At 71.1% G+C, this 42,004-nt stretch carries 27 protein-coding genes; all 27 read right to left on the bottom strand.

Annotated elements, in window-relative coordinates; translation table 11 throughout:
- Positions 1 to 86: 86 nt before the first annotated feature.
- Positions 87 to 371 carry a WXG100 family type VII secretion target gene (locus ACFWE2_RS06470; protein WP_377223386.1) on the bottom strand — a complete coding sequence of 95 codons (285 nt, stop codon included), beginning with the start codon at positions 369 to 371 and terminating at the stop codon, positions 87 to 89.
- A 114-nt stretch (positions 372 to 485) separates the two neighbouring features.
- Entirely contained in the window at positions 486 to 4,961 is a 4,476-nt protein-coding gene (locus ACFWE2_RS06465; protein ID WP_377223385.1) for an FtsK/SpoIIIE domain-containing protein, read from the bottom strand.
- Between the two features lies 1 nt (position 4,962).
- Complete coding sequence (locus ACFWE2_RS06460; RefSeq protein WP_377223384.1) at positions 4,963 to 5,661, bottom strand: hypothetical protein; 699 nt, start codon at positions 5,659 to 5,661, stop codon at positions 4,963 to 4,965.
- A gap of 69 nt (positions 5,662 to 5,730) precedes the next feature.
- Complete coding sequence (locus ACFWE2_RS06455; protein ID WP_377223383.1) at positions 5,731 to 7,371, bottom strand: serine/threonine-protein kinase; 1,641 nt, start codon at positions 7,369 to 7,371, stop codon at positions 5,731 to 5,733.
- Positions 7,372 to 7,441: 70 nt separating this feature from the next.
- A complete protein-coding gene (locus ACFWE2_RS06450; RefSeq protein WP_377223382.1) occupies positions 7,442 to 9,130 on the bottom strand; it encodes an FHA domain-containing protein in 1,689 nt (562 codons plus the stop codon).
- Position 9,131: 1 nt separating this feature from the next.
- Positions 9,132 to 9,971, bottom strand: a complete 840-nt coding sequence (locus ACFWE2_RS06445; RefSeq protein WP_377223381.1) for a PP2C family protein-serine/threonine phosphatase — start codon at positions 9,969 to 9,971, stop codon at positions 9,132 to 9,134.
- Positions 9,968 to 11,686 (bottom strand): RDD family protein, encoded by a 1,719-nt coding sequence (locus tag ACFWE2_RS06440; RefSeq protein WP_377223380.1) that lies wholly within the window; start codon positions 11,684 to 11,686, stop codon positions 9,968 to 9,970. The genes ACFWE2_RS06445 and ACFWE2_RS06440 overlap by 4 nt, the downstream gene beginning before the upstream one ends.
- Positions 11,683 to 14,145: a transglutaminaseTgpA domain-containing protein gene (locus tag ACFWE2_RS06435; protein ID WP_377223379.1), complete on the bottom strand. Its 2,463-nt coding sequence runs from the start codon at positions 14,143 to 14,145 to the stop codon at positions 11,683 to 11,685. The genes ACFWE2_RS06440 and ACFWE2_RS06435 overlap by 4 nt, the downstream gene beginning before the upstream one ends.
- The gene (locus ACFWE2_RS06430) at positions 14,142 to 15,464 is read right to left on the bottom strand and encodes a DUF58 domain-containing protein (RefSeq protein WP_377223378.1); all 1,323 of its coding nucleotides are present in this window, start codon (positions 15,462 to 15,464) and stop codon (positions 14,142 to 14,144) included. The genes ACFWE2_RS06435 and ACFWE2_RS06430 overlap by 4 nt, the downstream gene beginning before the upstream one ends.
- Entirely contained in the window at positions 15,461 to 16,435 is a 975-nt protein-coding gene (locus ACFWE2_RS06425) for an AAA family ATPase (RefSeq protein ID WP_377223377.1), read from the bottom strand. The genes ACFWE2_RS06430 and ACFWE2_RS06425 overlap by 4 nt, the downstream gene beginning before the upstream one ends.
- 115 nt (positions 16,436 to 16,550) lie before the next feature.
- The gene (locus ACFWE2_RS06420; RefSeq protein WP_377223376.1) at positions 16,551 to 22,580 is read right to left on the bottom strand and encodes an Ig-like domain-containing protein; all 6,030 of its coding nucleotides are present in this window, start codon (positions 22,578 to 22,580) and stop codon (positions 16,551 to 16,553) included.
- A gap of 259 nt (positions 22,581 to 22,839) precedes the next feature.
- Positions 22,840 to 23,928, bottom strand: a complete 1,089-nt coding sequence (locus ACFWE2_RS06415; protein WP_377223375.1) for a polyprenyl synthetase family protein — start codon at positions 23,926 to 23,928, stop codon at positions 22,840 to 22,842.
- Positions 23,925 to 25,706: an NADH-quinone oxidoreductase subunit NuoN gene (gene nuoN / locus ACFWE2_RS06410; protein ID WP_377223374.1), complete on the bottom strand. Its 1,782-nt coding sequence runs from the start codon at positions 25,704 to 25,706 to the stop codon at positions 23,925 to 23,927. Before nuoN ends, ACFWE2_RS06415 begins: the two co-directional genes overlap by 4 nt.
- Positions 25,703 to 27,286 (bottom strand): NADH-quinone oxidoreductase subunit M, encoded by a 1,584-nt coding sequence (locus tag ACFWE2_RS06405; RefSeq protein ID WP_377223373.1) that lies wholly within the window; start codon positions 27,284 to 27,286, stop codon positions 25,703 to 25,705. Before ACFWE2_RS06405 ends, nuoN begins: the two co-directional genes overlap by 4 nt.
- 11 nt (positions 27,287 to 27,297) lie before the next feature.
- Positions 27,298 to 29,223, bottom strand: a complete 1,926-nt coding sequence (gene nuoL, locus ACFWE2_RS06400) for an NADH-quinone oxidoreductase subunit L (RefSeq protein ID WP_377223388.1) — start codon at positions 29,221 to 29,223, stop codon at positions 27,298 to 27,300.
- A 20-nt stretch (positions 29,224 to 29,243) separates the two neighbouring features.
- A complete protein-coding gene (nuoK, locus tag ACFWE2_RS06395; protein WP_116673522.1) occupies positions 29,244 to 29,543 on the bottom strand; it encodes an NADH-quinone oxidoreductase subunit NuoK in 300 nt (99 codons plus the stop codon).
- A complete protein-coding gene (locus ACFWE2_RS06390) occupies positions 29,543 to 30,388 on the bottom strand; it encodes an NADH-quinone oxidoreductase subunit J (protein WP_377223372.1) in 846 nt (281 codons plus the stop codon). Before ACFWE2_RS06390 ends, nuoK begins: the two co-directional genes overlap by 1 nt.
- The gene (nuoI, locus tag ACFWE2_RS06385; protein WP_377223371.1) at positions 30,385 to 31,185 is read right to left on the bottom strand and encodes an NADH-quinone oxidoreductase subunit NuoI; all 801 of its coding nucleotides are present in this window, start codon (positions 31,183 to 31,185) and stop codon (positions 30,385 to 30,387) included. The genes ACFWE2_RS06390 and nuoI overlap by 4 nt, the downstream gene beginning before the upstream one ends.
- Positions 31,178 to 32,497, bottom strand: a complete 1,320-nt coding sequence (gene nuoH / locus ACFWE2_RS06380) for an NADH-quinone oxidoreductase subunit NuoH (protein ID WP_377223370.1) — start codon at positions 32,495 to 32,497, stop codon at positions 31,178 to 31,180. The genes nuoI and nuoH overlap by 8 nt, the downstream gene beginning before the upstream one ends.
- Positions 32,494 to 35,109 carry an NADH-quinone oxidoreductase subunit G gene (locus ACFWE2_RS06375; protein WP_377223369.1) on the bottom strand — a complete coding sequence of 872 codons (2,616 nt, stop codon included), beginning with the start codon at positions 35,107 to 35,109 and terminating at the stop codon, positions 32,494 to 32,496. The genes nuoH and ACFWE2_RS06375 overlap by 4 nt, the downstream gene beginning before the upstream one ends.
- Positions 35,106 to 36,455, bottom strand: a complete 1,350-nt coding sequence (nuoF, locus tag ACFWE2_RS06370; RefSeq protein WP_377223387.1) for an NADH-quinone oxidoreductase subunit NuoF — start codon at positions 36,453 to 36,455, stop codon at positions 35,106 to 35,108. The genes ACFWE2_RS06375 and nuoF overlap by 4 nt, the downstream gene beginning before the upstream one ends.
- A gap of 5 nt (positions 36,456 to 36,460) precedes the next feature.
- Positions 36,461 to 37,273 (bottom strand): NADH-quinone oxidoreductase subunit NuoE, encoded by an 813-nt coding sequence (gene nuoE / locus ACFWE2_RS06365; protein WP_377223368.1) that lies wholly within the window; start codon positions 37,271 to 37,273, stop codon positions 36,461 to 36,463.
- Complete coding sequence (locus ACFWE2_RS06360; RefSeq protein WP_377223367.1) at positions 37,270 to 38,625, bottom strand: NADH-quinone oxidoreductase subunit D; 1,356 nt, start codon at positions 38,623 to 38,625, stop codon at positions 37,270 to 37,272. Before ACFWE2_RS06360 ends, nuoE begins: the two co-directional genes overlap by 4 nt.
- The gene (locus ACFWE2_RS06355; protein WP_377223366.1) at positions 38,622 to 39,386 is read right to left on the bottom strand and encodes an NADH-quinone oxidoreductase subunit C; all 765 of its coding nucleotides are present in this window, start codon (positions 39,384 to 39,386) and stop codon (positions 38,622 to 38,624) included. Before ACFWE2_RS06355 ends, ACFWE2_RS06360 begins: the two co-directional genes overlap by 4 nt.
- Positions 39,383 to 39,934 (bottom strand): NuoB/complex I 20 kDa subunit family protein, encoded by a 552-nt coding sequence (locus ACFWE2_RS06350; RefSeq protein ID WP_377135682.1) that lies wholly within the window; start codon positions 39,932 to 39,934, stop codon positions 39,383 to 39,385. Before ACFWE2_RS06350 ends, ACFWE2_RS06355 begins: the two co-directional genes overlap by 4 nt.
- Positions 39,935 to 40,011: 77 nt before the next feature.
- Positions 40,012 to 40,371, bottom strand: coding sequence for an NADH-quinone oxidoreductase subunit A (locus tag ACFWE2_RS06345; protein ID WP_020016036.1), 360 nt, complete (start codon positions 40,369 to 40,371; stop codon positions 40,012 to 40,014).
- A 103-nt stretch (positions 40,372 to 40,474) separates the two neighbouring features.
- Positions 40,475 to 41,782 (bottom strand): geranylgeranyl reductase family protein, encoded by a 1,308-nt coding sequence (locus ACFWE2_RS06340; RefSeq protein WP_377223365.1) that lies wholly within the window; start codon positions 41,780 to 41,782, stop codon positions 40,475 to 40,477.
- Between the last annotated feature and the right edge of the window lie 222 nt (positions 41,783 to 42,004).

The following is a 42,004-nucleotide window of genomic DNA, read 5'->3' as shown; positions in this document are numbered from 1 at the left end:
ATGCGGGACCGGTGACGGTCCCGCATCCCTTGACGTTGGCCCCCGCGTGTACGGGAGCCCTCCTGCCTGGAAGAGCTCGGGCTCGATCAGAGCGAGGCCGAGGTGCTCTCCTGCGTGCTGGCGTTGCTGTCGGCCGTGGTGGCGTAGGTGTCGAGCGCCGAGGCGATCTCGTTCAGCTTGGCGGCGTGGGTACCGTCCCACTCCTCCTGGAACTGCGCGGCGTCGGGGCCGCTCCACTGGGTCTGGCCCATCTGCGCCGTGATCGTCGTGACGACCTGACGGACACCCTCGGCCTGCGTGCGGAGCGTGTTGGCAAGGCTCCGTACGGCCTCGACATCAAGACCTGAAAGTGCTCCACCCTCGTTGACCATGTCCTGCTCCTTTGTCTCTGGCTGTCCCCTCGGACAGCCTCCGTTTCTGCGACGTCACGAACTATTTCACGGTCCGCGACGCCGTGGAATGGGGACTACTCCCCATGCCCCTCGTCACCCCGGCAGGGCGACGTGGATCTTGGTGGCCCGCCCTGCCGTGACGAGGAAGCCACGGCCCGGCGGGAAGTCGTTGCGGCGGATCCGGCCGAGCGGCGTGTTCATGAGCGTCTCGCCGTCGGTGTCTCCTGGCGTGAGGAGCAGACCGTTGCGGCCGGACTTGAAGGGCCCTGCCAGCGTGAACGCCTTGCTCCAGGTGGACGACTCCGACTCACCGATGACGAGCTGCTCCTTGCGGGTCGCGAGCTTGACGAAGGCCTCCATCGGCTTCTCAGCGGGCGTACCCGTGAGCTCGGTGTAGTTCTCGATCATCACGGTGAGAGTACCCGGGGCGAGCCGATCGCTCTCGAGGGCCGTCGTGAGGTCCTTGAGGGACTCCACGACGTCCTCCGGAGTGGGCGCGGCCACGTCCCACAGGTCCAGCGCGGACAGGCTCGAACGCCGTGACGACAGGTACACCAGACGCGTGCCGCCGTTCCGGCGCAGCGCGGTCGCCAGCGTCACGAACGCCGTCGTGCGGCCGGCCCCGGGCGGGCCGGCCAGCATGAACGGGCCGCGCATGGGCAGGCCGACCGGAGCGATGTCGAGGTCCCGCAGGCCGATTGTGGCCATGTCCCCCGTGCGCTGCGGAAGCTGCTCGAGCGTGAACGTGTCGGGCAGCCGCTCGACGCCGGGCGCCTGCGGCACACCGCCGACCGTGCGCATGGTCTGCTCCAGCCGGGCGAGCTCGCGCGACTGCACGGCCACGTTGGAGTCACCGCCGAGCACGGCGATCTGCGCCTCCTGGCCGTACATGATCGCCCGGCCAGGCGCTGACGCCGGCGTGAGGACGTCCTTCGGCACGTTGAGCATGATGTAGTCGTCCTCCTTCGCCATCCGGTGGATGATGCGCTTCTGCACGGTGGAGGCGAGCGACGGCGGCACGGACACGGCCCGGTCACCGCTCATGACGAGGTGGATGCCGACGGGGCGCCCGTCGGTCGCGAGCTGGGTGAACGTCCCGAAGATCGAGAAGCCACGTGCCGTGAGGTGCTCGTAGCTGTCGCGGAACGAGCCGATACCGTCGACGAGCACGATGATGCGGGGCTCGTCAGGCTTGTTCGCCAGGCGCCGGTACTCCTCGATCGTCGACGCGCGCACTGCGGCATAGCGGTCGGCACGCTGGTCCAGCGTGTCCCGCAGCCGGCGCAGCAGGCGGCTCACCCGCTCCTCGTCGTCGCCCGCGATGATCGCACCGACATGCGGCAGGTTCTCCAGCATCTGCAGACCACCCGAACCGCAGTCGATCCCGTAGACCTGCACCGGGCCACCCCGGTGCGTCAGGCCCGCGGACACCGCGATGGTGCGCATCGTCGTGCTCTTGCCGGTGCCACCGGTGCCGTAGATCGCGAGGTTGCCGTCGGTGTCGGGCTCGTAGTGCACGGTCGGCTGGGTCTGCTGCGGCGGGTTGTCCAGCACGCCGAGGACGAGCTGGGAGTCCGTGCGCCGGTTGGGCAGCAGCGCCAGGTCGTACGTGGCCGCCAGCTCGGGCAGCCACGGCTTGCGCGGCGTCGGCACGCCCGCCTCGCTCGCCGCGCGGCGGATCGTCGAGACCACCCGGGCGATGTCGTTGGGGCCCGGGTCCGGTTCGTCGACCACCTCGGGGGCGGGCAGCTCCCAGCGCCTGCCGGTGCCGAAGTCCATCTCCTGCAGATCGAGGGAGGACCGCTCCGGCTGGTCGGTGGTCCACCCACCGGCATAGCCGGTCTGGAACGTGGTGAGGCGGCCGGGACCGGTCTTCGCGGCGCCGCGGCCCGGGATCGACGGCGAGAAGTGCGCGGCCATGTTGTCCCCGAGCACGTCCTTGGAGTCGTGCTCGTCGGCCATCCGCAGGGCGATGCGCAGGTTGGTGTTGGCGCGCAGGCTGTCCTTGATGACACCGGCGGGGCGCTGGGTCGCCAGGATCAGGTGCAGGCCGAGCGACCGGCCACGCTGGGCGACGTCGATGACGCCGTCCACGAACTCCGGGACCTCGCCGACCAGCGCGGCGAACTCGTCGACCACGATGATCAGGCTCGGTGGCGCCTCTGGATCGCCCGTGCGCTCGAGGGACGCCAGGTCCTTTGCCTTCTTCCGGTTCAGCAGGTGCTCGCGGTAGTGCAGCTCGGCCCGCAGCGAGGACAGCGCGCGCCGTACGAGGTGCGGCGACAGGTCCGTCACGAGGCCGACGGTGTGCGGAAGGTGGACGCAGTCGGCGAACGCGGCGCCACCCTTGTAGTCGACGAACAGGAAGGTGACCCGGTCAGGGCTGTGTGCGGCGGCCATGCCGAGCACCCAGGACTGCAGGAACTCGGACTTTCCGGCACCGGTGGTACCGCCGACGAGAGCGTGCGGACCCTGCGTGCGCAGGTCCAGGTGGAACGGCTCCACGCCGTCGTGCCCGACGAGGGCGCGCAGGTTCGTGGGGCTCTTGCGGCGCACCGGAGGGGAACCGTCGCGCGGGGTGAGCGAGAGGTTCTCCTTCCACCGCTCGATCACGCCGTTCGAGTCCCGGCCGAGCTCGATGCCCGCGAGCGACAGGTAGGAGACGGCGCGGGGCAGGTCGGACTCGTCGTCGGTCGGCGCGCCGACGTCGACCACCGGGGACAGGATCCTGGCCACCTCGCGCGCGGTGTGCAGGTCGGCGACGTCGCAGCGCACCGGGTAGGCGAGCTGGCCGTAGTGCACCTCGCCGGTCATGGCGCCGTTCTCCTGGGCCGTGGAGTCCAGCAGCACGAAGGTGCGGCAGGCGGCGGGAAGCTGCTCGACGGTGGGCGCGATCCACACCACGTGCACGCCCGCCGCGGCGCCGCGCTCGACGAGGCGGACCAGCCGGGAGCGCTCCACCGGCGCGTCGTCCTCCACGAGCACGACGACGGACGGCAGCACCGGCTTGGGCGGCTCGTCCGTGCGGTCCTTGTCCGCGTCCCGCTCCCCCACCAGGGGTGCGGGGCCGTCGAGGCTGACCCCACGTGCCTCGACGAGCTCCTCGAGCCGCGTCAGCAGGGAGATGCCGGCCGCCGGGTCGTCGGCCAGGTGGTCGGACGCCCCGAGGGGGCTGTGGGGCGAGCCGGTGTGCGGCACCCACTCCAGCCACTCCCAGTCCTGGCGCGACCGGGCGGACGTGAGCGCGGTGACGACGACCTCGGCGGGCGAGTGGAGCGCGACGAGCTGGAGCAGGACCGACCGCCCGACGGGCTCCACCACACCGCTGGGTCCGGCGATGCCGACGTTGCCGCCGAACCGGAACCCGGCACTCATGGGGACGTCGTGGATGGTCGCGCACCGGTCCTGGAGCTGCAGCACCTTCTCCCAGTGCTCGGGGATCGCGTCGTTCTCCCGGGGTTCGTCGAACGCGGTGCGCGCGGGCGCCGACCCGAGCCCGAACCGCACGGTGAGGAACCCCTTGTGCTCGGGGCGGTGCGTCCACATGAGCCCGCCGAGCCGGCGGACGGCGTCGAGCGACTCCGCGAGCGACGGCGACTCCGCGAGCCGGACCGCCCGTTCGACGGCGTGCGTGCGGTCGATGCGGTCCGCAGTGGCGGCCACCTGCTCGTCGAACTGCGCGGACGCCTTCTCGAACTCCTTGCGCGCGTTGACCTTCCGGTCGAAGTACATCCCGACCATCATGACCGGGCTCAAGAACATGAACATCAGGGAGAGCGGGTTGCGGGTGACCGAGAACATGACCGCGCCCATCGCCATCGGCGCGAGCATCATGAGCCACGGAAGACGCTGCGGCTGCGGCGGCCTCGGCGGCTTGGGCGCCTTGATCTTGATCTCGCCGAAGCGGGTGACCACGCGCGGCGACCGGTTGAACTCGACCACGGGGCTCGTCGGGGCCATGCTCGTGGAGCGGTGCAGCGCCACGACGGACAGCGTCGTCTCACCGAGGGTCACGGTGTCCGACGACGTCAGCACGGCGCGCGTCATCCGCTTGCCGCCCATGACCAGGCCGTTCGCGGAGGCGAGGTCGTGCACCTCGATGGCCTCCCCGACGACGATACGGGCGTGCCGCTTGGAGACCTGCCCGTCCTGGAGCCGGATGTCCATGCCCCGGTCGCGGCCGATGTACGACGTACCGACCGGCAGCGGGAACTCGCGTCCCGCGTCCGGCCCCTCCAGGACGCGTAGCTGCGCCACCGCCGTGCCGCGGTCCTGTCCAGGGTTCACGAACTGCTCGGAGACCCGGACGATCGACACCACGGAACCCGACCGCAGGCCGGCCTGGACCAGGTCGTTCGTCGGGGTCAGTACCCGGCCGCTCGTGAAGCTGGTCGAGCCGTCGCCGACGATCTGCAGGGTCAGGTTCTCGGGTGCTGCGGCACCACCCCGGGTGGGGTCGGCGGAGAAGAGGGCCTCGGCCACGTCCCGCACGGTGGCGGTGGCGTCGGCGGTGACCGCGACGTTCACCGAGGACTCGTCGGGTCTGTTCAACGTCAGCTTGATGCGCACTTCAGGCGTCGTCCTTCAGGTCAAGGAGGGGTAGGTCTGCGGGGGTGACAAGTCGGGAGGCGACCGCGTACTCCACGAGCCGCGCGCGGCGGTTGGTGGCGAGCAGCCCGGGGCCACCACGGAGCCCCTTCACGCCGATCCGGTCGAGCTTCTCGCAGACGTTGTCGAGCTTGCGGTTGAAGCGTGTGGTGGCCCAGCCCAGGCGGCGAGCCGCGTCCGCACTGGACGGGATCTCGCTCAGCCCTGTGCCCTCGCGGCGCAGCATGGGCTCGGCGAGCACCACGATGAGCTGCTTCTGGCTGGTGGTGAAGCTGATGGCGCCGATGGTCGTGGCGCCGCTGTCGGGGTCCTCCGAGCGGACCTCGTGGTACGGGGCGTCCGTGAGCTGGGCCGTGATCTCGTAGGTGGTCGGCCCGGCCGTGAAGACGATGGAGGTGGTGGGGAACACCAGCGGCAGACGGTGCCCGGGCGGCAGCCACGACTGCACGCCGCCGCCCGAGTCGCACACCGTCGCCGAGATCAGTGACCCCACGTTGGAGAGCCACCAGATCTTGTCCTCGTGCGTCACCCGTAGGAACCGCCGGTGGAGGTAAGGGTTGTCGTCGATCGCGAGCTCACCCTCGCGGCCGATGTCGAAGCCGTTCTCCGCCTGCGCGGGATCGAACCACTCGCCGCAGAACTCCAGCATGAGGTCGCCCACGTCTCCCCCTCTCCTCCTGTGGTTGGTTGGTTGGCCGGCCGGCCGGTCAGCAGACCGGCCGGAATTCGTTCAGTCTGCGGAGACGCATTCCGGCTTGGTCTCTGGTGACCGCTTTCCAGCACGGTCGACGAAGACCTCGACGCACGTGGGCTCGCCCTTGGCAAGGGGGACGGTCACGGAGGTGCCCGTCTCGACGGGCTGCGGCTGGGTCGTCTCCGTGAGCGACACCACCCGGTATCCGTACTTGTCGCCCTCGACGAGGTCCTTCGGCGCCTTCCAGGTGAAGACGGCCTCTTCGCCCACGATCTTGCCCTTCAGGTCCCGTACCGGGGGCACGTAGCCGTACAGGGCGTCCGGCGGCGGGTCTTCGCCGGTCGCGACGGTCGCCGTCCCCTCAGGGTCAGGCTCCTCGGTGTCGCCGTTCAGGACCAGCCAGCCGACGACGACCGCAGCCACCAGGACCACCGCGCCGACCGCCAGCCAGATGATGCCCGATCGTGACGGCGGAGCCTCCGGCTCGACCTCGGGCTCCTGGGTCGCCTGCGTCTCGGGCAGCCGTGTGCGGTGGACCGTCTCCTCGACGGGCGGGGCCTCCCACCCGGGAGCCGCCACGGGAACGTCGAAGCCGGAAGGGACCGTCGTCCGCCGGGCGGCTGTGCCGCCCTGCGGCGGCCCCCACCCGGAGGTCTCGCGCACGGGCGGCGCGAAGGTGCCCGACGCCGTGCGCATGCCACCGACCGACGGCGTCACCGGTTCCGGCCGCTGCCCGGGGTCGATGGCCGTGACGTTCTTCAGCCGGGTACCGTCGTCGTCCTCTTCCTCCTCCGCGACCGCACCGGTCTCGTCCAGGAGGTCGATCGGCGTCATGTCGCGCGCCAGGCCCACCTGGACCTGCTGCAGCGCCCGCGCGAACGCCAGCACCGACGGGTACCGCGAGGAGGGCTGCTTCGCCATGGCGATGCGCAGCACCTGCTCCAGCGACGGCGGCACGTCGTTGCGCCCGATCGGCGGCAGCGGCGCCTGCTCGACGCGCGCCACCAGGTCCGCCGACGTGTTGGAGCCGCCGGGCACCTCGAACGGGGTGCGCCCGGCCAGCAGCGTGTAGCAGGTCGCGGCAAGGGCCCACACGTCCGTCGTCTTCCCGGCGACCGGCGGGTCGGCGAACGACTCCGGCGGCGACCACGGGATCGACATGCCCTCGGCGGCCGAGGCCTGCTCGAAGGTGGAGGAGATGCCGAAGTCCGTCAGCGCCGGGTGCCCGAACTGCGTCACCAGGATGTTGGCCGGCTTCAGGTCACGGTGCAGGATCCCGAGCCGGTGCGCGGTCTCGACCGCACCGGCGATCTGGATGGTGGTGCGCAGCGCCTCGGCGAGCGAGAAGCGTTCCGAGCGGTACCGCGCGCCCAGGTTGGGGCGCGAGCAGTACTCCATGGCCAGGTAGGGGCGGCCGTCGTCGGCGACGCCGGCCTCGTACATCGTCACGATGGAGGGGTGGTTGCCCAGGATCGCCATCAGGTCGGCCTCGGAGTCGAACGCCGCCCGCTGGGCGTCGCTCGCGTGCTCCTTGAGGAGCACCTTGACGGCGACCAGACGCTTCGGGCGCTGCTGCTCGTACAGGAACACGTCCGAGAAGCCACCGGAACCGATCAGCTTCTTGTACTCGAACCCCGCGATGTGGGGCGGCGCCGACGGGGCGCGCTTGCTACTCACTTGTCTCCCTCTGGATGTGGCACGGTCACCAGCTCGGCTGCGTGCGGGACCTGTGCTGCGTGCGGAACGGTCACCAGATGCCCTCGAACGTCAGGGTCGCGCCGTCGCCGAGGTCCACCACGTCACCCTCGACCACGATCACCTTCTCGTTCGGGTGCAACCGCCGGGGCGCCTGCCCGGCCCGCAGCAGGGTCGTGCCGTTCGTCGTCGCGAGGTCCGCGACCAGCACGTGCCACTCCTCGAGGGTGATCTCGACGTGCGACCGCGAGATGTCCTGGTCGGGGCTCGCCACCGTGACCAGGCGCGGTGTGCGGTCGGCCGACGCGTTGTTGGTGCGCGGACGGCGCCCCACGATGACCGGACGGTCCAGCTCAACAACCTGCGGACGTCCGGGTGTCTGCTGCACACCGCCGGTCACGATCATCTGCCCGAGCGAGGGACGGGGCACCAGCTCGGCGTCGCCGTCCAGGTCCGCGCTACAGGTGCGGCAGCGCTCGGCGGTGGGCGGGTTGGGGTGCCCCTGCGGGCAGGGCCGCCCAAGGATCTGCTGGGCGCCCGGCAGGACAGCGGCGGAGAACTTCGGGACCGGGCTCGCCTCCTTGCGGAGCGCGGCGATGTCGACGGACATCATGGTCTCGCCGTCGTGGTCGGTGACCTCACCCGGCGCCTCGACCGCAGGCTCCCCCATCGAGGCAGCCCGCTGCGCGGCGCCGGGGGTGACGCCCGCAGGCGGCTCCGGCGCGAGCACCGGCGGCGTCCAGCCGCCGGGCACGCCGGAGATCAGCCCGTCGCCCGGATCGGCCGGCTCCAGCGCCACCGGTTCGGGTTCGGCGGGCGCGGGCGGCGGCGGCACGGGTGCCTGCGCCTGGGCCGGCTCCTCCTCGTGCTCCTCCTCGTCCTCGCCCTGTCGCACCGCCGCGTCCTCGACCCGGCGCATCACCGTGTCACCGAAGAGGTGGCCGTAGTCGTCGTCGCCACCACCGAACTGCGTGGACTCGTCGACCGCGCCGCGGGCCTCGGCGGGCGCTTCCGGGCCGGGGACCACGCCGAGCCCGAGCATCGGGACCGACTCCAGGACCGGCTCCGGCTCCTTCTCGACGGGCTCGGCCGACGGGCTCGGGAACGAGGGGACGGATCCGGCGCCGATCACCGGCACGTCCAGCGCACCCGGGACTATGGTCTCGCCGGACACCTGCCGCTCGGCCGGGGCGGACGAGCTGCCTGCACGGTTCGAGAAGCTCGGGAACGCGGCGGCTCCCGGCTTCTCCGCCGCAGGGGCGACCAGCGCGTCAGGGGCCGCGGGGGCGTCCACGAGCGTGCGGCGCAGGGCGCTCGCGCGCACCACCGCCGCCTGCACCGGGTACTCCGTGTCCGCCTGCGGCTCGTCGGTGGTGATCGCGAACGACATCGGGGCGTCCACCACCCGCTCCGACCACGTGACGACACCCGCACCCGTCACCTCGACGGGCGCGCCGCCGCCCTCGGCGGTCACGATCACCTTCACACCCGACCCGCGCACGGCGACGTGCGCCGTCGTCGCCGGGTCGCTGCCCGCGAGCGAGACCACGGCGAACGGGGGCGTCTCCGCCAGGCCACCCGCTGCGAGCACGCCGAGGGTCGCGGCGACGCCGCCGTCCGCGCGTTCGAGGGCGGTCCAGAGAGCGTCGACGACGTCGGCGGACGCCGGGCCGGGCAGCACGACGACCGTGCCGTTCCGGACCACTGCCCGCGCGGAACCCTCGCTGTAGTGCACCGTCATGTCAGACCCCCTGGCTTCTTGCTTCGTGCTCTTCCCGCGGCAGGGTGTCCTCGTCAGGCTCCGTCCCCGGCCGTGGTGCTGTCGAGGACCCCAAGGTCTCGTGGTCCACGCCGGTCACGTCGATCACGACCACCGTGATGTTGTCCCGGCCTCCCGCCTGGATCGCGGCGTCCACCAGGTATGCGGCGGCACGCTCCGGATCTGGCTGCTCCAGCAGGATCGTAGTGATCTGGTCGTCCGTCAGCTCCCCCGTGAGCCCGTCCGAGCACACGAGCACGCGGTCGTGCAGCGCCACCGGGATGTACCGGAAGTCCGCCCGCACCTCCTCCTGGGCACCGAGCGCCCGGGTGATCACGTTCCGCCGCGGGTGGCGGCGGGCCTCGTCCATGGTGATCGTGCCCGCGTCGACGAGTTCCTGCACCTCGGAGTGGTCGACGCTGACCTGTGCGAGCACACCACCGGACAGCATGTACGTGCGGGAGTCCCCGACGTTCACGAACAGCCAGTACGGCACGTCCTCGCGCTCGTCGACGAGGACGCCGGTGAGCGTGGTCCCCGGGGCGTTGCCCGACTCGGTGGCTATCGCACGGATGCGCTTCTGCGCCAGCTCGAGGTACGCCTCGACGAGCGCAGGCTCCACCTGCTCCACCTCGGTGAGCGCGCTGAGGGCGGCCAGCGCCTCGGCGCTCGCCACCTCCCCCGCCTCGTGGCCGCCCATGCCGTCGGCGACGAAGAACACCCGGCCCGTGGCCAGGTACCCGTCCTCGTTGAGGGTCCGGCGACGTCCCTGGTGCGAAGCGGCGCCCCAGACCGTCGTCAGCCCCTGATCCTGCTGCGTCATGCCTTCGACTCGTCGGGGTGCACGACGATCCGGCGATCACCTACATGAATGGTCGAACCCATCGGCACGCGCACGCGCGCGCCGGGCTCCGCGACCTGCGGCGAGCGGCCGGGGGCCGACACGACGGTGCCGTTCGTGGAGCCGCGGTCGGTCAGCCAGAGCCCCGCGGGGTCGACGCCCAGCTCGGCGTGGTTCTTCGACACCGACCGCGTCGGGTCGTCGACCCGCACGAGGATCGTCGGCGAACCGTCGGCGGCCTGCGGGTTGCGGCCCACCAGCGCGGGTCCGTCGATCACGTGGCGCGCACCGGACTCGAGCTCGAGGACCACCGTCACGACCGCAGCGGGCACCAGGCTCGGCGCCTGCATCCGGGTGGCCTCCCACAGCTCCTCGGCCTGGGCGGGCGCGGCACCCGCCCCGTCGCCCGGGAAGCTGACGGGGCGCGTGGGGCGGGACTCCGGGTGCTGCTGGGGCGGGAGCTCGTGCCCGGTCGCAGGTGCGGCAGGCTGCTGGACCGGCTGCTGGACGGGCGGCGCGGCAGGCTCCGCCTGGGCCGGCCAGGTCTTGGACGGCCAGGCGGACTCCGGCGGCTGGACCTGCTGGACGGGCTGGGACTGAACCGGGTACTGCTGCTGGACCGGCTGCGGCTGCTGGACCGGCTGCGGCTGCGCCGGGGGCACGCCTGGGGCGCTCCCGGGGATGCCGGTGATGATGCCGCCGCCGGCCGCCGGTGCGGCGGGCGACTGCGGGAACGACCACGGGTCCGGGGCCGCGACGGGCGGCGTCCCCGGCTGCTGCGTCGACGGGAACTGCGGTGCCTCCGGCGTCAGCGGAGGCATCTGCCGGGAGGTCTGCTGGACCGGCGCCGACGGCGTGGGCGTCCGCAGCGCGGGCCGGCCAGGCGCACGGGGCCCGGGGCCGACCGGGGCGAGTCCCGTCGTCACCGCGATCTTCGGCGCGCGAAGGTCGAGCACCACGGACCGGGCGACCTTGTCGTGCCAGCCCTGGACCTTGTCACCCTTGTCCCACAGGGGGGTCAGGTGCACGATGATCGGGCCGGCCAACGGGATCAGCGAGATGACCCCGAGCATGAGCACCCGGATCAGCTCGCGGCCGAACCCGAGCGGCCCGCGGTCGTCGGCGGAGACCGTCTGCAGGCCCATCGCGGAGTTGCCGACGGTACGGCCGGTCCGCGACTCCCAGATCCACATGGACAGCATGAACGCGAACGACACGGCTCCTGCGATCAGGTAGAGCCGCATGAGCTGCGCGAGCATCTCTGCCGCCTGCTCCTGGGACACCACCACCAGGGGGTCCGGCCGCTCGATGGTCAGCAGGCCGATACCGGCGACGATCCCGCCGAGCACACCGGCGATCGCGCCGTCGATCAGCATGGCCAGGAATCGCTTGCCGACCCGCGCGTACGGTGCCTCGAGCTGTTTCGGAGCCATGGCGGCGCTCGGGATCTGGGTGGCCGTGTACACCTCGACCTCCGTGGTGATCGGTGGCCGGCTCGACACGAGCGGCACCCCTCCCGAAGCGCTGCTCTGCCGGGCCTGCGCGGCCGCGGCCGCCTGCTGCACCTGCCCGCGGGGAGTCTGCTGCGGCTCCACGACGGGCTGGCCGGTGCGCGGGAACGCGCGCCCGCACGCAGCACAGAAGGGCGCGCCCTCCTGCTGACTTACCCCGCACCCGGCACAGACCACGGCCGTCATCGTTTCTCCTTCTTCGTGCCGGTCGCCCGGGCCACCGCCTGGGCCCGACGTCGTTCGGCGCCACGTACCCAGACGGAGCGTAGCGACAGGGCCGCCCGCACCCGCTGTCGCGTGCTCACGGTGGAGCGTAGCCCGCCGACCAGCTCGTCGACCCCCGCCCAGAACGCCTCGACCTCGGCCGGCGTCGGGTCGTTGATACCGAACACCGTCTCGTCCGCGCGGTGCGCGAGCATGAGGGTGGACGGAGCGGCGTGCGCTCCGGCGATCACGCCGGCGCTCTCCCGCCTGGTCGCCCCACGCGGCACGGACGTCCCGAGGTCGGTGACGACGTCGACCACCTCGTACCAGCCGCCGCTGATCCGGTCGGCGGGCTGCTCGGCGTTGCGCCGCGCGGTCCGGCGCCGAGCCTTGTAGGCGAGGATCGCCACGATCGGGCCGACGATCACCAGGAGCGGGATGCCGACTGCCAGCAGGATCATGCCGAGCAGACCCCAGTCGAAGCCTTCGTTCTCGGCCTCTTCCTTGTCGTCGTCCTCGACGCTGCCTGCCTTCGCGTGCTCCGGCTCCTCCGGCGGCTCCGGGTCCTGGAGCACCGGAGGCTTGGGCTCCTCCTTGCTCTCGGGCTGGGGCTGCATCTGCGGCTTCTCCTCGGGAACCGCGTCGATCGGCACCCAGCCGTACTCCTTGAACGGCACCTCGATCCAGGCGTGCACGTCGCTGCCGAGCACGGACCAGGGCTTGCCCTCCTCGTACTCGCTCTGCTTGTCCGGGTAGAAGCCCATGACCACGCGGGCCGGGATGCCTGCCTGCCGCGCCATGAGGGCGAGCGCCACGGCGAACTGCTCGTCGTCGCCCACCATCTCCTCCTCCGCGAGGAGCGTGTTGAGGCGCTCCGCGGAGTGTCCGGGGCGCGAGAGCGGCTCGCCCTCGAGCCCGCTGGAGAGGAACCCGTCCGCCTGCAGACCGTCACGAATGTTGAACAGCTTGGTGGCCGCGTCGGTCTCGGTGCCCGTGAACTGGGTCGTCTTGGCCGGCAGCTCCTGCGGCATCCCGCTCTGGTCGGTCTCCGGCAGCTCGACGTCGAGGTCGATCTCGCTCTTCTTGAGCGTCTCCTCGCTCGGCTCCTCGGTCACCAGCGTGTTCAGGGTGTACGAGTCACCCGGCCGGATACCCGCGGTGGTGATCGCCGTGTGGGTCTCCTGGTTGTAGTAGGAACCCTCCGTCTGTGCCTCCGCGTTGGCGCCCTTCCAGCTCACGCCGGTGAGGCTGCCGACCTCGGGAACCCAGACGCCGCGATACCCGGTGACCGTGATGTCTATCGACATCGGCTTGCCCGTCGCGGTGGTGGCGATCTCGTCACCGACGCGGGTGTAGAAGCCGCTCTCGCCACCGTCGCCGGCGGCGTCGTAGACGACGCCGTCGTACTGGTCGAGCGTGGCGACCGTGATGCGGCCGTTCTTGGGAAGCTCGCTGATCGTGAACATCTCCTCGTCGCGAACCTCCTTCTTGTAGTGCCGGAAGCCGACGAGGGGGCTCGTGTACTCGTGGATGTCGAACGGCGGCTCCACCGTCTCGCGCAGCACCGTGCGGTCCGGCTTCGGCGGCAGGAGGAGAGGCCCGGTGAAGCCGGCGGCGAGGGCCGCGACGGCCAGGATCGTCGCGCCGGTACGGACCCGGTACCAGCGCAGCCTGCGCGTGGCCTCCTCGCTGGACGCCGTGGTGATCGAGTGCGTGCCGACCCGCGCCTCCATGACGCGTACCGCGCCCCAGAGGAGAGCCACGATGGTGACCACGAGGCCCTGCGCCACCGGGAGCGCGGCGTCGACCGTGCCCAGCAGGATCACGCCGACGAGGCCGGCGAGCACCGGGACCACTGCCCACACCGCATGCTTCGCGCGCCAGGCGATGGTGCCGGCGATCAGCGCGACGAGCAGCATGAGCAGGTACGGGATGACGCCGAGGTCGGGGAACGACTGCATGGGCGGCGCGGTGGTGATGAACCGCTTCCAGCCCTCCACGGAGCCGAGCATCAGCTCACGCAGGGAGTCCAGGGACGGGACGACGCCCGCGATGGCGGTGTGCGGCACCGCGAAGGCGGCACCGAACAGGAAGTAGCCGACCACGGCGAGGGCGGTCACGACCACGGCGGGGAAGCGGCGCCAGGCGCCCACCCAGGCCACGACCAGCCCGACGAACGCGCCGCCGACGGCGGGCAGCAGGTAACCGAGCGAGCCCCAGACGGGCCCGAACCCGACGATGACGGCAGCGAACATCAGGCTCAGTGCCGCGAGGTCAACCAGGGCGAACACGGTCAGCGCGCGCGGGCGCTCCGCCTCCTTGCGGCGCGTTGTGCCGCGGCCCGTGCCCGTCCGGAATCCGGTGCCGGTGTTGTACGGCGATCGGCCCCGGTCGGCGCCTGCGCCGACCGGGACGTTCCCGCGGGTGTTCTCGTTGCTCATCCGTCGCTCATCTTCTTCAGCGCAAGGGGGAGGTCGGCGAGGCGGCCCAGCGTGAGCACGCCCATCTCGGCGATGGAGTGCCGGCCGAGGGAGGCACCGGGTACGCACTGGATGGCCATGACCTGCACCCCGGCGGGGACACGTGCCGAGGCCGCGCGCAGCTCGGTGGGCGTCACCATGCTGCCGACGATGAACGCGATCACCGAGAAGTCGGTCGCGGCCATCCCGGCGGAGCGGGCGAGGTCCACCAGCTTCGTCTTGCGGGACTCGAGCTCGATGCGGGACAGGTCGTCCATGAGCCGGGTGCGGTGGTCTCCGTGCAGCGTCGCCTCGTTGACGAGCACCGTCACGCCGCGGTCCTCCTTGATGGCCTGCAGGCCGAGGGAACCACAGACGCTCACGGCGAGCTCGAACTCGTCCTCGTGCGCGTAGTCCTCGGCGCGCGTGGACAGCAGCACCGCGAGGTGCGAACGCCGGGTCTCCTCGAAGACCCGGACCATGAGCTGGCCCGTGCGCGCCGTCGTCTTCCAGTGGATGTGCCGCCGGTCGTCGCCGGCCACGTAGTCGCGCAGGGCGTGGAAGTTCACGTCCGAGCTCGTGATGTCGTTGGTGACCCGGCCCTCGAGGTCCTTGAGGAAGCCCGTCGAGGAGCCCGTGAGGTTCTTGACGCGCGGGTGCACGAAGACCTCCTGCTCGTCCGTCCAGGTCATCTCGCGACGCAGCAGGCCGAGCGGGTCGGCCCGCACGGACTTGACCGGGCCGACGGTGATCACGCTGCGGCGCCGGGTCGGGATGGTGAAGATCTCCTCGTGCGTGCCGCCGCCCCGCAGGCGCGGCACCGGGAACGCCGCCGTTCCGGTGCCGACGGGCAGCTCCATCACGGAGGGCAGCAGGGAGCGGCTCGACGCGTTGCGCACGTCGAGGCGTCCGACGGCGCGGTCACCGACCGTCACCCGCGCCTGCGCGAGGTCGAGCACCACGTCGTACTTGAACCGGCCGAGCACGAACACGATCGCGCACAAGAGCGTCACGCTGAGCAGCACCGCGGCGACCACCAGCTCGAGCCAGTCGAGCGCGAGGCCCGCGATCCAGGCGGCGACCGTCACGAGGGTCACCGCTATCCCGAACGTGCTGAACGTACGACGGACGGGAGCGACCACACGCCCCACCGCCGCCGCCCGGGACCGGGCGGCGGCGGCGAAGGTCACCCAGCCACGCCGGCCACGCTGTACCTGGGCGCGGCCGGCGGCGAGCAGGCCGCGCGGGGTCTCCTGCCGCTTCCCGTACGCGGGGCCTGGTGAGATGCCGGACGCACTCATGCCGAGGCCCGCTCCTGCGGTGCCGCGACGTCGGCCATGATCCGGGAGAGCACTGCGTCGGGGCGCGCGCCCGCGAACTCGGCCTCCGGGTCGAGCACGAAGCGGTGGGCCCAGACCGGCTGGGCCAGCTCCTTGATGTCGTCGGGCAGCACGTAGTTGCGGCCGTGGGCCGCTGCCCACACCTTGGCGCAGCGCACCAGGGCCAGCGAGCCACGGACCGAGACGCCCACACGCACCTCGTGCGCGTTGCGCGTCTCCTCGGCGAGGCGGGACACGTACTCCAGCACCGCCGTGTCGGTGTGCACGTTCGCGGCCAGGTCGGCCATCTCCGTGACGGCCTTGGTGGTGATGATGGGCTGCAGCGCCTTGCTGCGGTCCTTCATCGCGGCACCGGACAGGATCTCCACGGTCGAGGCGTGGTCCGGATAGCCCACCGACGTCTTCATGAGGAAGCGGTCGAGCTGGGCCTCGGGAAGGCGGTAGGTACCGGCCTGCTCGATCGGGTTCTGGGTGGCGAGCACCATGAACGGGCGGCCGGTTCCGTGCGCGACGCCGTCGACGGTGACCCGGCCCTCCTCCATGACCTCGAGGAGCGCGGACTGGGTCTTCGGGGAGGCACGGTTGATCTCGTCCGCCAGGACGATCGAGGCGAAGATCGGACCCGGGTGGAAGTCGAACTTGCCGGTGTTCTGGTCGTAGATCGTGACACCCGTGACGTCGGACGGCAGCAGGTCCGGCGTGAACTGGATCCGGTTGTGCGTGCCCTGCACCGACGCCGCGATCGAGCGGGCGAGCATCGTCTTACCCGTACCGGGGGCGTCCTCCAGCAGGAGGTGGCCCTCGGCGAGCATGCAGGTCAGTGCCAGACGCACGACCGGTGCCTTGCCCAGGACCGCCAGGCCGACGTTGCCGACGAGCCGGTCGAAGGTCTGGGCGAACCAGGCCGCCTGCTCGGGGGTCATCGTGGTCATCTCTTGTTCCCTACTGCTCGTTGCTGCTCGTTCGCTGGGTGAATTCGCTGGGTGAAATTTAGTCGATCATCGCCTGACCGGCCGCTGCCTGCGCGGCGGCCGGTCACGGTGGGTTCTACCACTGCCGAACCTCGTACGACCTGCCGTCGATCCGGACGCCGACGTCGGTGCCCGGGTAGCCGTAGAAGCAGCTCAGCTGGTAGCTGCCGTTCGCCGACCCGAAGTTCACGGTGTACGAGCGGTCAGGCGTCAGGATGTTGTGCCAGCCGGACTCGTCCGGGTTGGTGCCCGACATGCACTCCACGGAGTGGTTGCCGGTCGGGAAGTCCTGCCAGTTGACGACGAAGTACGCACACGACGCGGCGCTGCACTGGCTGTTGCTTACGCGTGAGCCTCGCGTCACCCAGGCCCTCGGGTCAGGCCTCGCGTCTGAGGTCGCGTCGGCGCAGGCGCGGGCCGTCTGCCCCTCGGTGTCGGTGACCTGGACGCACGCCTGCTTGTTCTCGCTGTAGCCGGCCGAGGCGCTCTGCGTGCCACTGGGGGCCGTGCTGCTGATCGCACCTGTGACCTGGACCGACCGGATGGGGCGGCCGTTCGTGCGGGTGCCGTCCCAGCTGAAGGTCACCTTCTGGTCACCACCGGTGGCACTGATCGTCGGCGTCGGCGGAGCGCCGTACGGGGTGACCCCATTGGACGCCGCCGACCAGTCCGAGCAGGTGTAGGCGTTGCAGGCCTGCACCTGGAACGTGTACTCCGTTCCGTTGTTCAGGCCGGTGAACGTGGTGGACGTCCTGTTCCCCACGTTCGACGTCGCGCCGTTGCTGGCTCGCACCACGTAGTACGGCCCCGTGCCGCGGAAGTTGCCGATGGCGCCCCAGCTCACGTTCGCCTGGCCGCTCGTGTTCGAGCCCAGCGCTGCGTTGGGTCGACCGGGAACGTCCGGGGTGCCGTACGGCACGACCTCGTTCGAGCTCGGGCTCAGGTCACCATCGCCGGCCTTGTTGGTCGCACGGACCTTGAAGCTGTACGAGGAACCGGTCGAGAGGTCCTGGACCGTCTGCGACGTGGCGGTGGTCTCGATCGACTTGACGAGCTCGCCGCCCGTGTAGACCCCCAGCCAGTACTTGTCGATCGCGTCACCGTTGTTGGCGGGAGCCGTCCAGGTGACCCTGATCTGGCCGCCGACTGCGGTGTCCACCCGCTCCGCGTGGGGCGCGGCGGGCGCATCCGGCGGCGCGGCCGGGGTCTCGGGCGCGGACGGCTCGGACCAGTCGGACGGGTCGGGGGCGTCGTTCTTGGCCTGGACCCGGACCGTGTAGGCGGTGCCGTTCTGCAGCCCGGTCCACGTGGTCTCACCGCCGGGGACGCAGGACTTCTGCGTCACGCCGTTGGCCGGGGCCGGGCTGATCTCCAGGTTCACGCACTCGATCGGGGACCGGTCGGTGTAGGTCCGGTTCTGCCAGGTCACGATGAGCTCGCTGTCGCCGAACTCCAGCGACGGCGGCTCGGGCTTGTCCGGCTTCTCGTCCGGGCGTGCCTCACGCGACGCGGGGGACGGGTCGGACTCCCCGACCTCGTTGGTGGCGGTGACCGTGAAGGTGTACTTCACGTTGTTCTTCAGCCCGTCGAACGTGCACGTCGTGGTGGCGCACGCGTGCTCCTGGCTGCCGTTGGCGGTCACGGTGTATCCCGTGATGTCGGCACCGTTGTTGTTGGGCTGGTCCCAGCTCAGCACCACCGTCTCGGAGCGCACCTCCTCGATCCGCGGCGCCCGGGGAGCCTCCGGCCTGCCCAGGACCGTCAGCTTCGCGATCCCGTCGACCTCGCGGTCCGGGTCCTTCGTCGCGTCCTGCACGCGGTAGCGCACGGTCATGACCCCGGTGAAGTCCTCCGCAGGGGTGACCGCGAGCTGGTTGCCGCTGTACGCCGCGGTGCCGTCACCGACCTCGACGATCGGCACGCCCGTCAGGGTGAGCTCCTTGTCGGGGAACGGGTTGGTGTCGTTCGCCAGCACCGGGACGGTCGTCTGCTTGCCCTGGTGGGCGTCCTCCACGACGTCCTGCGTCGTCTGCACCCGCGGGCGGGTCGACGCGACGACCTCCACGGTGAGCACGGCCTTGACCGCCGGGTTCTTGCCGTCCGAGACCGTCATGGGGAGCTCCTGCGCGGTGCCCTTCGACACCGACGGGTCGACCTGGGCCGAGACCGCACTGCCCGAGACCGACGGCGAGATCCCGTCGGTGCCGGTGACCTTGAAGGTCAGCGGGTCCTTGTCCGGGTCCTTCACGTACCGGGACAGGTCCACAGAGCTCACCTCGCCCGCCGCGACCTGGAGCACAGGCCGGCCGGTGATCTTCGGCGGCATGTTGGTCGAGGGCGTCACGTCGATCGGCAGGGTCAGCACGGCGATCAGGCCCTCGGCGTCGTCCGGCCCCTTGCCGTCGGTGACCTCGAAGCTGACCGACGCGGCACCCGCGTAGTCCTTGGCCGACGTGTACACGATCGTGTCCTCGTCGGAGACCTGCGCCTTGCCCTCGAGGGCCTTGACGTTCTTCTCCTCGGTGATCCGCGGCTCGTGGTCCTTCCGGACCACGACGTAGTCGGCGAGATCGATCGTGAGCGGCTCGCCGCTCGTGGCCTTCAGCGGCTCCAGGCCGGGCTTGAGGTGCGGCCTCGCCTGGTCACCGGGGACCCGCACGAACGCCTTGGCGTCCAGGCCGTCCATGTCGGTCACGGTGTAGGTGATCACCTGAGAGCTCTGGGTGAGCTGCACCTCGATGGCGCCCTCCTCGGTGACTCGCACGCCCTCGAGGGACTCGTCGACCGTCACGTCCAGGTCCGCCCCGACGCCGTCCGGGTCCACGTCGTTCGCCCGCACGTCCACGGTCACGCTCGAGGCGCCCTTCACGTCGTCGGAGGTCACCACGTCGTCGTGAGCGATCGGGCGCAGCAGCGGCGCCTTGCTGTTCACGTTGACGGTGACGGAACCACCGGACTTCGCCTTGAAGGTGTCCTGGATGCCGTAGTAGAAGGCGTGGGTGCCCTCCTTGTCGGGCGCGGTGACCACGATGTCGTCCTCCACCACCTTGGGCTTCAGGTCACCGGTGCTCTCGAAGCCCTTGGCCAGGAGACCGATCTCGTCACCGTCAGGATCGGTGTCGTTCTCGAGCGCCCGGACCGCGACGGTACGTCCCGGCCGCACGGTGGTCTCGTCGTCCGCGGCCTGCGGCGGCTGGTTGGTCGCGGGCTTCGGCACGACACCCACGCGCACCAGGCCCTTGCCGACCGCGCCACGGGTGTCGGTGACCTCGTAGCTGAAGGTGTCGAGCCCGGTGGCGTCCTCCGCCGCCGTGTAGTCGATGAACCCGTCGACGATCCGCGCCGTGCCCTTGCCCGCCGCTGCGGAGATCGAGCTCAGCGTGACGTAGTCGCCGTCGGGGTCGCTGCCGTCCAGCTTCAGGGGGATACGGGTGGTACCACCGCTCAGCACCCGCGCCGTGATGTCGGGAAGCTGCGGGGCGGCGTTCTCCGGCCTGTCCAGCACGACGATGGTGATCTGCGCGGAGTCCTTCTGCCCGTTCGAGTCCACCACCTCGTAGACGGCGTGGTAGGTGCCCGCCTTCTGGCCGGCCCGGAACCGCACGGTGTCCTCCGAGGCGAACGCCTCGCCCGCCGACGCGGGCGGCGCCTCCTTCAGCTCGTCGGCGAGCGTCAGCTCCAGGCCGTCCGGGTGGGTGTCGTTCTTCAGCACCGGGATGGTGACCACGTCGCCCACGTGCACGGTCGCCTCGTCCGGGCCCGCCTCCGGCGGCCGGAGCTGGTCCGGCGCGGGGATGGGCACCACACGCACCTGGCCCGTGGTGGTCCCCGACCCGTTCGCGACGGTGTAGTCGAACGTCTGCGGGCGGTCGAGCCGCTTGATCTCCGAGATCTTCAGGATCTGGTGGTTCAGCACCGCAACCTTGATCGGAGCGTTGTCCGGTACGTCGACCCCCTGCACCACGAGCACTCCGCCCGCGGGGTCGGTGTCGTTGGCGAGCACGTCGACGAGCGCCGTACCACCGGTCGGGAGCAGCACCTGGTCCGTGACGGCCACTGGCGCGCGCTCGGCCTCCGGCGGGTCCTGGACGTCGACGCGGACCAGGCCCATCACCGGCTCGGGACCGTCGGTGATCTGGTACGTCACGTCGTACGAGCCGGGCTTGTCGCTCTCGAAGCGGAACACCCCGGCGGCGTAGTTGGGCGTGATCGTCGCGCCCTTGGTCTCGGCGACGTTCGTCAGGCGCAGCTTGTCGCCGTTCGGGTCGCTGTCGTTCTTCAGCGGTTCCACCGTGACGGGCTCACCGGTGAGCACCGTCACGTGGTCCTGCACCGGAATCGGCGGCACGTTGCTCGCGACGACCTGGATGAGCAGCTTGCCCTGGAAGGGCTGGCCGCCCGAGTCCGACACCGTGACGTCCACCACCTTGCGGCCGGTCACGGCACCGCCGTCGCGGAACTCGATGGTGCCGTCCGGGCGCGACCGCACCTCGTCCAGGGGGTCGGCGGTGGCTGCGCTGGACAGGAACAGGTCGTCGCCGTCCGGGTCCTTGAAGTACGGCAGCACCTTGATGCTCGCCAGGCCGTCCTGACCCACCGTGAGCACGGGCTCGCCCGTCTGCTCGGGCGGGTTGTTCTCCTCCAGCGGCACCACCCGGACGTCCACCGACGCCTCTGCCTTGCCGCCGCGCCCGTCGTTGACCTCGTACTTGAAGGTCGTGGTCCCCGACGCGTCAGCGGGCACGTCGGCCTGCAGGGCCGCGCCGTCGAGCACACGGTCGACACCGACGGAGCCGTCCGGCTCGCCGATGACCGAGACCGTCATGACGTCGCCGTCGGGGTCCGAGTCGTTGCTCAGCACGTTGAGCACCGTGGTGCGGCCAGGTCGGACGCCGATCGAGTCGTCCTTGGCCTTGGGCGGCCGGTTCGCCTGCTTACGGTCGGCGACGAAGTTGTCGACCAGCTCCGGCGTGGCCTCCTCCGACTCCGTCTTCTTGCCCTCGCCGTCCTCGGGCATGACGATGTCCCAGTCGTTGACCTTCTCGAACATGTCGGCGGCCATCCACAGGGAGCCGCCAGAGATGTCGTTCAGCACGATGACGTCGCGGTTGACGCGGTAGACCAGGCTGGTGCCGACGGCCACGCCCTCGAGCACCTGGTCGACGTCGTTGTCGGTGCCGGCGCAGTCCCGGATGACCTGGCCGGAGTCCCAGGCGCCATAGGTGCACCCCTCGAGCTGCACGGGCGCCGACGGCATGCCCTGCGCCGCGCGCGTGGTCGCGTCCCCGCCGCCGAGGGGCTGAGTGACGAGGCCGTTCGGGGTGGCAAGCACCACGTTGTCGGTCTTCGCCGAGGGCTGCTGGAGCCTGCCCTCGGCGCCGTCCTCGACCTTGACCGTCTCGCCGCCCGGCAGCACGAGGTTTCCGCTCGACTGGTCGAGCACGACCGGCTCGTCGCCGACGGCGGAGACCTCCACCTTGGCGTCGCGTCCCACGGGGAGGCTGGACTCCTCGCTCTCCTCGGGCACACCCTGCTCGCCGGTGGGAACCGTGTAGAGCTTGGCGTCGGCCGGCACCGCGAGGAACACCGTGCCTTCCTTGCCCACCGCGAGCGTGCCGCCCTTGCCCACCTTGAGCGTCGGCTTGAGCTTCTTCTGGTCGTACCCGACGGCGCCGTCGAACGGCAGGACCCAGAGCCGGCCCTCGTCCTCGTCGTACACCGCGGTGGTGGCGCCGCCCGAGGCGACCTGCGCGCCGGCCGGCAGCTCCATCGAGCCGTCCAGGATGAGCTGCGCCGGGTTGACGGGGCTGGCGGACGAGTCGCTCGAGCTGTCCAGGAGCACCCGCTGCGCGTCCTGCTCCACGTCGAAGCTCGCCGCGTTCGCCAGCAGGACGCCGTCCAGGGCCTTCGCGTCGTAGTTGAACCGGCCGAGCTGGCCGGACGACGTCTGGGTCACCCAGACGCCGGAGTCGTTGAGCTCGACGTCGGCCGTTGCCTCGCCGTCGTAGAGGAGTGCGAAGCCGAGGAGCCCTCCGGCGAAGAGGGTTACCACGCCGACCGACGCGGCTGACCTGCGGTTCTCGTACACGCGTGAGGCAAAGCTCATGCGTCCTCCTCTTTCATCACTCCAGCGAAGTCTTGTTCGCCCGGGCAGCACACACAGGCACAACGGAAGCACCCTACCGGGATGGTGGGTGAATCGTCGTTGATTTTCAACGGGCAGGACTACCCATGCGGCCCGCCCAGATTGTACGAGTCTGTCTGCTACGTGTCAGGAGTATTGCGCCCAGGTGCAAGCGAAAAAGACCATGCACCTGCTGCCAGGCCAGGAACGATCCTGGCAGCAACTGCATGGTCGCCCTCGGTCAGACCGCCCGGTCCGCCAGCACCTGCGCGAACTGTTCCAGCGAGTCCTTGACCGGCCCCTCCGGCAGCGGTGCCAGCTCGGCCGAGGCGGCACGCGCCCACTGCACGGCCAGCTCCCGCGTCTCCGCCAGCACGGTGTGCGCGCGCAGCCGCTCCAGCGCGGCCGCCAGCGCCTCGTCGGACGACAGGTCGCCGTCGAGCGCGGCGAGCAGGTCCCGGTCGTCGTCGGTAGCGGCGTCCGACGCGACGTGCTGGCGCAGCAGCAGCACGGGCATGGTCGGCACGTGCTCGCGCAGGTCGGTCCCCGGCGTCTTGCCGGAGGTCTCACCGGACGACGCGACGTCGAGCACGTCGTCGGCGAGCTGGAAGGCGACGCCCACCTTCTCGCCGTACGCACCAACGGCCTCGATCTGCTCCTTCGGCGCACCGGCGAGCATGGCGCCCAGGCGGGCCGACGCCGACAGCAGCGACGCCGTCTTGTCGCTCAGCACCTGGAGGTAGTGGGCCACGGCGTCCTCGCCGTCGTCGGGGCCCATGGTCTCGTGGAGCTGCCCCAGACACATCCGCTCGAAGGTCCTGGACTGCAGGATCACCGCCTCGGGGCCCAGCTCCGCTACGCGCGCGGACGCCCGCGCGAACAGCATGTCGCCCACGAGGATCGCCACCGAGTTGCCCCACACCATGTGGGCCGACGGCGCCCCGCGGCGCATCGGCGCGGAGTCCATGACGTCGTCGTGGTACAGCGAGGCGACCTGCGTCAGCTCGACCACGACCGCCGCGTCGACGATGCCGGGCGCGGCACCGTCACCCAGCTCACCCGTCAGCAGGGTGAGCAGGGGACGGAACCGCTTGCCGCCCGCGTCGATGAGGTGCCGCGAGGCGCCGTCGGCCAGCTTGTCCGCGCTGGCGACGGCCTCGAGGAGCGCGTCGTCGACCCCCGTCAGCCGCTCCGCGAGGCGGGACGCGAGCTCCGGGTCGGAGATCGGCAGGCCGAGCGCGGTCGGGTCGGGCAGGTTCGACGGAGCGGCCGGAGAAGCCGACGCGGAGGTACCCGTCGTCGTCTGGGGCGGCAGCGGTGCGGAGGTCACGGCACGAACTTACTTGCCTGTTCCACCAGAGAGAGAACCGGGGACGGGAAAACGCCGAGAATCACTGTCGCGATCGCGCACACGGCGATGGCGACGGCGGCCGGTCCACGGGACCGGACCACCGTCACCACGACGCGCTGCGCGGTCGTGACCTGGACCTTGGTCAGCGTGGCCGCGGCGGTTCCGCCGGTCACGGCGGTGCCGCTGGTGGAGACCTCGGCCTCGCCGGGCTCGGTTCCTGGCGCGGTCTCGACGAGCGCGACCTGCGACTGGGCGGGCTCGTCCTCCGCGCGCTGGAACACCATGACGACCAGGAGCCGCAGGTAGAACGCGACGGCGACAACGGACGCGAGCACACCGAGGACCGCGAGCCACCACAGGCCGCCGGCCGTCGCCCCGGTGAACGCACCGAACTTGGCGATGAACCCCGCGGTGAGCGGGATGCCCGCCATCGAAAGCAGGAACAGCGCGAAGGCGGCGGTGAGCCACGGGGCCTTGCGGCCCAGCCCGGCCCACTGCTTGATCTCCGTCGCCTCGCCGAGCACGACGCCGTCGTCGCCCACCGGGCCGTTGTCCTCACCCGTCCCTGGCGTGATCCGCCGCTCCCGCACCAGCGTGACGACGCCGAACGCGCCGATCGTCGCGATGCCGTACGCGAGCAGGTAGAACAGCGTGGTCGACTGCACCTGCGGGTTGAAGCCCGCGATGCCCACCAGCAGGAAGCCCGCGTGGGCGATCGACGAGTAGGCCAGCAGGCGCTTCACGTCGGTCTGGACGGACCCGATGACCGTACCGACGGCCATCGTCAGCACGGCGACGACGACGATCACGATCTGGAGCTGCCGCATGATCCCCGGGTCCACCGCCTGCACGCCGATCGAGATCCGGTACAGCACCTCGACGAGCGCCGCGACGGCCGCCACCTTGGTGCAGGCGGCCATGAAGCCGGTGATCGGCGTCGGGGCGCCGGTGTAGACATCGGGCGTCCACGCGTGGAACGGCACGGCGCCGACCTTGAACAGCAGGCCGACCACGACGAGCAGGACGCCCGCGACGAGCAGCACGCTCAGACCCTCGAGCGGCAGGCCGCCCTGCTGCACGGCCTGGGCGATCTCCAGCAGGCGCACCGTGCCGGCGAACCCGTAGATCAGCGCGACGCCGAAGATGAACAGCGCCGAGGCGAACGCGCCCAGCAGGAAGTACTTGGCCGCCGCCTCCTGCGACAGGAGCCGACGCCGGCGCGCCGTCGCGCACAGGACGTACAGCGGGAGCGACAGCACCTCCAGCGCGATGAACATGACGATCAGGTCGTCGGTGGAGGCGAAGAGCATCATGCCGCCCGTCGCGAACAGCAGCAGCGGGTAGATCTCGGTCTGCTCCAGCCCGGAGCGCCGGGCCAGGTCCTCGTACGAGGTACCCGGCACCGCCGAGGCCGCCGGCGCGAACGCGTCCTGCCCGGTGGCCGTGCGGTCGGCCACCACGAGCACGCCGAGGAAGGCCAGCACGGCGATGATGCCCTGCGCGCCGAGCGCGAAGGGTGTCAGCGTCAGGCTGCCCCCGACCACCTGCACGGGCTGCGCCACGATCTGCGGCCAGAGGACCGCGACGAACGCGAACCCGCCCGCCAGTGCGGCCAGCGTCAGCACTATCTGGGTCACACGGCGGGCGCCGGCAGGCACGAACGCCTCGACGAGCACGCCGACCACACCCGCACCCAGCACCACGAGGAGCGGTGCGAGGGCGAGCCAGTCGATCTCGGGTGCCACGAACTCGGTCACTGGTCGCTCCCCATCTGCGTGGCGGCATCCGCCGGTTGATCGACCGTCGTGAGGGCCACCGACTGCTCGGCCGGCGCGTTCACGTAGGTCAGGGCCAGGCCCGGGACAAGGCCGAGCACCAGCAGCCCGACGACGAGCGGTGCCGCGACGATGCGCTCACGCGTCCCGAGGTCGGGCAGGGCCTCGAGCCCAGCGGCCGGTGCTCCCGTGAAGATCTTCTGGTAGGTCAGCAGCACGTACACCGCCGCGAGCACCACGCCGGGGATCGCAGCGACGGCCCAGGCCGCCGAACCGGCGGGCGAGCCGCCGAACGCGCCGATCAGCACCATGATCTCGCTGACGAACGTCGCGAGGCCGGGCAGCGACAGCGTCGCGAGCCCTGCCACCAGGAACGTCCCGGCGAGCACCGGGGTGACCGACCGCAGGCCGCCGTAGGCCGCGATCTTCTGCGACTTCTCCGGGTGCCTGGACACGAGGAACCCGGCCACGAGGAACAGCGCGCCGGTGGCCAGGCCGTGGTTGAGCATCATGAAGCTCGACCCGGCCGTGCCCAGCGGTGTGAAGGTGAAGATGCCAAGGATGATGAAGCCGAAGTGGCTCACCGACGTCCAGCCGACGAGCCGCAGCAGGTCGGTCTGCATGATTGCCATGATCGCGCCGTAGAGCACCGAGATCACGGCGAGCGCGACCACGAACGGCGCGGCCCAGCGGGACGCCTCCGGGAACAGCGGCAGGCACAGGGTCAGCATCCCGAAGGTGCCGACCTTGTCCAGGACACAGATCAGGAGGGTCGACGTGCCGGGGGTGGCGTTGCCCGCGACGTCGGGCAGCCAGCTGTGCACCGGGACCATGGGGGCCTTGATCGCGAACGCGATGAAGAACCCGACGAACATCAGGCGCTCCGCCGTGGTGCCCAGATCGACCGCGACGAGCTCGTCCACGAGGAACGCCCGGCTCGGGTCCACGCCGGCACCGACGCCGAGGAAGTACAGCGCGATCACCGCCGCGAGCATGATGAGCCCGCCGCCCAGGCTGAACATCAGGAACTTGACGGCCGCCTTGCGCCGTCCCGCACCCTGCCCGAACCCGCCGATCAGGAAGTAGGCGGGGATCAGCATGGCCTCGAACAGCACGTAGAACAGGAACACGTCACGGGCGCAGAACACCGCCACCATGAACGCCTCGAGCAGCAGCACGAGGCCGACGAACCTGCGCAGGCGCACCTCGTCCCGTCCCTGCTCCGTCCAGGCGGCGAGCAGCACCAGCGGCACGAGGACCACTGCCAGCGCGACGAGCAGCAGGCCGACACCGTCGACGGCCACGGCGTACGAGACGCCGATCTGCGGGATCCACGCGTAGGTCGCACCGAGCTGGTGCTCGGCGGCGGCGCCCGGGTCGAACGCGAGGAACGTACCGACGAGCAGGGCCACCTCGACCAGCGAGAACACGAGCGCGATCGGCCGGGCGAGGCCCACGCCAGCGCTCGCCGGGCCCGTGCGGGAGCGGCCGAGCGCGCTGAGGCCCACCACGGCCGCGCCGACCAGCGGCCACGCGATGAGCGCGGTCAGCCAGGGAAACATCTCTCCTCCGATCACTGGGCACCACCGAGGCCCGACACGAGCCAGGCGACGGCGGCGATCACGAGGACGCCGCCCGCCATGCCCGCCGCGTACGAGCGGACGTAGCCGCTCTGCGCCTTCCGGAACACCGCGCCGAACCACGACACGGTCTGGGGCAGGACGCTCCAGCCGCGGTCGACGACGTCACGGTCGCCGACCTGGACCAGGCGGGCCACCCCGTGCGCGGGCAGCAGCACCAGCGTCTCGTTGGCGGCGTCCTGGTACAGGTCCCTGCGGGCCGCCCGGGTCAGGAAGGAGCCGCGCGGCGCCTCCTCGGGGACGAGCTGGACGGCGTACATCCGGAACGCGAGCAGCGCACCGAGCACGACGACCACGAGCGTGGTCCCGATGATCACCGGGACCGGCAGCACCGGCTCGTGATGCTCCGCGTGCCCGACCACCGGCTCCAGCCAGGTGACGAACGCGCCGCCTATGCCGAGCACCAGGCCCAGCGCGGCCGAGCCGACGCCGAGGAACACCAGGGGCCACCACATCAGCGGCGAGCCCTCGTGCGGGTGCTGGTTCTCGGTCCAGCGCGGACGGCGTCCGCCGAACGTCATGAAGAACAGGCGGGTCATGTAGAACGCGGTGATCGCGGCGCCGAGCACCGCCACCGACCCGAACACCCAGGCCCGCCACGGCTGGCCCTCGACGGGCATGAAGGCCGCCTCGATGATCCCGTCCTTCGACCAGAAGCCGGAGAACGGCGGGATACCGAGGATCGCCAGCCAGCCCAGGCCCATGGTGATCCAGGTGATGGGCAGGAACCGCGACAGCCCGCCGAAGCGCCGCATGTCGGTCTGGTCCCCCATCGCGTGCATCACGGAGCCCGCACCGAGGAACAGCCCGGCCTTGAAGAAGCCGTGCGTGAGCAGGTGGAAGATCGCGAACGCGTATCCGGCCGGGCCGAGGCCCGCGGCGAGCATCATGTAGCCGATCTGGGACATCGTCGAGGCGGCCAGCGCCTTCTTGATGTCGTCCTTCGCGGTACCGACGATCGCACCGAACAGCAGGGTCACCGCACCGACGATCACCACGACGAGCTGCGCCGTCGGCGCCGCCTCGAGGATCGGGCCGGAGCGCACCATGAGGTACACGCCGGCGGTGACCATCGTGGCGGCGTGGATGAGCGCGGACACCGGCGTCGGGCCGGCCATCGCGTCACCCAGCCAGGCCTGCAGCGGGAACTGCGCCGACTTGCCGCACGCGGCGAGCAGGAGGCACAGGCCGATGGCGGTGGCCGTGCCCTGGGAGAGCGAGCCGACGGCGTCGTCGGACAGGGTGGTGGCGAAGTCCAGCGCACCGGTGTTCGCGAACAGCAGCGCCATGGCGGCGATGAGCCCCATGTCGCCGATCCGGTTCATCACGAACGCCTTCTTCGCCGCCACCGCGTTCTCCCGGGCGGAGGGCCGCCCCGTGTCCCAGAACCCGATGAGCAGGTAGGACGCGAGGCCAACACCCTCCCAGCCCACGAAGAGCAGGAGGTAGGAGTCGGCGAGGACCAGCGTCAGCATGGCCGCGACGAACAGGTTCAGGTACCCGAAGAACCGGCGCCGGTGCGGGTCGTGGTCCATGTAGGCGACCGAGTACACGTGGATGAGCGTGCCCACGAAGGTCACGAGCATCACGAAGGTCATGGACAGCGGGTCCAGCCGGATGCCGAGGTCCACGTCCAGGCCACCCGCGGACAACCAGGTCCACAGGTGGTGGTCGACGGAGCGTTCCTCGGGCGCCGTGCCGATCATGCGGAACATCAGGATGAAACCCACCGCGGCGGAGGCGGCGGAGGCCAGCACCCCGAGCCAGTGGCCCCAGCGGTCGGTGGCCTTGCCACCCAGCAGCAGGATCGCTGCGCCGATCAGCGGAAGGCCGATCAGCCAGGGGGCGAGCCCGATCACGTCGTTCACGTCGCTACCCTTCAGCCCTTGAGCAGGTTGACGTCGTCGACCGAGGCCGAGCGGCGGGTACGGAAGATCGTCACGATGATGGCGAGGCCCACGACGACCTCGGCCGCCGCGACGACCATGACGAAGAAGGCGAGCACCTGGCCCGTCAGGTCGCCGTGCAGCCTGGCGAAGGTGACGAAGGCGAGGTTCGTCGCGTTGAGCATGAGCTCGACGCCCATGAACACGACTATCGCGTTGCGGCGCAGCAGCACGGTCGTCGCCCCGATGGCGAAGAGCACGGCGGCCAGGACCACGTAGTTGGTGATGTCCATCAGGCGTCCCTCTCCGACTCGGTGGTCGCGCTCGCCGTCGTCCCGCCGGTCGAGCCGGACTTCTCGCGGTTCGAGCCCGACGAGATCACCACAGCGGGGCCGTGCGGTGCGGGCCGCTCCTGCCCGCGGATCCGCAGCACCCGCGACACCGACTGCGGCACCTGCTCGCCGTCGGGGCCGAGCGCCGGCGTGTCCATGGCGTTCGACCGGGCGTAGACGCCGGGCGGCGGCAGCGGCGTGAGCACCACGCCGTCGGGCAGCGCCCTGACCCGGGCCTCGGCGACCGAGGCCTGGGTCTGCTTCGGTGTGAGCCGGCGCCGGTGCGTCAGCACCAGCGCGCCGACCGCCGCGGTCACGAGCAGGACGCCCACCGCCTCCATGGCCAGCACGTAGTCGCCGAACAGCACGCGCGCCAGCGCCTGCGGGTTGGCGACCCCGCCCGGGTCGCCGCCGTTCAGGCCGACGGCGGGCGGGAACGTGGCGTTCGCCACGACACCGCCAAGGATCGCCGCGAGGCCGATGCCGATGAGCAGGCCGATCCAGCGCTGGCCCCTGATGGTCTCCGTGAGCGAGTCGGACGCGTCGACGCCGACCAGCATCAGCACGAACAGGAACAGCATCATCACGGCGCCCGTGTACACCACCACCTGGACGACACCGAGGAACGGCGCCTCCTGCGCGATGTACAGGATCGCCATGCTGACCATGACGAACACGAGGCACATCGCCGCATGCACCGCCCGCTTCACGAACAGCAGGCCGAGCGCGGCGAGGACCATGAGGGGCGCGGTCGCCCAGAAGAGGACCGTCTCGCCGCCCGAGATCTCGAGGCCGGTGGGGGTCACGCGGTCACCCCGTTCCGCACGGAACCGACAGCTGCGGCGCCGGCCGACTTCTCGGCCACGCCAGGACCCTCGTCCGGGCGCAGCTCGTGCTTCCTCGGCGTCGGCGCAGGGGCCTTGCCCGTCGCCACCGCCTCTGCCGCGTCCAGCGTCGGGTCGTCCGGCCGCCGCTCGCGGACCCAGTCGACCTGCGCCGCCGTCGGGCCGAGGACGTCACCGCTGTAGTAGTTCGTGTCGGTGGTGCCCTCGACCATCGGGTGCGGCGCGGCCAGCATGCCCTCGGAGAGCGGGGCCAGGAGGTCCTGCTTCTCGAAGATCATGCCGGCGCGCGTCTTGCCGGCCAGCTCGAAGTCGTTGGTCATCGTCAGCGCGCGCGTCGGGCAGGCCTCGATGCACAGCCCGCAGAAGATGCAGCGCAGGTAGTTGATCTGGTAGACGGCGCCGTACCGCTCGCCGGGGCTCATGTGGGCCCCGTGGGAGTCGTCCGCGTTCACGTCCAGGCCCGCGTTCTGCGGCAGGGCCGCGTTGGACGCACCCTCCACGTAGATCGCGTCCGCCGGGCACGCCCACGCGCACAGCTCGCAGCCGATGCACTTCTCCAGCCCGTCGGCGTACCGGTTGAGCTGGTGCCTGCCGTGGAACCGGCGCTGCGGGGTCACCTTCTCGCGCGGGTACTGCTCGGTGACCGTCGGCTTGAACATCGACGACAGCGTCACACCGAAGCCCGCGACCGGGGCGAACATCTCCCCGATGGGCCCCGGCTGCGGCCGCAGGGGCTGATAGTCCTGTCGTTCACTCACCGTGGACCTCCTTTCCGAACCGCTTGGACGGGGGCAGCTTCTCGCCGGGCAGCGGCGGCACCGGGAACCCGCCGGCGAAGGCGTCGACGGTCTCCTTCTCGGCGCCGGCACCCGCGCCGGCGCCCTTGCCTGCGCCCGGTGGCGCTTCCTTCTTCTCCGGCCAGAACCACATGACCGCTATGAAGACGACGGCGCCTCCGACGATCACGGGGATGAACTGCTGGTAGGTGACGCCCTGGATGCGCTGCAGCCACTGCACGACGGCGAGCACGACCACCCAGGCGAGCGCGACCGGGATGAGGACCTTCCAGCCGAACACCATGAACTGGTCGTAGCGCAGGCGCAGCAGCGTGCCGCGCACCCACACGAAGAAGAACATGACGGCCCAGAGCTTCACGAGGAACCAGAGAATGGGCAGCCAGCCCTCGTTGAGCGCGCCGCCCAGGAACCCGTCGGGCACCGGCGCACGCCAGCCGCCGAGGAACAGGGTCACGCAGACGGCCGAGACGTTGAGCATGTTGATGTACTCCGCCAGGAAGAACCAGGCGAACTTCATCGACGAGTACTCGGTCATGTAGCCGGAGACCAGCTCGCCCTCGGCCTCGGGGAGGTCGAACGGCAGGCGGTTGGTCTCGCCGATCATCGAGATCACGTAGATCACGAACGCGGGCGCGAGCGGGATGAACCACCAGATCTGCGTCTGGCTGTCCACGATCTGCGAGGTCGACATCGACCCCGCCATGATGAACACGCTCACCAGCGACAGGCCCATCGCGAGCTCGTAGCTGATGACCTGTGCCGTGGACCGGACCGAGCCGAGCAGCGGGTAGGTGGAGCCGGAGGCCCAGCCGCCCAGCACGATGCCGTAGACGCCGAGCGACGCGGCGGCCAGCACGTACAGGACCGCGACGGGGAAGTCGGTGAGCTGCGCCGGCGTCGTCCAGTCGGTCCACGGGAAGGGCAGGCTCGGCCCGAACGGGATGACGGCGAACACGAGCAGCGAGCAGAACACCGAGATCATCGGCGCCAGCAGGTACACGAACCGGTCGGCCCGGGTGACCGTCATGTCCTCCTTGAGGAGGAGCTTCATGGCGTCGGCGAGCGACTGCAGCAGGCCGAACGGCCCGTGCCAGTTGGGCCCGGGGCGCACCTGCATGCGGGCCACGACCTTGCGCTCGAACCAGATCGCGAACAGCACGCTGGTCAGCAGGAACACCACGATGAACACGGCCTTCACGATGGAGGCCCAGATGGTCTCCTGCGAGAAGTCGGCGGCGATGCCGGGTGCCGCAGCGGCAACAAGGGGGCTCATCGCCCACCCCTTTCCGAGTTGTCAGACGCGTGGGTCACCGGGGTGACCTGTGCGTCTGACACGTGGGCGGTAACGGTGACGAGGTCGCCGGCCGACGCACCGAGCGTGTCGTGCACGCGGCACGTGGCACTGTTGAGCGGCAGCCACACGACGCCGTCGACCATCCCGTCGGTGACCACGGCGGGCACCTCGACGGCGCCGCGCTTCGTGCTGACGGCGACCCGGTCGCCGTCGGCCACACCGAAGCCCGCCGCGGTGGCGGCGGACATGCGGGCGACTGCCTGCTTGGCCGTGCCGGCGAGGAACTGCTCACCGTCCTGGCCACGACCCGCGTCGAGCTGGAGCCGCCAGGTGGCGAGCACCGCCTGGCCGAAGCCGACGGTGGGCGGTGCGGCCGGCGCGCCGGCCTGGACCGTCAGGCGGTCGCCCGTCCAGGCGCTGTGCTGCGTCATGGCGATGGAGAGGTGGGCCTCGGCCGGCGACGCCGCCTGCAGGTCGACACCCAGGTGCTGGGCCAGCACGTGCAGCACGCGGTGGTCGGGCAGGGCGCTCGACTCGAGCGCCGCGCCGAAGGACCGCACGCGGCCCTCCCAGTTCCAGTACGAGCCCGCACGCTCCACGGGGGGCGCGACCGGGAGCACGACGTCGGCCCGCTCGGTCACCTCCGATGCGCGCACCTCCAGGCTCACCAGGAACCCGGCCGCGTCGAGCGCCGCGCGTGCGGCGGCCGGGTCGGGCAGGTCGGCGAGCTCGACGCCGCCGACGAGCGCGCCGCCCAGCGAGCCGTCGGCCAGCGCCGCGAGGATGCCTGCGGTGTCGCGGCCCGGGGTTTCCGGGATCTCGGCGCCCCAGGCCTCGGCGACCTGGGCGCGTGCCGCGGCGTCCGCCACCGGGCGACCGCCCGGCAGCAGGCCGGGCAGCAGGCCGGCCTCCACGCCGCCGCGCTCACCCGCGCGGCGCGGGATCCACGCGAGCCGCGCGCCCGTCGCCTCGGCGAGGCCGACGGCGGCCGCGTACGCGCCGCGTGAGCCCGCGAGGCGCTCGCCCACGAGGATCACGGCGCCCGGCTGGGCCAGCGCACTGGTGTCGATGTCGGACGTCGGTGCGTCCGCCGGGGACAGGCCGCCACCCAGGGTGGTGGTCAGGCTCGTCAGCCACTCGGCCTCCGTGCCGGGTGCGGCAGGCAGGAGCGTGCCGTTCAGGCGGGCCAGGCCGCGCGTCGCGTAGGGAGCGACGGAGAAGACCTTCGAGCCGGCCCGGGCTGCCTTGCGCAGCCGCAGGAACGTGACGCCCGCCTCCTCCTCGGCCTCCAGGCCGACGAGCAGCACCGCGGGTGCCTGCTCCAGGTCGCCGAACGTGACCCCGACGCCCGAGCCGGCGACGACGTGCGCCAGGAATGCTTCCTCCTCGGCGGAGTGCACGCGCGAACGCTGGTCGACGTCGTTGGTGCCGAGCGCCGTCCGCGCGAAGCGGGACCAGGCGAAGGCGTCCTCGACGGTGAGCCTGCCGCCCGGCAGCACGCCGACGCCGCCGCTCTGCCTGGCCCTGGCCAGCCCAGCGGCCGCGACCTCGAGAGCCTCCACCCAGGACGCGGGACGGAGCTCGCCGTTCTCGCGGACGAGCGGCGTGGTGATGCGGTCGGCCGCCGACTGCCAGGTGAACGCGAAGCGGTCCTTGTCCGTGATCCACTCCTCGTTGACCACCGGGTCCTCGCCCGAGAGCCGGCGCAGCACCTGGCCGCGGCGGTGGTCGATGCGGATCGCGGAGCCGCAGGAGTCGTGCTCGGCGATGCTCTCCGTGCTGACCAGGTCGAACGGACGCGACCGGAAGCGGTAGCCCGCCCCGGTCAGCGCGCCCACCGGGCAGATCTGCACGGTGTTGCCGGAGTAGTAGGAGGAGAACGGCCGCCCGGAGGTGTCCGTGGTGGCCTCCCCTACCGGGCGGTCCACCGGACCCACGGGCTCGCCCGCGAACCCGAGCACGCCCTCGTCGAACCGGCCGATCTGCTGGTGCGCACCGCGGTCCTGGAGCGCGATGAACGCGTCCCCGGCGATCTCCTCGCTGAACCGGGTGCAGCGCTGGCACAGCACGCAACGTTCCCGGTCGAGCAGGATCTGCGTGGACAGGGCGATCGGCTTGGGGAACGTGCGCTTGACGTCGACGAACCGCGTGTCGGTGCGGCCGTTCGACATCGCCTGGTTCTGCAGGGGGCACTCGCCGCCCTTGTCGCAGACCGGGCAGTCCAGCGGGTGGTTCATGAGCAGCAGCTCCATGACCCCCTGCTGCGCCTTGTCCGCGACGGCGGAGGTGTGCTGCGTCTTGACGACCATGCCGGGCGCGACCGTCATGGTGCAGGACGCCTGCGGCTTCGGCATGGGCCGAACGTTGCCCTCGCGGTCCGGCATGGCGACCTCGACGAGGCACTGCCGGCAGGCGCCGGCGGGCGCGAGGAGCGGGTGGTCGCAGAACCGCGGGATCTGGATGCCTGCCTGCTCGGCGGCCCGGATGATCAGCGTGCCCTTGGGGACGCTGACCTCGGTTCCGTCGATGGTGAAGGTGACCAGGTCGGCCGGTACGGCCTCGGTCTTCGGGTTGTTGGTGGTGACGGTCATCGGTGACCTCCGGCGCCGGCGCCCGCGAGGGCCGCCGGTGTCCGTGTCTTGGGGGTGTAGGGGAAGAGTGCGGAGGCGCTCGGGTCGAACGGGCAGCCGTGGCCGTCGATGTGCGCCTGGTACTCCTCGCGGAACAGCTTGATGCTGGAGGTGATCGGCGAGACGGCGCCGTCGCCCAGCGCGCAGAACGCCTTGCCCAGGATGTTGTCGCACAGGTCGAGCAGCAGCTCGAGGTCGCCGTCCTGGCCCTCGCCCGCCTCGATGCGGTGCAGCACCTGCTTGAGCCAGTACGTGCCCTCGCGGCACGGGGTGCACTTGCCGCACGACTCGTGCGCGTAGAAGTCGGTCCACCGGCTCGTCGCCCGGACCACGCACACCGTCTCGTCGAAGATCTGCAGCGCGCGCGTGCCGAGCATCGAGCCCGCCGCGCCCACCGACTCGTAGTCGAGCGGGACGTCGAGGTGGTCGGCGGTGAAGATCGGCGTCGACGACCCGCCCGGGGTCCAGAACTTCAGCTCGTGCCCCTCGCGGACGCCGCCGGCCAGGTCGAGCAGCTCGCGCAGCGTGATGCCGAGCGGCGCCTCGTACTGGCCGGGCGTCGTGACGTGCCCCGAGAGGGAGAACAGGCCGTGCCCCTGGGACTTCTCGGTGCCCATCGAGGAGAACCAGTCGGCACCCCTTGCCACGATGGCGGGGACGGAGGCGATGGACTCCACGTTGTTCACCACGGTAGGCCGCGCGTACAGGCCGGCGACGGCGGGGAACGGCGGCTTGAGCCGCGGCTGGCCGCGCAGGCCCTCCAGCGAGTCGAGCAGCGCCGTCTCCTCGCCGCAGATGTACGCGCCGGCCCCGGCGTGCACCGTGACGTCGAGGTCGAAGCCGGAACCCTGGATGTTCTTGCCCAGGTAGCCCGCCTTGTACGCCTCCTCGACGGCGTTCAGCAGCCGCCGGTAGACGTGCAGCACCTCGCCGCGCACGTAGATGAACGCGTGGTCGCAGCCGATCGCATAGCTGGTGACCGCGACGCCCTCGATCAGGTGCTGCGGGCTGGCGAGCATGAGCGGGATGTCCTTGCAGGTGCCCGGCTCGGACTCGTCCGCGTTGACGACCAGGTAGCGCGGGCCGCCGTCGGGCGGAGGCAGGAAGCCCCACTTCATGCCCGTGGGGAAGCCCGCGCCGCCGCGCCCCCGCAGGCCGGAGTCCTTGACCGCCTGCACCAGGTCGGCGGGGGCGGTCTTCAGGGCCTTCTTCAGGCCCGCGTAGCCGCCGGCACGCTCGTAGGTGGCCAGGCGCCAGGACCGGTCCTTGTCCCACGTGTCGGTCAGTACCGGCGTCAGCGTCGCGATGGAAGTCACTTCGCGTCCTCCCCTGGCTTCTTGTCCTTGCCGACCTGGGTGTCCGACGGCGTCACGGGCTTGCGCTCCGCCGAAGAGCCCGGCTCACCCGTGATCGTCTCGCCCGGCCGGTCGGTCGTCGCGGGGGCACCGTCCGGCGCCCGCCAGTCGTTCTCGCGGGCGATCCGCAGCCCCGCGAGGGTCGGCGCACCCGCGCCGACACCCTCGTCGGCGCGGCCGTCGCTGAACCCCGCCAGGACCCGGCTCATCTGCTTGAACGAGCACACCGACGCGGCGCCGCGGGTCGGCACGACGTCCTCGCCGAGGCGGAGCTTGTCCGCGAGCGCCGTCGCCGTCTCGGGCGTCTGGTTGTCGAAGAACTCCCAGTTGACCATCACGACGGGCGCGTAGTCGCAGGCCGCGTTGCACTCGACCCGTTCGAGGGTGATCGCGCCGTCCTCGGTGGTCTCGTCGTGGCCGACGCCGAGGTGCTCGCTCAGCTCGTCGAAGATCGCGTCGCCGCCCATGACCGCGCAGAGCGTGTTGGTGCACACGCCCACGGTGTAGGTGCCGTTCGGGTGCCGCTTGTACTGGGTGTAGAAGGTCGCGACGGCGGAGACCTCCGCGGCCGTGATGCCGAGCATCTCGGCGCAGAACAGGATGCCGTCGCGGCTGACGTAGCCGTCGACGGACTGCACGAGGTGCAGCATCGGCAGCAGCCCGGACCGGGGGTCGGGGTAGCGCGCCATGATGGCGGTGGCGTCGGTGGTCAGCGTGGCCAGGGTCTCGGCGTCGTAGCGGGTCCTGGTCTCGACTGGTTCTGCGGTCATCGGTCCACACCTCCCAGCACGGGGTCCAGGGAGGCGACGGCGACCACGACGTCGGCCACCTGGCCGCCCTCGCACATCACGGACACGCCCTGGAGGTTGTTGAACGAGGGGTCGCGGAAGTGCGCGCGGTAGGGCCGGGTGCCGCCGTCGGACACGACGTGCACGCCGAGCTCGCCGCGCGGGTGCTCCACGGTCTGCCAGGCCTGGCCGACAGGGACGCGGAAGCCCTCCGTGACCAGCTTGAAGTGGTGGATCAGGGCCTCCATGGAGGTGCCCATGATCTTCTTGATGTGCTCCAGCGAGTTGCCCTGGCCGTCACCGCCGACCGCGAGCTGGGCGGGCCACGCGATCTTCTTGTCGGCGACCATGACGGGTTCGCCCTCGGTGCGGTCGAGCCGCTCCAGCGTCTGCTCGATGATCTTCAGCGACTGGTAGCACTCCTCGACGCGAAGCACCACGCGGTCGTAGCAGTCGGCACCCTTCGCCGTCGGGACGTCGAAGTCGTACGTCTCGTAGCCGCAGTACGGGTTGTCCTTGCGGACGTCGTACGGCAGGCCGGTGGAGCGCAGCACGGGCCCGGTGATCGCGAGCGCCATGCAGCCGGTGAGGTTCAGCACGCCGACGTCGGTCAGGCGGGCCTTGAAGATGGGGTTGGCGAGCATGAGGTCGCCGAGCTGCTTGAGATAGCCGCGCACCTTCTTCAGCGCGTCGCGGGCCTGGGTGGTGAAACCCTCCGGCGTGTCGACGGCCACGCCACCGGGGCGGATGTACGCGTGGTTCATGCGCAGGCCGGTCACTGCCTCGAACAGGCGCAGGATCTCCTCGCGAGCGGTGAACGCGACGGTCATCACGGTCGTGGCGCCCATCTCGTTGCCGCCGGTGCCGAGGCAGACCAGGTGGGACGAGATCCGGTTGAGCTCCATCATCAGCACCCGGATCACGGAGGCACGCTCGGGCACGTCGTCGGTGATGCCCAGCAGCTTCTCGACCGCGAGGCAGTACGCGGCCTCCTGGAACAGGGGCGCCACGTAGTCCATGCGGGTGCAGAACGTGGTGCCCTGCGTCCAGGTGCGGAACTCCATGTTCTTCTCGATGCCCGTGTGCAGGTAGCCGATGCCGGCGCGGGCCTCGGTGACGGTCTCGCCGTCGATCTCCAGCATCAGGCGCAGCACCCCGTGCGTCGACGGGTGCTGGGGGCCCATGTTGACGACGATCCGCTCCTCGCCGATCGCCTCGCGCGCGATGTCGTCCCAGTCGCCGTCGCCGTACGCCTCGAACGCGCGCACGGTGGAGGACATGTCCTCGTTCCCGGCGGGCCGGGTGGCGTGGGGGGCCGCAGTGGGAGCGCTCATGAGTAGCTCCTCCTCGTGTCCGGCGGGGGCACCGTGGCCCCCTTGTACTCGACGGGGATGCCGCCGAGCGGGTAGTCCTTGCGCTGCGGATGGCCCACCCAGTCGTCCGGCATCTCGATCCGGGTCAGGGCGGGGTGACCGTCGAAGACGATCCCGAAGAAGTCGAACGTCTCGCGCTCGTGCCAGTCGTTCGACGGGTACACGGACGTGGTCGACGGGATGTGCGGGTCGTCGTCCGGTGCCGCGACCTCCAGCCGCAGGCGGCGCGAGTGCGTGATCGAGGCCAGGTGGTAGACCGCGTGCAGCTCCCGGCCGGTGTCGTGCGGGTAGTGCACGCCGCTCACGCCGAGCGACAGCTCGAACCGCAGGTCCTGGTCGTCACGCAGCGCCTGGCAGACGGCGACGAGGTGCTCGCGGGCGACGTCGATGGTCAGCTCCGCCTGCTGGGCGTCGGCGCTCGCGGCGCCGTGCAGGTCCACGACGACCTTCTCGATGGCCTGCTCGGGCGCCACACCGGCGTCGGTCAGCACCTCGGCCAGGACGTCGACCACCTGGTCGAACCAGCTCCCGTAGGGCCGGGCCGACGCGGCGGGCATCGCGACCGGCGTGACGAGGCCGCCGTAGCCGGAGGTGTCGCCCGAACCGTCCGCGCCGAACATGCCGCGCTTGACCTCGACGATCTCGAGCGTGGCGGCGCCGTCGGGCGGCTGGACCGTCTCGGCCACCACCTTCTGGTCGCCGCCGGGCGTGACGTCGCTCATCGCAGCAGACCCTTCATCTCGAAGGTCGGCGTCGCCTCCATGGCGGCCGCCTCGGCGGCCCGCGCTGCCTCGATGCGGTTCACGCCCAGCGGCTCCTTCTGGATGTGGTCGTGCAGCCCGAGGATCGCGTTGATCAGCATCTCCGGCCGCGGCGGACAGCCGGGCAGGTAGATGTCGACGGGGACCACGTGGTCGACGCCCTGCACGATCGCGTAGTTGTTGAACATGCCGCCCGACGACGCGCACACACCCATGGAGAGCACCCACTTGGGCTCGCTCATCTGGTCGTACACCTGCCGCACGACCGGGGCCATCTTCTGGCTCACGCGGCCGGCCACGATCATCAGGTCGGCCTGCCGCGGCGACGCACGGAACACCTCCATGCCGAACCGCGACAGGTCGTAGCGGGACGCGCCCGCCGCCATCATCTCGATGGCGCAGCAGGCCAGGCCGAACGTGACCGGCCACAGCGAAGCCTTGCGCAGGTACCCGGCGAGATCCTCGATCGTCGTCAGCAGGAAACCTGACGGCGCTTCCTCGACACCCATGTCTCCTCCTTGCTGCCGGGACCCGCCCGGCGTCGCCGCGCCGCGCCGTCAGGCGCCGCGCATGAAGTCGCTTGCTCTCAGACCCAGTCGAAGCCGCCGCGGCGCCACTCGTAGACGAACGGCACGGTGATGAGCGCCAGGAACGCCAGCATCGCCACCAGCCCGAACGTCGCGAGCGTCGTGAAGTCCACGGCCCACGGGTAGAGGAAGACGACCTCGATGTCGAAGACGATGAATGTCATCGCCACCAGGTAGTACTTGATCGGGAGCCGCCCGCCGCCCACAGCGTGCGGCGTCGGCTCGATGCCGCACTCGTACGAGTCGAGCTTGGCCCGGTTGTAACGCTTGGGACCGATGATCGCGCTCGCGGCGACACCACCGAGCGCCAGGACGGCGCCGATCGCCATGAGGATCAGGATCGGTACGTAGGGGTTCATGCTGTGCCCTTCGTGGACGACGTGCCCTTCGGATGCGTGATGCGCTGCGTGCGACCGCTCTGCGTGGGACTGCTCTGCGTGGGACCGCTCTGCGTGGGACTGCTCATGAGCGGGGGACCACCCTGGTCAGGCCCGCGATGACGCGGTCGATCCAGTCGCCGCCGTGCGGCTCGTAGCAGTCGGACAGGAGCTTGAGCGTGAACTGCATGACGACCTTGCGCGGCAGCCCGTACCGGACGCAGAGCCGCATGATCTCGGGGTGCTCGATGAGCCGGACGAACCAGCGGCCCAGCGTGTAGTAGCCGCCGAGGTCGTCGCGCATCCGGTCCGCGTACGTGCCGAGGGTGGCCTCGCGCGCCGCGTCGGTGCTCTTGTGGCGCGCCTGGCTGATCGCCTCGGCCGCGACCCGGCCGGCCTGCAGCCCGTACGCGATGCCCTCGCCGTTGAACGGGCTCACCATGCCGGCGGAGTCGCCGGCCAGGAGCACGCCGTCCGCGTACAGCGGGCCGCGGTTGTAGCCCATGGGCAGCGCCGCCCCGCGGATGGGCCCGCGCTCCGGCTCGTGCACCAGGTCCCAGCCCTCGGGCGCGCTCTTCTCGAGCCACGTCTCCATGAGCCGGCGGTAGTCGATGCCCGCCGCCGACTGCCGCGCCGGGGTGGACGCCACGGCGCCCAGACCCACGTTCACCGTGCCGTCGCCGAGCGGGAAGATCCAGCCGTAGCCCGGCAGCAGGTCGCTCTTGCCCGGCTCGCCGTCCCACAGCTCGAGGTGCGACTCCATGAACGGGTCGTCGTGGCGCGGGGTGCGGTAGTAGGCGCGGACGGCGGTGCCCATGGGCCGGTCGTCGCGCCGCTCCCGTCCGACGGAGAGCGCGAAGCGCGAGCTGACGCCGTCGGCCGCCACCACCACGGGGGCGCGGAACTCCTTGGCCGGGCCCTCCGCGCGGCCGCGCGCGTCGAGCGGCTGGGCGGTGACGCCGACCACGCGCCCGCCGTCGTCGTCCCGGAGCGGGCCGGTGACCTTGGTGCGCTGCAGGAGCTTGGCGCCGCTCGCCTGGGCGTGCTGGGCCAGGGTGTGGTCCAGCGTCATCCGGGCGCGGGCCATGCCGTATCCCGGGTAGGTGGTGAGCGTGGGCCAGTCGAGCTCGTAGGAGCGGCCGCCGCCGTGGACGCGCAGGCCGCGGTTGCGGATCCAGCCGTCCTCCTCGCGCGTGGGGACGCCCATGCGGACGAGCTCGGCCACGGCACGCGGCGTCAGGCCGTCGCCGCAGATCTTGTCGCGCGGAAACTCACCCTTTTCCAGGAGCAGGACGTCGAGACCCGCGGCCGCGCACCAGTGCGCCGTGGACGAGCCGGCCGGCCCGGCGCCCACCACGATGACATCCGCGTCGTCGCGTCTTGAAGTTCGCACGTTCACCCCCGTTGGGAACCCGCTCCTGGTCGTTGCTGACCTTGTTGTGCGGGGTTCGGCAAGGGCTTCATGACAAGCCCTTGTGAACCCTGTCACAACACCGACACCCTAGCCACACTTAGGGGGGATTGTGTAGGAAGGTTCCCCTTACTTGGCACACCCCCTCGTCGCCGAAGTAGAGCGCCTGTCCGGACACGGGCTCTACTTCGCCGACGCTCGATC

The organism is Promicromonospora sp. NPDC060271 (genome assembly GCF_042726755.1).
In the GTDB taxonomy this organism is placed as follows: domain Bacteria; phylum Actinomycetota; class Actinomycetes; order Actinomycetales; family Cellulomonadaceae; genus Promicromonospora.
Note: the sequence above shows the minus strand (reverse complement) of the source record. Positions and strands in the feature narration are given on the sequence as shown.

Coding starts and splice junctions, on each gene's coding strand:
- ACFWE2_RS06405 (WP_377223373.1), bottom strand. CDS start 27,286: ATGTTTCCCTGGCTGACCGCGCTCATCGCGTGGCCGCTGGTCGGCGCG.
- ACFWE2_RS06435 (WP_377223379.1), bottom strand. CDS start 14,145: ATGAGCAACGAGAACACCCGCGGGAACGTCCCGGTCGGCGCAGGCGCC.
- ACFWE2_RS06375 (WP_377223369.1), bottom strand. CDS start 35,109: ATGACCGTCACCACCAACAACCCGAAGACCGAGGCCGTACCGGCCGAC.
- ACFWE2_RS06450 (WP_377223382.1), bottom strand. CDS start 9,130: ATGACGGTGCACTACAGCGAGGGTTCCGCGCGGGCAGTGGTCCGGAAC.
- ACFWE2_RS06350 (WP_377135682.1), bottom strand. CDS start 39,934: ATGGGTGTCGAGGAAGCGCCGTCAGGTTTCCTGCTGACGACGATCGAG.
- ACFWE2_RS06360 (WP_377223367.1), bottom strand. CDS start 38,625: ATGAGCGCTCCCACTGCGGCCCCCCACGCCACCCGGCCCGCCGGGAAC.
- nuoH (WP_377223370.1), bottom strand. CDS start 32,497: ATGAGCCCCCTTGTTGCCGCTGCGGCACCCGGCATCGCCGCCGACTTC.
- nuoE (WP_377223368.1), bottom strand. CDS start 37,273: ATGACCGCAGAACCAGTCGAGACCAGGACCCGCTACGACGCCGAGACC.
- ACFWE2_RS06420 (WP_377223376.1), bottom strand. CDS start 22,580: ATGAGCTTTGCCTCACGCGTGTACGAGAACCGCAGGTCAGCCGCGTCG.
- ACFWE2_RS06355 (WP_377223366.1), bottom strand. CDS start 39,386: ATGAGCGACGTCACGCCCGGCGGCGACCAGAAGGTGGTGGCCGAGACG.
- ACFWE2_RS06440 (WP_377223380.1), bottom strand. CDS start 11,686: ATGACGGCCGTGGTCTGTGCCGGGTGCGGGGTAAGTCAGCAGGAGGGC.
- ACFWE2_RS06445 (WP_377223381.1), bottom strand. CDS start 9,971: ATGACGCAGCAGGATCAGGGGCTGACGACGGTCTGGGGCGCCGCTTCG.
- nuoK (WP_116673522.1), bottom strand. CDS start 29,543: ATGGACATCACCAACTACGTGGTCCTGGCCGCCGTGCTCTTCGCCATC.
- ACFWE2_RS06430 (WP_377223378.1), bottom strand. CDS start 15,464: ATGAGTGCGTCCGGCATCTCACCAGGCCCCGCGTACGGGAAGCGGCAG.
- ACFWE2_RS06470 (WP_377223386.1), bottom strand. CDS start 371: ATGGTCAACGAGGGTGGAGCACTTTCAGGTCTTGATGTCGAGGCCGTA.
- ACFWE2_RS06345 (WP_020016036.1), bottom strand. CDS start 40,371: ATGAACCCCTACGTACCGATCCTGATCCTCATGGCGATCGGCGCCGTC.
- ACFWE2_RS06425 (WP_377223377.1), bottom strand. CDS start 16,435: ATGACCACGATGACCCCCGAGCAGGCGGCCTGGTTCGCCCAGACCTTC.